Source organism: Providencia sp. SP181 (genome assembly GCF_050446505.1).
GTDB classification, from domain to species: Bacteria; Pseudomonadota; Gammaproteobacteria; order Enterobacterales; family Enterobacteriaceae; genus Providencia; species Providencia vermicola.
In genome coordinates this window covers 173,015-227,402 of sequence record NZ_JBBPXM010000004.1, presented here as the reverse complement: position 1 = coordinate 227,402, position 54,388 = coordinate 173,015, and the positions used below count along the sequence as shown (strand labels likewise).

At 41.2% G+C, this 54,388-nt stretch carries 75 protein-coding genes and 1 tRNA gene (2 of these 76 cut by a window edge); 51 read left to right on the top strand and 25 right to left on the bottom strand.

Translation table 11 applies throughout. The features are described 5' to 3' along the window. The 14 genes from AABS66_RS08980 to AABS66_RS08915 form a co-directional block, all read right to left on the bottom strand. Window positions 1-127 carry the 5' portion of a hypothetical protein gene (locus AABS66_RS08980; protein WP_430224825.1) on the bottom strand. 101 nt of this gene lie to the left of the window's left edge, so only the first 127 of its 228 coding nucleotides appear in the window; it begins with the start codon at window positions 125-127; its stop codon lies beyond the left edge, outside the window. Then, the gene (locus AABS66_RS08975) at window positions 127-582 is read right to left on the bottom strand and encodes an ASCH domain-containing protein (protein WP_430224824.1); all 456 of its coding nucleotides are present in this window, start codon (window positions 580-582) and stop codon (window positions 127-129) included. The genes AABS66_RS08980 and AABS66_RS08975 overlap by 1 nt, the downstream gene beginning before the upstream one ends. After that, entirely contained in the window at window positions 579-869 is a 291-nt protein-coding gene (locus tag AABS66_RS08970; protein ID WP_430224823.1) for a hypothetical protein, read from the bottom strand. Before AABS66_RS08970 ends, AABS66_RS08975 begins: the two co-directional genes overlap by 4 nt. A 193-nt stretch (window positions 870-1,062) precedes the next feature. After that, window positions 1,063-1,524, bottom strand: coding sequence for a single-stranded DNA-binding protein (gene ssb / locus AABS66_RS08965; RefSeq protein ID WP_430224822.1), 462 nt, complete (start codon window positions 1,522-1,524; stop codon window positions 1,063-1,065). Then, window positions 1,525-2,136: an ERF family protein gene (locus AABS66_RS08960; protein ID WP_166686742.1), complete on the bottom strand. Its 612-nt coding sequence runs from the start codon at window positions 2,134-2,136 to the stop codon at window positions 1,525-1,527. It abuts the gene before it with no gap. After that, a complete protein-coding gene (gene exoX / locus AABS66_RS08955; RefSeq protein ID WP_430224821.1) occupies window positions 2,129-2,812 on the bottom strand; it encodes an exodeoxyribonuclease X in 684 nt (227 codons plus the stop codon). Before exoX ends, AABS66_RS08960 begins: the two co-directional genes overlap by 8 nt. Then, window positions 2,802-3,155, bottom strand: a complete 354-nt coding sequence (locus AABS66_RS08950) for a hypothetical protein (RefSeq protein WP_430224820.1) — start codon at window positions 3,153-3,155, stop codon at window positions 2,802-2,804. Before AABS66_RS08950 ends, exoX begins: the two co-directional genes overlap by 11 nt. Window positions 3,156-3,296: 141 nt before the next feature. Then, window positions 3,297-3,563, bottom strand: a complete 267-nt coding sequence (locus AABS66_RS08945) for a hypothetical protein (RefSeq protein ID WP_430224819.1) — start codon at window positions 3,561-3,563, stop codon at window positions 3,297-3,299. Between the two features lie 216 nt (window positions 3,564-3,779). Further along, window positions 3,780-3,989, bottom strand: coding sequence for a DUF551 domain-containing protein (locus AABS66_RS08940; protein WP_272683088.1), 210 nt, complete (start codon window positions 3,987-3,989; stop codon window positions 3,780-3,782). 93 nt (window positions 3,990-4,082) lie between these two features. Beyond that, window positions 4,083-4,322 carry a hypothetical protein gene (locus AABS66_RS08935; RefSeq protein WP_430224818.1) on the bottom strand — a complete coding sequence of 80 codons (240 nt, stop codon included), beginning with the start codon at window positions 4,320-4,322 and terminating at the stop codon, window positions 4,083-4,085. A 9-nt stretch (window positions 4,323-4,331) separates the two neighbouring features. Then, window positions 4,332-4,541: a hypothetical protein gene (locus tag AABS66_RS08930; protein ID WP_349481361.1), complete on the bottom strand. Its 210-nt coding sequence runs from the start codon at window positions 4,539-4,541 to the stop codon at window positions 4,332-4,334. A 13-nt stretch (window positions 4,542-4,554) separates the two neighbouring features. Next, window positions 4,555-4,839, bottom strand: a complete 285-nt coding sequence (locus AABS66_RS08925) for a hypothetical protein (protein WP_430224817.1) — start codon at window positions 4,837-4,839, stop codon at window positions 4,555-4,557. A gap of 17 nt (window positions 4,840-4,856) precedes the next feature. After that, a complete protein-coding gene (locus AABS66_RS08920) occupies window positions 4,857-5,177 on the bottom strand; it encodes a hypothetical protein (protein WP_430224816.1) in 321 nt (106 codons plus the stop codon). Between the two features lie 2 nt (window positions 5,178-5,179). Continuing rightward, the gene (locus AABS66_RS08915; protein ID WP_430224815.1) at window positions 5,180-5,527 is read right to left on the bottom strand and encodes a hypothetical protein; all 348 of its coding nucleotides are present in this window, start codon (window positions 5,525-5,527) and stop codon (window positions 5,180-5,182) included. Between the two features lie 293 nt (window positions 5,528-5,820). On the opposite strand from AABS66_RS08915, the gene AABS66_RS08910 reads away from it, so the two are divergent. Further along, entirely contained in the window at window positions 5,821-6,267 is a 447-nt protein-coding gene (locus AABS66_RS08910) for a hypothetical protein (RefSeq protein WP_430224814.1), read from the top strand. A gap of 14 nt (window positions 6,268-6,281) precedes the next feature. Here AABS66_RS08910 and AABS66_RS08905 read toward each other — a convergent pair whose 3' ends face one another. The 5 genes from AABS66_RS08905 to AABS66_RS08885 form a co-directional block, all read right to left on the bottom strand. Then, the gene (locus AABS66_RS08905; RefSeq protein WP_430224813.1) at window positions 6,282-6,413 is read right to left on the bottom strand and encodes a hypothetical protein; all 132 of its coding nucleotides are present in this window, start codon (window positions 6,411-6,413) and stop codon (window positions 6,282-6,284) included. 14 nt (window positions 6,414-6,427) lie between these two features. Next, the gene (locus AABS66_RS08900; protein ID WP_239498433.1) at window positions 6,428-6,742 is read right to left on the bottom strand and encodes a hypothetical protein; all 315 of its coding nucleotides are present in this window, start codon (window positions 6,740-6,742) and stop codon (window positions 6,428-6,430) included. Window positions 6,743-7,171: 429 nt separating this feature from the next. Then, complete coding sequence (locus tag AABS66_RS08895) at window positions 7,172-7,612, bottom strand: hypothetical protein (RefSeq protein ID WP_430224812.1); 441 nt, start codon at window positions 7,610-7,612, stop codon at window positions 7,172-7,174. A 22-nt stretch (window positions 7,613-7,634) separates the two neighbouring features. Next, a complete protein-coding gene (locus AABS66_RS08890; protein WP_430224811.1) occupies window positions 7,635-8,198 on the bottom strand; it encodes a toxin-antitoxin system HicB family antitoxin in 564 nt (187 codons plus the stop codon). 363 nt (window positions 8,199-8,561) lie between these two features. Next, window positions 8,562-9,206, bottom strand: coding sequence for a LexA family protein (locus AABS66_RS08885; RefSeq protein ID WP_006657611.1), 645 nt, complete (start codon window positions 9,204-9,206; stop codon window positions 8,562-8,564). A 107-nt stretch (window positions 9,207-9,313) separates the two neighbouring features. On the opposite strand from AABS66_RS08885, the gene AABS66_RS08880 reads away from it, so the two are divergent. From AABS66_RS08880 to AABS66_RS08705, 36 genes are all read left to right on the top strand, one after another. Continuing rightward, window positions 9,314-9,523 (top strand): helix-turn-helix transcriptional regulator, encoded by a 210-nt coding sequence (locus AABS66_RS08880; protein WP_006657610.1) that lies wholly within the window; start codon window positions 9,314-9,316, stop codon window positions 9,521-9,523. A 105-nt stretch (window positions 9,524-9,628) separates the two neighbouring features. Further along, window positions 9,629-9,946 (top strand): CII family transcriptional regulator, encoded by a 318-nt coding sequence (locus tag AABS66_RS08875; protein ID WP_036978872.1) that lies wholly within the window; start codon window positions 9,629-9,631, stop codon window positions 9,944-9,946. A gap of 20 nt (window positions 9,947-9,966) precedes the next feature. Beyond that, window positions 9,967-10,140, top strand: a complete 174-nt coding sequence (locus AABS66_RS08870; protein WP_187710178.1) for a hypothetical protein — start codon at window positions 9,967-9,969, stop codon at window positions 10,138-10,140. After that, on the top strand, window positions 10,115-10,981 hold the full coding sequence (locus AABS66_RS08865; protein WP_430224809.1) for a replication protein: 867 nt from the start codon (window positions 10,115-10,117) through the stop codon (window positions 10,979-10,981). Before AABS66_RS08870 ends, AABS66_RS08865 begins: the two co-directional genes overlap by 26 nt. 114 nt (window positions 10,982-11,095) lie before the next feature. Beyond that, complete coding sequence (locus AABS66_RS08860) at window positions 11,096-12,982, top strand: toprim domain-containing protein (protein WP_430224808.1); 1,887 nt, start codon at window positions 11,096-11,098, stop codon at window positions 12,980-12,982. A gap of 25 nt (window positions 12,983-13,007) precedes the next feature. Continuing rightward, complete coding sequence (locus AABS66_RS08855) at window positions 13,008-13,220, top strand: Lar family restriction alleviation protein (RefSeq protein ID WP_430224807.1); 213 nt, start codon at window positions 13,008-13,010, stop codon at window positions 13,218-13,220. Then, the gene (locus tag AABS66_RS08850) at window positions 13,217-13,507 is read left to right on the top strand and encodes a hypothetical protein (RefSeq protein ID WP_395606120.1); all 291 of its coding nucleotides are present in this window, start codon (window positions 13,217-13,219) and stop codon (window positions 13,505-13,507) included. The genes AABS66_RS08855 and AABS66_RS08850 overlap by 4 nt, the downstream gene beginning before the upstream one ends. Further along, the gene (locus tag AABS66_RS08845; RefSeq protein ID WP_272660772.1) at window positions 13,507-13,689 is read left to right on the top strand and encodes a hypothetical protein; all 183 of its coding nucleotides are present in this window, start codon (window positions 13,507-13,509) and stop codon (window positions 13,687-13,689) included. The genes AABS66_RS08850 and AABS66_RS08845 overlap by 1 nt, the downstream gene beginning before the upstream one ends. Continuing rightward, window positions 13,689-13,892 carry a DUF551 domain-containing protein gene (locus tag AABS66_RS08840; RefSeq protein ID WP_430224806.1) on the top strand — a complete coding sequence of 68 codons (204 nt, stop codon included), beginning with the start codon at window positions 13,689-13,691 and terminating at the stop codon, window positions 13,890-13,892. Before AABS66_RS08845 ends, AABS66_RS08840 begins: the two co-directional genes overlap by 1 nt. Before the next feature lie 286 nt (window positions 13,893-14,178). Beyond that, complete coding sequence (locus AABS66_RS08835) at window positions 14,179-14,652, top strand: recombination protein NinB (protein WP_430224805.1); 474 nt, start codon at window positions 14,179-14,181, stop codon at window positions 14,650-14,652. Window positions 14,653-14,818: 166 nt separating this feature from the next. Continuing rightward, entirely contained in the window at window positions 14,819-14,962 is a 144-nt protein-coding gene (locus tag AABS66_RS08830) for a hypothetical protein (protein WP_430224804.1), read from the top strand. A gap of 121 nt (window positions 14,963-15,083) precedes the next feature. Next, on the top strand, window positions 15,084-15,458 hold the full coding sequence (locus tag AABS66_RS08825; RefSeq protein WP_430224803.1) for a hypothetical protein: 375 nt from the start codon (window positions 15,084-15,086) through the stop codon (window positions 15,456-15,458). A gap of 75 nt (window positions 15,459-15,533) precedes the next feature. Further along, complete coding sequence (locus tag AABS66_RS08820) at window positions 15,534-16,151, top strand: recombination protein NinG (RefSeq protein WP_430224802.1); 618 nt, start codon at window positions 15,534-15,536, stop codon at window positions 16,149-16,151. A 199-nt stretch (window positions 16,152-16,350) separates the two neighbouring features. Continuing rightward, window positions 16,351-17,190, top strand: coding sequence for an antitermination protein (locus tag AABS66_RS08815; protein WP_430224801.1), 840 nt, complete (start codon window positions 16,351-16,353; stop codon window positions 17,188-17,190). A gap of 345 nt (window positions 17,191-17,535) precedes the next feature. Continuing rightward, a tRNA-Asn gene (locus tag AABS66_RS08810) sits at window positions 17,536-17,610 on the top strand. 132 nt (window positions 17,611-17,742) lie between these two features. Then, on the top strand, window positions 17,743-18,060 hold the full coding sequence (locus AABS66_RS08805) for a phage holin, lambda family (protein WP_166687377.1): 318 nt from the start codon (window positions 17,743-17,745) through the stop codon (window positions 18,058-18,060). After that, window positions 18,053-18,535 carry a TIGR02594 family protein gene (locus AABS66_RS08800; protein WP_430224800.1) on the top strand — a complete coding sequence of 161 codons (483 nt, stop codon included), beginning with the start codon at window positions 18,053-18,055 and terminating at the stop codon, window positions 18,533-18,535. Before AABS66_RS08805 ends, AABS66_RS08800 begins: the two co-directional genes overlap by 8 nt. Before the next feature lie 224 nt (window positions 18,536-18,759). Continuing rightward, window positions 18,760-19,056, top strand: a complete 297-nt coding sequence (lysC, locus tag AABS66_RS08795; RefSeq protein ID WP_430224798.1) for an Rz1-like lysis system protein LysC — start codon at window positions 18,760-18,762, stop codon at window positions 19,054-19,056. An 863-nt stretch (window positions 19,057-19,919) separates the two neighbouring features. Further along, complete coding sequence (locus tag AABS66_RS08790; RefSeq protein ID WP_395347155.1) at window positions 19,920-20,159, top strand: hypothetical protein; 240 nt, start codon at window positions 19,920-19,922, stop codon at window positions 20,157-20,159. 63 nt (window positions 20,160-20,222) lie between these two features. Next, a complete protein-coding gene (locus AABS66_RS08785; RefSeq protein ID WP_430224797.1) occupies window positions 20,223-20,483 on the top strand; it encodes a DUF2560 family protein in 261 nt (86 codons plus the stop codon). A 137-nt stretch (window positions 20,484-20,620) separates the two neighbouring features. Further along, window positions 20,621-21,088 (top strand): hypothetical protein, encoded by a 468-nt coding sequence (locus AABS66_RS08780; protein WP_272683433.1) that lies wholly within the window; start codon window positions 20,621-20,623, stop codon window positions 21,086-21,088. 9 nt (window positions 21,089-21,097) lie between these two features. Continuing rightward, entirely contained in the window at window positions 21,098-21,700 is a 603-nt protein-coding gene (locus AABS66_RS08775) for a hypothetical protein (RefSeq protein ID WP_430224796.1), read from the top strand. Window positions 21,701-21,702: 2 nt separating this feature from the next. After that, window positions 21,703-23,184, top strand: a complete 1,482-nt coding sequence (locus AABS66_RS08770) for a terminase (RefSeq protein ID WP_430224795.1) — start codon at window positions 21,703-21,705, stop codon at window positions 23,182-23,184. An 11-nt stretch (window positions 23,185-23,195) separates the two neighbouring features. Continuing rightward, complete coding sequence (locus tag AABS66_RS08765) at window positions 23,196-24,638, top strand: anti-CBASS protein Acb1 family protein (RefSeq protein WP_430224794.1); 1,443 nt, start codon at window positions 23,196-23,198, stop codon at window positions 24,636-24,638. Then, a complete protein-coding gene (locus AABS66_RS08760) occupies window positions 24,592-25,602 on the top strand; it encodes a phage minor head protein (RefSeq protein ID WP_430224793.1) in 1,011 nt (336 codons plus the stop codon). Before AABS66_RS08765 ends, AABS66_RS08760 begins: the two co-directional genes overlap by 47 nt. A 12-nt stretch (window positions 25,603-25,614) precedes the next feature. Beyond that, window positions 25,615-27,009 (top strand): DUF2213 domain-containing protein, encoded by a 1,395-nt coding sequence (locus AABS66_RS08755; RefSeq protein WP_430224792.1) that lies wholly within the window; start codon window positions 25,615-25,617, stop codon window positions 27,007-27,009. 3 nt (window positions 27,010-27,012) lie between these two features. After that, window positions 27,013-27,453 carry a hypothetical protein gene (locus AABS66_RS08750; protein ID WP_430224791.1) on the top strand — a complete coding sequence of 147 codons (441 nt, stop codon included), beginning with the start codon at window positions 27,013-27,015 and terminating at the stop codon, window positions 27,451-27,453. A gap of 10 nt (window positions 27,454-27,463) precedes the next feature. Beyond that, window positions 27,464-28,528 carry a major capsid protein gene (locus AABS66_RS08745; RefSeq protein ID WP_430224790.1) on the top strand — a complete coding sequence of 355 codons (1,065 nt, stop codon included), beginning with the start codon at window positions 27,464-27,466 and terminating at the stop codon, window positions 28,526-28,528. A gap of 9 nt (window positions 28,529-28,537) precedes the next feature. Then, window positions 28,538-28,747, top strand: coding sequence for a hypothetical protein (locus AABS66_RS08740; protein WP_430224789.1), 210 nt, complete (start codon window positions 28,538-28,540; stop codon window positions 28,745-28,747). Beyond that, on the top strand, window positions 28,731-29,102 hold the full coding sequence (locus AABS66_RS08735) for a DUF7370 family protein (RefSeq protein ID WP_430224788.1): 372 nt from the start codon (window positions 28,731-28,733) through the stop codon (window positions 29,100-29,102). Before AABS66_RS08740 ends, AABS66_RS08735 begins: the two co-directional genes overlap by 17 nt. Then, window positions 29,099-29,464 (top strand): hypothetical protein, encoded by a 366-nt coding sequence (locus AABS66_RS08730; RefSeq protein ID WP_430224787.1) that lies wholly within the window; start codon window positions 29,099-29,101, stop codon window positions 29,462-29,464. Before AABS66_RS08735 ends, AABS66_RS08730 begins: the two co-directional genes overlap by 4 nt. 1 nt (window position 29,465) lies before the next feature. After that, window positions 29,466-29,867, top strand: a complete 402-nt coding sequence (locus AABS66_RS08725; RefSeq protein WP_209102107.1) for a hypothetical protein — start codon at window positions 29,466-29,468, stop codon at window positions 29,865-29,867. Next, entirely contained in the window at window positions 29,864-30,247 is a 384-nt protein-coding gene (locus tag AABS66_RS08720; RefSeq protein ID WP_272658801.1) for a phage tail termination protein, read from the top strand. The genes AABS66_RS08725 and AABS66_RS08720 overlap by 4 nt, the downstream gene beginning before the upstream one ends. 14 nt (window positions 30,248-30,261) lie before the next feature. Next, a complete protein-coding gene (locus tag AABS66_RS08715) occupies window positions 30,262-30,987 on the top strand; it encodes a phage tail tube protein (protein WP_140171656.1) in 726 nt (241 codons plus the stop codon). Between the two features lie 33 nt (window positions 30,988-31,020). After that, window positions 31,021-31,662, top strand: a complete 642-nt coding sequence (locus AABS66_RS08710) for a DUF6246 family protein (protein WP_430224786.1) — start codon at window positions 31,021-31,023, stop codon at window positions 31,660-31,662. 2 nt (window positions 31,663-31,664) lie between these two features. Further along, window positions 31,665-32,129, top strand: coding sequence for a hypothetical protein (locus AABS66_RS08705; RefSeq protein WP_430224785.1), 465 nt, complete (start codon window positions 31,665-31,667; stop codon window positions 32,127-32,129). A gap of 58 nt (window positions 32,130-32,187) precedes the next feature. Here the strand turns inward: AABS66_RS08705 and AABS66_RS08700 are convergent, their stop codons facing one another. Both AABS66_RS08700 and AABS66_RS08695 read right to left on the bottom strand, forming a co-directional pair. Beyond that, the gene (locus AABS66_RS08700; RefSeq protein ID WP_430224784.1) at window positions 32,188-33,273 is read right to left on the bottom strand and encodes a phage antirepressor N-terminal domain-containing protein; all 1,086 of its coding nucleotides are present in this window, start codon (window positions 33,271-33,273) and stop codon (window positions 32,188-32,190) included. A gap of 70 nt (window positions 33,274-33,343) precedes the next feature. Further along, on the bottom strand, window positions 33,344-33,496 hold the full coding sequence (locus AABS66_RS08695) for an Arc family DNA-binding protein (RefSeq protein WP_230089741.1): 153 nt from the start codon (window positions 33,494-33,496) through the stop codon (window positions 33,344-33,346). Window positions 33,497-33,615: 119 nt separating this feature from the next. Between AABS66_RS08695 and AABS66_RS08690 the strand changes: the two genes are divergently transcribed. The 12 genes from AABS66_RS08690 (at window position 33,616) to AABS66_RS08635 (ending at window position 46,484) form a co-directional block, all read left to right on the top strand. Further along, window positions 33,616-33,861 carry an Arc family DNA-binding protein gene (locus AABS66_RS08690; RefSeq protein ID WP_430224783.1) on the top strand — a complete coding sequence of 82 codons (246 nt, stop codon included), beginning with the start codon at window positions 33,616-33,618 and terminating at the stop codon, window positions 33,859-33,861. Beyond that, a complete protein-coding gene (locus AABS66_RS08685; RefSeq protein ID WP_430224782.1) occupies window positions 33,858-34,994 on the top strand; it encodes an ATP-binding protein in 1,137 nt (378 codons plus the stop codon). The genes AABS66_RS08690 and AABS66_RS08685 overlap by 4 nt, the downstream gene beginning before the upstream one ends. Further along, window positions 34,991-35,308: an STAS-like domain-containing protein gene (locus tag AABS66_RS08680; protein ID WP_272674605.1), complete on the top strand. Its 318-nt coding sequence runs from the start codon at window positions 34,991-34,993 to the stop codon at window positions 35,306-35,308. Before AABS66_RS08685 ends, AABS66_RS08680 begins: the two co-directional genes overlap by 4 nt. A 4-nt stretch (window positions 35,309-35,312) precedes the next feature. After that, window positions 35,313-35,807 (top strand): hypothetical protein, encoded by a 495-nt coding sequence (locus AABS66_RS08675; protein WP_430224781.1) that lies wholly within the window; start codon window positions 35,313-35,315, stop codon window positions 35,805-35,807. A 224-nt stretch (window positions 35,808-36,031) separates the two neighbouring features. Beyond that, window positions 36,032-36,511 carry a type VI secretion system-associated protein TagO gene (locus tag AABS66_RS08670; protein WP_430224780.1) on the top strand — a complete coding sequence of 160 codons (480 nt, stop codon included), beginning with the start codon at window positions 36,032-36,034 and terminating at the stop codon, window positions 36,509-36,511. A gap of 16 nt (window positions 36,512-36,527) precedes the next feature. Continuing rightward, on the top strand, window positions 36,528-36,848 hold the full coding sequence (locus AABS66_RS08665; protein ID WP_239978633.1) for a hypothetical protein: 321 nt from the start codon (window positions 36,528-36,530) through the stop codon (window positions 36,846-36,848). Between the two features lie 112 nt (window positions 36,849-36,960). Beyond that, window positions 36,961-40,080, top strand: a complete 3,120-nt coding sequence (locus tag AABS66_RS08660; protein WP_430224779.1) for a tape measure protein — start codon at window positions 36,961-36,963, stop codon at window positions 40,078-40,080. Window positions 40,081-40,118: 38 nt separating this feature from the next. Next, entirely contained in the window at window positions 40,119-40,574 is a 456-nt protein-coding gene (locus AABS66_RS08655) for a hypothetical protein (RefSeq protein ID WP_430224879.1), read from the top strand. Next, on the top strand, window positions 40,571-41,038 hold the full coding sequence (locus AABS66_RS08650) for a DUF1833 family protein (RefSeq protein WP_430224778.1): 468 nt from the start codon (window positions 40,571-40,573) through the stop codon (window positions 41,036-41,038). The genes AABS66_RS08655 and AABS66_RS08650 overlap by 4 nt, the downstream gene beginning before the upstream one ends. Further along, complete coding sequence (locus AABS66_RS08645) at window positions 41,038-41,430, top strand: NlpC/P60 family protein (protein ID WP_272672267.1); 393 nt, start codon at window positions 41,038-41,040, stop codon at window positions 41,428-41,430. Before AABS66_RS08650 ends, AABS66_RS08645 begins: the two co-directional genes overlap by 1 nt. Window positions 41,431-41,506: 76 nt before the next feature. Then, the gene (locus AABS66_RS08640; RefSeq protein WP_430224777.1) at window positions 41,507-43,921 is read left to right on the top strand and encodes a host specificity factor TipJ family phage tail protein; all 2,415 of its coding nucleotides are present in this window, start codon (window positions 41,507-41,509) and stop codon (window positions 43,919-43,921) included. Between the two features lie 61 nt (window positions 43,922-43,982). Further along, window positions 43,983-46,484, top strand: a complete 2,502-nt coding sequence (locus AABS66_RS08635; protein ID WP_430224776.1) for a hypothetical protein — start codon at window positions 43,983-43,985, stop codon at window positions 46,482-46,484. Window positions 46,485-46,598: 114 nt separating this feature from the next. On the opposite strand, the gene AABS66_RS08630 is transcribed toward AABS66_RS08635, so the two are convergent. The 4 genes from AABS66_RS08630 to ybfF all read right to left on the bottom strand — a co-directional run bounded on the left by AABS66_RS08630 (window position 46,599) and on the right by ybfF (window position 52,955). Next, complete coding sequence (locus AABS66_RS08630; protein ID WP_206086633.1) at window positions 46,599-48,530, bottom strand: type I secretion system permease/ATPase; 1,932 nt, start codon at window positions 48,528-48,530, stop codon at window positions 46,599-46,601. Window positions 48,531-48,533: 3 nt separating this feature from the next. Beyond that, a complete protein-coding gene (locus tag AABS66_RS08625) occupies window positions 48,534-49,862 on the bottom strand; it encodes an HlyD family type I secretion periplasmic adaptor subunit (RefSeq protein ID WP_206086634.1) in 1,329 nt (442 codons plus the stop codon). 14 nt (window positions 49,863-49,876) lie between these two features. Beyond that, window positions 49,877-51,964: a peptidase domain-containing ABC transporter gene (locus tag AABS66_RS08620; RefSeq protein ID WP_206086635.1), complete on the bottom strand. Its 2,088-nt coding sequence runs from the start codon at window positions 51,962-51,964 to the stop codon at window positions 49,877-49,879. Window positions 51,965-52,178: 214 nt separating this feature from the next. Next, window positions 52,179-52,955 carry an esterase gene (ybfF, locus tag AABS66_RS08615; RefSeq protein WP_430224775.1) on the bottom strand — a complete coding sequence of 259 codons (777 nt, stop codon included), beginning with the start codon at window positions 52,953-52,955 and terminating at the stop codon, window positions 52,179-52,181. Window positions 52,956-53,276: 321 nt separating this feature from the next. Here ybfF and seqA point away from each other — a divergent pair, with 321 nt between their 5' ends. Further along, the gene (gene seqA / locus AABS66_RS08610) at window positions 53,277-53,822 is read left to right on the top strand and encodes a replication initiation negative regulator SeqA (RefSeq protein ID WP_206086637.1); all 546 of its coding nucleotides are present in this window, start codon (window positions 53,277-53,279) and stop codon (window positions 53,820-53,822) included. Between the two features lie 55 nt (window positions 53,823-53,877). Next, window positions 53,878-54,388, top strand: partial view of a phosphoglucomutase (alpha-D-glucose-1,6-bisphosphate-dependent) gene (gene pgm / locus AABS66_RS08605; RefSeq protein WP_206086638.1) — the start only. The gene runs 1,124 nt beyond the window's last position; only the first 511 of its 1,635 coding nucleotides appear in the window; its start codon is at window positions 53,878-53,880; its stop codon lies off the right edge, out of view.

The following is a 54,388-nucleotide window of genomic DNA, read 5'->3' as shown; positions in this document are numbered from 1 at the left end:
AATCCTTTTTGCTTGGCAATTCAACCTCCAAACTCTCGCGTGATACTTGCCATACATCGAATAGATTTATCGTTGATGATTTATTCTTACTGCGCCACTCTTCAAATTGCTGCCTTGATTTATCCATTACTCCACCTTATGAAATTTAATTACCCATACCCATTCGTTATTAATCCAGCTATCAATTCCGTATATTGCATTCCACATCAAAGCAAACTCAGATGAGTAAGCGTTTTCATATCCATCGAAACCTTCAGCTTTAGCATCGCTTTCACTGATATCATTTACTTGCTGAACCCAAACATCAGTAATCTCAATTTTCCCTTTGATATTACCGCCCTTGTCCGCAATGTTAATGATGTCGCCAATCTCACCATACGGGCAATCAGGATCAATAAATCCATGTCGCCATGCTGCACATACTTGCTCTGATAAGGTGTAACCTTCTTGCCATGCACCTAACGTGCGTAACTCTTCTTCGGTTACTTTTGGTTGCGGCTTAATCGGTCTGCGTGTCTGCGTTTTTCTGCCATCCATGACAGCCGCTAACATTGCATCGTTAAACTTGATTCTGTCTTTCATTGTTTCACCTTTCTATATCCAGCTTTATAGATTCGGCTTGCATAGTTGCGTGCAATACTAATATCTGCACAGCAAAGTACCGTCAGCATTTCAGGTGCCATGGCATCAATTTCCTTTTCAGCCACTTCATTGCGTTTTTTATCAGCAAGTTGTTTTGATAAATCAGCGCATTCAAAGCAGATATTGACATTGCCTGCCACAACTAGATTTGATACCCCAACGTCCTTACCGCAAGATGAGCAAATATTTCTCTCTTTGGGTTGAAATTGTTTTTGTAGCTCAAGCATGTTTATTCCTCTTATTGCATCCATTTAATCGCTAGGATTAAAACAATTCATCAGCCTTTTGAATTTATAGCCTATAGTTAATTTGAACTTTCTAGTTATTTTTATAGTTCTCGCCGATGCTTCCTGTGTCGGCATTTTTTTATTCATTGCATCCTTGCAAATATATCCTTTGGTTAAATCACATAGGGAATGGTTAGAAGGGGATTTCTTGGTCATCCCAATCCATCGGTGGCTCATTCTGCGGCGCTTGTTGCTGTGACTGCTGAGGTTGTCGCGCTGGCTGTTGGCTTCCTGCCTGATTGCCACCGTTACCGCCTAGCATTTGCATAGAACCACCGATATTCACAACGACTTCTGTTGTGTATCGGTCTTGACCGCTTTGGTCTTGCCATTTTCGAGTCTGCAAAGAACCTTCGACGTATATCTGGCTTCCTTTTTTCAGGTATTCGCCTGCAACCTCAGCCAACTTGCCGAAAATTATCACTCGATGCCATTCGGTTTTTTCGCGCATCTCACCTGATTGTTTATCACGCCACGATTCCGATGTGGCTAATGTGAGATTCGCTACCGCTCCACCTGATGGCATGTATCGAATTTCAGGGTCTTGGCCTAAGTGACCAATGAGAATTACCTTGTTTACACCTTTACTTGCCATTTATGCCGCCTTTTTAAGTTCGCTAATTCTTATTCCAGTTAGTCGCTTGCACTCTTCTTGGTGAGTACCGCTTAATTCATTCCATACTTTTTTGTACTCATTCGTGATCGCAAGTTCGCTAGTTGCTTCATGCAAAAAGCCAGTGTAATCACTTAATATTTGCTCTGGTGTTCTCGGTGCTACGTTATGCACCTCTGCGTCAGCATCAACTGCCGTTTCCTCGGTCGGTATGCAGAACGCTTGAAAGGCTGCATATTTATATGCAATAGACATCGCTTTGTTTGTGGCCTTATCTCCGCTATCCATAGCTTCGCCATAAGTCATGACTGTGTGTTTGCTGCCATCCGTGACAGACACAAAATCAAACTCAGCTTTGACGGTCACATAAATTAAAACGCCACCTTTTTGGGTTGTTCTCTCTGTGACTGTGCGATCAATGATCCTTGGTAAAATAAGCAATCCATGCTTAACCAATGCAGGTGCTAGAGCGTTATAGACAGCATCAATGCCTCTAAACATAAATCCTTGTTGTTGATTTTTGCTTCCCTTCTTAATTCCTGTTTCAGCCAGCTCCTTGGCTACATTACTTATTGCTTTGTATACTTCACTCATCTTTTTTCTCCATCCAGTGTTTCATGGTGAATTCGACGTTGACGTCTTTATCTGTTTGGCCTAAATACCAAGTGAAATAACTTGGATTTTCTTTATAAATATCTTCAAACGTCATACCAAGGTGTTTCCCAAATCCTATTTTGTGCAGGATAGATGGCTGATTAGTTATTTCTAACATTTCCGTATTTGACCACCCTGAATCATCCTTGATCCGCTTAAATAATGACGCTGTGACAATGCAGTCATATAGAGCTCTGTGAGCGTGTAACCCCTCTGGAACATGAACATCAAGTTTCAGTGCGTAGCGTAGATATTGATTGCTGTGACTTTCTAGCTCAGGCCATAAACGCCTCGCTAGTTTTAGAGTGCAAATAAAAGGCACGTCCATTTCTGGCATCATTCGTTTATCGAACTCGGCATTATGTGCAACCAGATAATCAGCGCCTTTATAAACATCAATTACATCTTCAATAAGCGGGGATAGTTCAACCATCTCATCGGTGATATGGTGAATAGCCATTGCGCTTATTGAGATTGGTTTCTGAGGGTTTACAAAGTGGGATTGCTGCGAGTTATAATCAATTTCCGTGTCGTTTAAATCGATACTTGCTATTTCAACTATTCCGCTATCAAAATCACAAGTTTCGGTATCTATTGTTCTGTATTTAGTCGCCAACTTTTCTACCTCCCATTGGTAGCTCTGGAATGTTTAGATAAGGGTCAAAGTTATCTTTGAATAAATGCCTTGCGTATCGCTCCAAGTCAGCCTGTCTTCGTTGCGCTTGAATGTGTTCAGGTAGAGGAGGGTAGAATTGAGACATTTCTAAGTTTTGACTTTTAACTAGTGTGGCGAGAGCTGTTTCTAGTGTTGAAATCCTTTCAACTGGTTTAATTTCATTACCCGTTAGGTCGCGCACTCTACGCCTTTCGATATCCTCATCAATCATTGAGAAAGCATATTTGAGGGCAGCATCCTTGCTTTTATGGCTAGGGAATGCAGGTATTAAATACTTACCCATATTCACCTCTCATCCACCTGTTAGGCGTTGACTGAGGCTGAATACCAAGGCTTTCCATGCGATAGTATTCGGCTTCTTCCTCACGCTCCCTGCGTCGCTTCTCGGCATCCTGACTTTGCTTCAGTTCATACTCTGAAATTCTCATGCTGCGTCCTTACTTAACTTAGCCACTGCCGAAAATATTAGGCTTCCTTTCCCCCTGGTGATGTACTCTTCCATAAGCGCATCAGTCCATTCATGCTTTAAGAGGAAATCAACTATCTCCTCGATTGGCGCATCCATTGCAGTAAAGAGAGCATCCGTGTCTCCCTCTATTTTTTTAACCTCATGGTTTTCAATTGATAACCTGAAGTCTTTATCAAACGTTATTGACGGGTAATAACCTTTTGTATTTATGTGCAATGTCATATCCACCTCGGTATCAGTGCTATGAAGGCAAGTAGGGCGACAACGAAAGCTATTAAATCCCACTTAATTTTGTTTTTAACTTCATCCTTGAAGCTCTCGCTATTCAGTCGATAGCTGAGTTCCTGACGTTTTAATTCGTTAATTTTTGGCATAAGAAATCCCTCACTTATCGATTGATAGCGATTGTTATTTAGGTTCTGGTGTTGGTGCGGTGGGTTACTTGGTTGGGTTATTAGGAATCGGTTGCCAGTGGGTAATTTTTCCACAGTGAACTTCCAGAGAGCCTCTTTTTCCGAAGTAATCTATTATGTTACCTACCCATGGCTCAGGGTTCTTTTCACCCATACAAATTAGCAATATCAAATCATCTTTAACTTCTGGAGTTGACTCATCACAGCGAATCCAGCCGTTATTATCATTTGCCATTTCCTATGTTCCTTATGTGCGTATTCCTCACTATTAATAGCGATATGAATGATTAAGTGGTGGGTTACTGCTGACCGAGGGCTTTTGCGATTGCTACTTTCTGACTAATGTTATTCCTAGCTTCTTCAAAAGAATGTCAACATCGACACTGGCAGAAGTATTTTCTAACTCACTAATATTTAGGCATTCCATCAGCGCTTCTATTTCTTCCTCAGTCAGCATGTCGTCGTTATAATCACGAAAGCCAGCTTCTATCACCTTTCCGCCAAAGATTTCCATGTTGAAGCTGATAGGCGGCTCCTTGCCATCCTCATACTCAACTACGAATGTCACTTTCCCATATCACCCCCTAGCCTTTAACATTGCATCTGCCATTTCATATGCATCATGAGCCAAATCATCCCAGTCATATCCACAGTTAGGGTTAGATTTAGCAGCTTGCATAAATTTGGCAGCGAAATAGTCTCGTAACGTCATACCTTCCTGCGCTACAAACTGCATATCTGGATGTCCGCTTGCAGGAAACGCCGCTCCACCTGTTTTATCTGTCATACTCCCTCCTAAACTATTTCATCAGTCCGTATGCATAATTGATATTGTTAATACTTTCCCTGTCTGACTCTATGTAATAATCCCATTGCTCTTGGTCTTTATGCTCCATGACCAACTGCCAGTGCCAGCCTATTTTTGATTTAACTCTGCGAACTTTTCTTATCACAGTTTCGTCGCAATCAAATATGACTCCATAGCCACTACCAAGCGCGCTACGTAGCACATCAAGCTCAACACTAACAACTCTAAATAACTTCGGCATGGGTAGCTTTCCATTATGGAAATCATCTATCGTCATACTCCCTCCGTTATTAACTAAGTTTCTGTTGGAATTTTAACGTGACAAAATTCAATTAAATCTCTTGCGAATACAAGGTCATCACTATTATCGCCCCACACCGTCTTGCCTTTAAGGCCATTTAACCCATCAATTTTATTAAGCCTTCTAAGTTCCAAGAAAATTTCTACTAATGAATTTAGTAGAAATGGACTATTGGTAACTAAAATTGCACTTCTAAACACATCTTTATGATCAAGAAAACTACATACAGAGTTTCCATTGCTGTTTACTATCTCAAAATCTTCATTATTTATTTCAATATGCCAATCATGTTTGACATGGTTGTTATTTCCCACAGTTAATTACTCCCAAATGAATTATTAATAACACCTATTACCCATTCAGCATTTTCTATAACACATTCGACCTCTTTTGTTTTTGTTTCTGGATTATCATCAGTCAGTACCTTTAGCTTACTGAGTAACTTAGATGTAATATTTAAAATGTCATATGAAGTCATAATCATGTGACAACCACCTCTTCCAGCAATAGCGGTGTTTACAGAAATAATCTCTTTGCCTATGTCGTTTTGAACTATATAGAAAAATTCAGTATCGCCAAAATGCTTATCTATTCTCCACTTGTAGCCCCACCTTGAAATCCCCTCACATATTTCAAGGTTTTTTTCTCTGTCTACGTGAAACATACCTTTATCTCCTATCTATTAATCAACTCACCACAGCCCACAGAATGGACTGTAATTAGTTAACTGTGCCTGCTTTTAACCACGTCAGGCGAGGTGGTTCCTTACATTCCCCAACGCAAGAAATCTGTGTATAATTCAATCACCCCAATGCAAAGAAAGGACTTGAAATGCTTAAAATTAATTACGCATCGCAGGGTGATATGGTTCCAAATCACTTAAACCCGAAACCAATTAGACCAACACCTCCACCTCCATCTACACCAAGTAACGGAGGTAAAAAATAAGGAATTAATATGAGCCGAGAAGAAGTTATAGATAGAATTATTTACTCTCATTACCTCGAGCAATTGTATTCAACCGCTTTAAGCAGGCTGGATAAATTAATCTCAATATTTATTTTCATTTTCGGCTCGGCTATTGTTTTACAGGCCAATCCTTATATTTTTGGTGTGTTGGTTGTAATTTTGACAGGCATACAATCAACATATCAATTTGGTAAAAAGTCTGGAGAATCAAAAAGAAAGTCATTTGATTACCAGAAATTATTTACTATAAAATCCAAGTATGATGACGCTGATTTAATGGATCGAATGCTTGAACTAGAGGCTACCGATTCAACCCCGTGGTCGTCGCTCATTCCGATAGCAACACTTAAAGCTCAAATGGCCATGGGTGTTGAGGATAAACATCTAGAAAAGCTTAATTGGAAAACTAAGTTACTTAGAGTTCTTTGTGGCTAGCCCATCCGTGGGCTTTAATCTCTCAATTCAGCTCTTAACGTTAGAGCCATAGAGATATACATCATGCGAACACTCATGATTTTCGCTGATTTAGCTCTTTTCTTGTATTCAGCATAGTCGCGCTGTAATTCTGCTTTATTTTCCATGAAACAATCCTTAATTATGCCCTCGCTGTAACTTCGCCAGACTCTAATAACGTTCCTGACTTGCGATATTTAGCTGAGTAAATACTAGAATTCGGTAAGCAGGTATTATCTGCTGAGTCATAAACTTTAGTGCTGCGAATTGAAATTGCTTTTTCAACTCGGCTAACTGGTTTGCGTGTTAGTGATAAGGTAGGGCGTTTTTCTTCTTTTGCTGGTTCGCCATGTATTGCTGCTTTTAAGCTTTCAGTTAATGCGTGCGCTTCCTGCAATGCTTTTCTGCGTTCCATTCTGCGTGATCTGGCGTTGTTGTAGCCGTGAAAGTTACACATAGTTTTCCCCTTTCAGTTTGCTTTGGTGATTGGTGGTAGGTGCTGATTTCCTACTTATATCAAAGCTCAAACCACCAAGGATTAAAGTTGGAATCGAACCAACTGCCTCTGATCTGTTCCTGAGCGCATCAGCCTGCGCATTCACCAATCCCAAAACATACTGTCTTTGGTTTGCGCTTTTACAGCGCTATCTGCTTAAAGAGCTAACATCCTGTTTATCTATGGCTCCCTGCCTTCGATGGGTAGTATATTCACAAATTGTGATTTTAATGTCAACCACAAAATGTGTTTATTTGATTGTTATTGAATTAACGTGATGATTTGAAATGGAAAATATTTTATTTATAGACACGATTTGTGTCAGAGATCACACTGGTGGGGAATTGCGGGCACAAAAAAGCCCTCGCGGGGAGGGCTGAGTATGGGTGATTATTTTTTTTGTAGGACTGACAATGACAGCGGCATGCTAAAACTATTCACCCCAATATTTGAAGCGTTCATCATTACTCGACGTCTAAAATCTAAGTAAACTATATTAGCGCAGAGGTCGCTTCTTTCCTCTTCTTCTAAAGATAGGAAGGCATCAGCATCCTGTACTCGAAAGATATAATCTACAGAAGTAACAATAGTAAATTCATGTTCAGCGTCATCAAAATTAGGTTCTTCACCATCTTCAGTTAACTTACCGGTTACTGTGGCTGAGAAATTAAGTTTGCAAAGATGCAAATCTTTATCGCTAGCATCATCAAAAAAAGCCTGCAATCTCAATCTTAATGCAACCTTCTCGAAGTCAATGCTGGGTCTATCAAAATCTATATTAATTGATTTTACAGTAATTGAATCAAGCGCTACGGATGAAAAAATATTCATTTTAAAATTCCTAATAGCTTTCCTAATGAGAGATAATTTCTATTTCATCTAAACTAATATCGCTTTTAATTTCAGATGTTTTTAAGGTTGATTTTGATGTCAACTCCCAGAAATAATTACTCTTCAATCCAGCTTCTTTTTCTTTAAATCTTCTTTCGTGCTGTGGCTTTATTAGATTCTTAATTGCACGCACTTCATCCGATACCTTCCTAATGACATCATCACCAGATGTAAATGAGGCTATGCAAGTTGTTAGGTAAGAGTTAAGACTCACTCCGTCTTGTTCAGCTTTACTTATGCACTTGTAATGCAGTGATTTCGGCAGTCTCAATGTAACTCTTCCACTTGCACAATGATCTGTGGCTTTTTCTGTTGGAGTAGGGAAGTCTATTCCTTGCTCAGTACACATTTCATAAGATGTAGAAATTGAATCAAGCGCTAACTCTCTAGCAAACTCTGGTGTGTCAGCATATTCAATTATGTCTGGAATTTCTGACACCCTAGCAATGAATACAGGCTCCCCATCCTCAGTAGATTTCTTTACTGATATGGTATAGTTTTCTGGGTCAAATTGATTATTTTTCATTTATAGCCTCCAGTTCTTCTTTATACTGAACTAGTAACCGGATGGTATTTTGTACGTACTGAAATTTCATTTCTCGCCCGGGCTTATGCCCACAATCGATTGAGTGGGTTTTGAATTCACTTATTTTGCTAAGCTCATAATGAGTGAATATTTTATGCCCCGTTGTCTTTCCATCTTTAAATTTGAAACCAAGATTCGACAAAATAAGAAGCAATCCCGAGCTCCCGTTGCATGAAATGGATTTTTTCCTTTGAATCAATTCATCAATCACATCTTGTATTTTAGACATAGTATATGACATTACCTGTAGTGTCATTATCAATTTAGTGTGGACTATCTGTAATGGTTAATTTTACTCACACCCTAAAACGTGTCGTCAGGCCACTGAGACTTAACCACTTTGCCTATAATCTGGCAGTTGCCATTAATCGGTATCATCTCAAACCGTGGATTTAATGGCTCAAGGTATTCTGTTTCACCTTCTCGAATTAGACGCTTAAATGTGAACTCATCGTTCATCAGGCGAGCTATACAGAAGTCACCAAAGCTAACCTCTTGCTCAGGGTCAACAAGTATCAGCATCCCTTCAGGAAAGCTAGGACGCCCACCTTGCGGTGCTGTCATTGAGTGACCTTCAACCTCTAACCAGAATGCGCTATCGCTTGCTTTCTTTGCCGTGGGTATCCATGCGATGGCATCGCTTCTAGTGTATGCATTGCTATTTTCAGTAAAAGCCCCTGCCTGCACCTTGGAAAATAGAGGGTACTCATAGTTGCTAACAACCTGATCGCTCCTATCACCAAACATCAATTCCGCAGGTGAAACACCTAAAGCTTCGCTGATAACTAAAGCATCATCAGCACTTATCTTTCTTTCCCCAAGTTCATAATTTCCAATTCTAGAGGCTGCGGAATATCCGCACAGCTTTGCAAGTTGCGCTTGACTTAACCCTCTAGATTCACGAATAGACTTCAGTCTCTCGCCAATAATTTCATTTATTTTTTTCATGGTTATCTTTTAACACAAAACGTGATGTAAGTATTTAAACGATTCGTGATTGACAGTTAATCACATATTGTGTGTAATAGGAGCTGTAGACATGGAGGATACACACAATGAATAACATCGCAGAACAGCGAAAAAAATTAGGAATTTCTCAGGCTGTTTTGGCTTCATCAATCGGATGGGGTCAATCTCGTATTGCAAACTACGAGCTAAGTATTAGAACGCCTAGCCTTAATGATTGTCGAGTAATCGTTGAGGCATTACAGAAACTTGGTGCGAAATGCTCATTAGATGATGTTTTCCCACCTCAAGCTGCATAACTTTACCGCTCTTTAAATCCTCAGCCCTGAAAAAGGGTATCAATACAAAACTTAACTCACAGGATCGTGAGCAACGGACTAACTACGTCAAAAGGAATTTAACAAATGGACTACGCAATTTCACGCAACGTGCGAGCTATTGAGGCTCGTATTCGCAAAGGGATCATCTTAACCACACCTAAGCAAGTTGCTAAGGCTGTCGGTGTACACGAATCCCAAATCACTAGATGGCAAGCTGAGAACGGCTTTGTTGAGAAGGCAGCAAGACTGCTGGACGCAATAGGGTTCGATGCGCCAATTCAAGATGTGATTATTCAGGGTGATGAGGCTAGGGCATTAATTCAGATGCTAGAGCATGTCAGATACCCAAAAAGAAAAACCTCAAAGGCGGCAACCGATGAGGCTCAGATGGAGCTAATCTAAATCAAACTAGTGAGGTAATTATGGCAAAAAAACGCCGATTTATCAACCAAAATCAAGAAGAAAGAGTACATCCTGATAGCCCTGATGGGCTATTAGTCGCAGCTGCAAAAAATAGGGAGTTCGGCAAACGATTTGTCGAAGAGTTTAGAAAGCAACAAGGAGGTCAGCATGTCAGCGGAAATAAAATATCTTGATGATTTTAGACCTGAGCTAAAGGTCGTGGAGAGCAAAGTGGCTGACCTTGATAACGGCTACACAAGAATAGCCAATGAACTGCTTGAGGCTGTCATGCTTGCCAATTTAACTCAACATCAATTGTTAGTTTTCTTTGCTATTGCCAGAAAGACTTACGGCTATAACAAAAAATCTGATTGGGTTGGTAATGAGCAACTTTCAAAGTTAACTGGAATGTTGCCGCACAAGTGTTCAGCAGCTAAAAGTGAGTTAGTTTCCAGAGGGATTTTATTGGCAGAAAAACGTCATGTTTCAATCAATAAAAACATCCATGAATGGAAAGAAAAACAAGTTTACCCGAAAAAGGTAAGTTTACCCGAATCAGGTAAGAAAACATTACCCGAATCAGGTAAAAGCGATTACCCGAATCAGGTAAACACAAAAGACAATACTACAAAAGAAAAGAAAGATAATAAAAACACTATGAGCGAAGAGGTTCGCTCGACGGATGAAAAATCGAATTCTGAGCCTACAAAGCAAGATCCCTTTATCGAGCCATTCGAAAAGATATTTTGGGTTGCAGGGATGCGGAAGGTTGGCAAGGACAAATGCAAGACAGCATTTAAATCGAAATTCAAAGAGTGGCGGAAAGAAACTGGCGGTTCAATCGATGATTTTGCCAAGTTCCTTGCTAATGATATTCAGTGCAGGTTACGTACTCAACAATTTGGATTTGATAAAATGCATCCGACAACCTACCTAAACGGCAGTCGCTGGACTGACGAGAAACCAGAGTTACCACAATCCACAACGCAGCAATCATCCATCACGGTATCTAAAAACGGTCTCGTATTCTACTGAGGCGAAAATGAAATCAACTATCAAATCAATGTTAATTCGTGGTTACTGCCACGGATGGCTAAGTGCTGATTTCGTTCGGTACTGGTTCAGGAAATTAAACTTGAGGGAAGCTTAATGACAATTACGGAACTGTCAGATCGCCTTTGGGATGATGTTGACCGAGTGGCGAAGTATTTATTGCCTAACGGCAAAAAAGAGCATAACGAGTGGGTAGCGGGTTCGGTAAATGGGGAATCAGGCAAGAGCTTGAAAATAAACCTTTCAGGCAAAAGAGTTTGGTCTGATTTCGCAGAGGGGATCGGGGGCGACTTACTGGATTTGTGGGTTGAGGTTAGAGATTGCAGTTTGCACCAAGCCATGACCGAAGCTAAACAATATCTAGGAATTCATGACGATGACCATCATTTTTCAGCGAAGAGTCAGAAGAAATTTAGCCGACCAAAAAACGAATCACTCAAGAAAAACATTCGAAAAACTGAAAATTGTTTTACCTACCTAGAAGGTCGTGGGATCAGCAGAAAAACAGCCGAAGAATTCAAGGTTTGTGATGCTGTAGTCTGGTCTCATGATGTTACCCGTGAATTACCCGCCATCGCCTTCCCGTACAAGCGAGACGGCGAATTATTGCAGGTAAAGCGTATTAGCACCGAGCGACCAAATGGCAAAAAAACGATTTCCGTTGAGGCAGATTGTGAGCCTTGTTTGTACGGTTGGGATCAGATACCCAAAGACACCAGAGCAGTGATTATTTGTGAGGGCGAAATTGACTGCATGAGCTACCACGAATATGGGTTAGCTGCGTTATCTGTGCCATTCGGAGGGGGGAAGGGAGCCAAACAACAATGGATTGAGTTTGAGTATCACAACCTAGACCGCTTTACCGAGATTTGGCTGTCACTGGATGCTGACGAAGTAGGGCGAGAGGCAGCAAAAGAGATTGCTAATCGACTTGGTGAATATCGTTGTCGCCTTGTTTCACTGCCGAAAAAAGATATCAACGAATGCCTGCAGGCTGGAATTACCCAAGAAGAAATCATTAAGTACCTCGAAACCGCAACCTACTTTGACCCTGATGAGTTATGTAGCGCTCGTGAGTTTATGCAGGACACCATCCAAGCATTCTATGGCAAAGAGCAATATCTTTTCAGAAGCCCGTGGGAAACATTAAATCACCAATTCAGCTTTAGAGAGTCGGAATTAACTATTCTCAATGGGGTGAACGGTCACGGTAAAAGCGAAATTCTAGGTCATATGCTTTGCGAGGCAATGAGACAAGGGGCTAGGGCTTGCGTCGCATCGTTTGAGCTTAAGCCAGCGATATTTCTCAAACGCCTAACACGCCAAGCAACCTGCAACAAACTACCGACAAACATGGAGATTGAATCAGCCTTTGGATTTTATGACGATCGCCTTTGGTTATTTGCGCTAACAGGAACAGCGAAAGCCAAAAAGTTATTGGAGATATTCCAGTATGCAAACCGACGCTATGGAATAAACCTTTTTGTTATCGATAGCTTGATGAAGTGTGGGATTGATGACGATGACTACAACGGGCAAAAGGAATTTTTAGACGCAATATGTGACTTCAAAAATAAAACCAATAGCCATGTCATTCTAGTCACTCACAGCCGCAAGTCTGATAGCGAAGATAAACCCACGGGTAAAATGGACGTGAAAGGCTCAGGCTCAATCACTGACCTGACAGATAACCTGTTTATCATCTGGAGAAACAAACGCCGCGAGAGAGCTTTACAGAAGCTACAAGCTGGACAGCAATTAACACCAGAGGAGCAGAATCACACCGCAGAGCCAGCATCTGTATTGTGCTTGGAGAAGCAACGAAACGGTGAAGGATGGGAAGGTAAGATCCCATTATACCTTGAAGAGCGTTCTCACCAGTTTTTAATCATGGAAGGCGGCTCACCATACAACTACATCGCTAACATGCCTAACTCAGAATATGACCAAGTATGGCAAAGCAAACACGTAACTGAGTATTAACACACAAAATCATAAGGACTTCTAGATGAGCAATAATTTAAATCCATGCCCATTCTGCGGCAGTGAAAAAGTATCTGTTACCAATGACTATGATCCAGATGGATTCGGTAAGTTTTATTATGTCATATGTCGCGATTGCAAGGCTCAGTCAGGAGCCAAGTTCGTATCTAACGGTGGTGACTGCCCTGAGTTTTATTCATCAGTTAGAGATGAATGGAATCGGAGGGCGTCTAAGTGAAAACCAAGCAAACTAAGATGGAGCTAGTCGCATACTCAAAGGATGACGACAAGAAAGTTAAAACCTATCAACTTCTTCACTACAACGAAAAAACACGCTTGGAGCAGAAAATAAAAGCCACCAAAAGGCGGGGGCTTCATGGCTGGGAAGTTAGTTTGAATTTGGACGATTTCCCTAGACTAGAAACTGAAACTGAGGCTTTGCTGAAATACGCAGACTGGTTAGAACGCATGGGAATAGCAATACGCAGAGAAGCTAAACGGGCAATTAAGAGAGGTGTTGAGTGATGAAAGGAACAACGTTAACAGAGCTGAACTGGGCTTACACGGATGAAGCGACCAGAAGAAAGCGCAAATACATCAAGCAAACGAAAGATTACAACCGACACTTTTTCAAGCCTTATCGCTGCATGAGAGTAGCTAAAAAGTTGTTTAGGCTGGAACTTAACAAGTTAATGGGAGGCATCTAATGCAGGGAACTAATTGGGTTAAGGTGAGTGAGAAATTACCTGAGCTAGACGTTAGAGTAATAGCAATTTGGAATGGAATGCCAACGATTCTATGTTTATTTTCTAGAACTGGGTTATGGGATGATGGTGATTTTTACTCATGCATTCCACTTGAAGATGTAACTCACTGGATGCCACTCCCACCAATGCCAGAGGGTGAATGATGACTTCAATAAGAACACCTGATTCACCTTATGATGTATTTATTTTGAGTCAATCAGCATTACCTCTTTTTTTAAGAATTTAATAAAAAATTCAGCCTCATTGAATGCATCATGAAAAAGCAAAACAAGGGCACCAAAGAGAAGAAGCAAGAGAAATTTAGGGTTAAAAATCATGTCTAATTTACTTCCAAATGTAACTAATAATTAAATTATGTATATATTGTTACCAATTAAAATATTTATCCAATAAGGATTGCCTATCATTAAAATAAAAATTGGAGGTTAAATGTCACTAAAGACATACTATCTCAGTAGTAAAAGCATCAGACAGAACGCCATCGAAGCAATACAAAACCTACCAATAGATTCAGCCAAGCCATACGAAGTCAAACTCTCCGAACCCAAACGAACCAAAGCACAAAATGACCGCATGTGGGCAACTCTTACTGATTTGTCTGAACAGGTCATGTGGCAAGGTCAACGGTACGACAAAGAGGACTGGAAGGATTTAATTACTGTACTCAACAAGCAAGTTAAGGGTGAGGCTCAGCGGTCGGCTGCGGGTCTAGGTGGCGGCATTGTTTATTTCGGTGAGCGCACTAGCAAAATGCGAGTAAGACAAATAGCGGATGTTATCGAATGCGCTCACTGGTTCGGCTCACAAAATGGCGTGAAATTCACTGATGATGCAAAGCGAGAACTGGAGTGGGCGCAACGCATCGGTGACAAACATAAACTCAAGGAGCAGCAAGAGAGATGAACATCATATCAAAAATGGCAATCGCTATGGCGTCACTAGCATCACAGAACGCCTTATGGGCTATCAATCGTAATAACTACTGGTACAGCTACCCCACATCAACTAAGCGCATCACAGGTCACGCAAAGATAAACCGAGCAGCCAAGAAGCGGAGGAATAAAAAATAATGGCAAAGCGAACTAACGCACTTGAGCAAATGAAAAAATGGATGGAAGTAATCCCTCAGTGCTTGCAGCCACAGAATAAGCAAGCTGACAGCGAAGAACCCAAAGAGAAGCCAGTAGCCAAGAAGCGGAGGGCGGGAAAGTGACGCCTGAAGAAAAACTAAAGCAATTAGATGAGCGTTTAGATGAATTACACAGGGTAATTGATTATCTGAACGAATCACGCAGGGAGTTAATAAATCGTCACAATCTAAACAAGGAGAAGTTATGACTCAGCAAGGTAAGAACGCGATTGAAATAATCAAAGCGGTTAGAGGGTTTGAATATTTCACCACAAAACAAGCGCAAAACATAACAGGAATCCCTTACTCAACGGCAAGTTACATTATCAGCCTAATGCGTAAATTTGCGGCTGTGTCGGTTGTAGGGAAAAGCAAAGGTACATTGAAATACAAAATATCACCTGATGCTGTGCAGATTGTTAAACGTGAGTTTACTGAGGTTTTCAAGCCGGCTCCTAAAAAAATAGACGATGAAATAGTAGGTCGTGGAATGGTTTATGTCGAAAAGGCCAATGTGCAAGGTATGGGTAGCGCATTCCTAAAACGCATGGATTCTTTGTTGAGTGAGGTGAGGGCATGAAGAGACAATTATTCTTTGGTCTGATTGTTGGCCTAATAGTTACAGCTGTTTGTATTTTCGTGGAGGCGGTTAAATATGGCTAAGGCTAAAAAGCCGAAGCTAAAAACCTGTAAAGAATGCGATAAAGAATTTACTCCCTACCTATCAACCCAAAAAGTCTGCTCTACATCCTGCGCAATAAAATTCGCCTCAAAAGAAATTAAACGGACCGAAGAAAAGGACCGCAAAAAACGCTTATCTGAGGAACGTAAAATATTGCGGGCCCGTAAGGAAAAGTTAAAGACAAAATCAGACTGGAACAAAGAAGCCCAAGCGGCAGTAAACAAATACATATTCTGGCGTGATTACGGTCAGCCATGTATCGCTTGCGGCAAGCCCTTAAATTATGGTGTAAGAGGTGGATCCGTAGATGCAAGTCATTACAGGTCAAGAGGTACGGCAAGTCATTTAAGGTTTAATCTTCTCAACATTCACGCTGGCTGCGTTCACTGCAATAGGGACCTGTCAGGCAATTTAATTCCATACCGCATTAATCTCATCAATAAAATCGGCGAAGAGCTAGTAACACGCTTAGAGCACGATAACTCGGTCCGTAAATTCGATATCGAATATCTCAAGCGAATGAAAGCAATATTCACTCGTAGGGCCCGTTGGTATGAGAAAAGGCGAAAGAAACTCATGGAGGCAGCTTAATGTTTACGGATATAGGCGCAGCAATTGAAGAGGCTAGATGGCTCAGGCAGCAAACCAAGCATCATCATGTAGTCACTCAAAACAGCAAAGGATATCTAAAAGTCAGGCAAGAAACAGGATGGAGAAAGGAGTCTCTACTGCGCAAAGCATATAGCACACGTTATGACTGCCATAATCACACAGTATTGCCGGAGGTAAGATGAGACTTGAAGATTTACCTAAGTATTTTTCACCTAAGAGCCCAATGTTAAGTGACTCTCCAGCCGCTACAGCTTCAGATAACCTAACAATCACCGATGTAATGGCCTCGCTTGGTTTGGCGACCTCTAAAGCGAAAATGGGGATTGAATTGTTTTTGGCGAAACACGGTATCAATAAGCCAGATGAAGCGGTGGAAAGTCTCTATCAATATGCACTAACTCAGGCGCATAAATACAGTGCCATCCAAAAGCTTGATGAAGATGATAGGTCATCAGTTCTGCAAATACTCGCAAATTATGCATTTCAGGATTATGCGAGAAGTGCAGCCAGTAAAAAGACCTGCCCTGATTGTGATGGAGGATTCATTGAGGCTGAGGTGTTCACAACTAAGCAAAGCATGCATTTTGCGGCAAAAGAAATACTTAATTTCAACAGAAAGCTAGGCTTCAAGGTAAAGCCTTATGAGCACGTACACTACAGGGAGGCTAGAGAGGTTAAGCGCGTAGTTTGTAAAACCTGTAATGGCAAAGGTGAGGTTAGTCATTCGTGCAGATGTAATGGACGTGGCGAGGTGTTGGATAAAAAGGAAACCGAGAAACAAGGTGTTCCAGTTTATAAAACCTGCTGCAAGTGCTCAGGGCGTGGCTATTCACGATTACCAGCCGAAGATGTAAGACGGGAAATATGCGAAAAGGTATTTGATTTACCAGAGACTTCATGGCGAAGAAACATTAAGCCACTCTATGAAATGTTAATTCAGGAGTGCTTCAAGGAGCAGGAAAACGCAGAAAAGCAACTGTCAATTATCACAAAAAGAGAAAATATTTCTATAAATTAACATTTAATTAGAAAAATAATTGACAAAATGGCGAAAGTAGCCCATCATGTTTCTAACGATGGGTTATTGCCATTTCGTTGAGGATAACAAGGTAAAAGAGGCGGCACTTGTTATCGATCCCGCCTAGTTGGTCACTTCGTCTATTTGGACTGGAACTCCAACCGCATCGGCTGAGAGGTCGATATATCTTGCAATGGATGGTTATACTTTAATCATCATTTCTACCAGTGTGTTAAGTAAGTACGGTCGTGGTGTCCTGACATCTCCGATCTGAGCGTCATCCCCGGCAAGGGATTATGCTTAATTAATAGAGCCTCTACTTCGGTAGGGGCTTTTCGCGTTTAAGGGTTAGTCGTATAAAGGTTATTACGGAAGGCTGTTAACCTTCTTATCGTGGTTCGATTCCACGCTATCCCGCCAATTTAAAGAGGTCGCCTAGTGCGGCCTTTTTTCGTATACGCCGCCACAGAATCAATCACCCTCGTTATCAATTAACACAAGAGCTGTGCGCGGCTATCTATTAACTAAATTCCTCCAACGTAGGGGGTGAGTATGAAATGTATGAAAGACACCCCTGAATTCTGGGAGCAGGTATTTAACTACCTATCTCAATACAAAGAGCAAGGAATGTTTGCTGGTCTAGCTGGTACGGTTGCGATATTGCGCGGGCTGTATAACGGAGGTGGATGGTGGAAAACGCTACTAGATGGTTTCTTGTGTGCGTTCCTCGGTTGGTTTGCAAAAGACCTACTAGCATTTTTTGGTATGAGTGCTGATTTTGCTTACTTAGCAAGTGTAATGATTGGTTACTGGGGCGTGGCCAAAATAAGCGGAATGATTAAAGGCAAGGCGGGAGTGAATAATGACTGAACCTAAATGGCTAACTGAAGCTAGAAAAGAAATTGGTGTGTCTGAGCATACCACTGAAGGCTCTAAAGCTGTTGACCAAATGTGGATTGATAGCAAGCTGCGTGGCTTGGTTGGTAGCGCGAGAAAAGTTCCTTGGTGCGCTGGCTTCGTCAATGCCATGTTAGAGCGTGCTGGTATTAAGTCTCCTCGCAAAGATGCTTCAAGTTCATATGATACTTTCGGGCAAAAGCTAACAGAGCCTAAATATGGCTGCATTGTTCGCTTCTCACGCTCAGGCGGTGGCCATGTTGGTTTCTGCGTTGGTAAGACTGCAAATGGCTCACTTCTTATCTTGGGTGGTAATCAATCAGACGCAGTAAACATCAAAGCGTTTGGAACTGACCGAGTTGTTGCTTATCGCTGGCCTGATGGCGTTGAAGTAGATAACCGACCGCTACCAATTGGTGATGCTGCGCTGTCAGTGAAAGAGTCGTGATATGAAATGGATAACTAGCCCAATCACTGGCTGGCTTGCTGCGTTTCTATTTTTCTCCCTCTGGATTCTATCTGCATTAACTTATGAGAAAGAGTTAAGCAACCAGAAAGACCAAAAGATTATAGAGAGTAACCTGATAGTTTTTAATGCCTATCGGGCGCTCTCTATATTTGACCGTATTTCACAATCCAACATCAAAGCAAAGCAATTAGAGGACTCGGAACATGTCAAAGTTAAGACTGTTATCAAAACAGTGCTCAAAGACAATGAGTGCGCTAATACTGCTGTGCCCGATGATGTTGTTAGTGAGTTGCGGAAGTACAAGAGAGGTATTGATTCCCGTTCAGCCAGTACCGATACCAGCACAATTAACCGCTGATTGTCCTCAGCCTGATGTACCAGAGCGTATGGACTGGAAAGATATGCCACAACTGCTAGTTGATGCGATGAACTCAATAGCAAAGTGCAACTTAGATAAAAAGGCGATTAGAGAGATTGAAGCGGGGAGGGCAAAAAAATAGCCCGCACCCGCTAGTCAGGTATGGGCTGACAGTATGTACAGCTAGATTAATTATTATTATGTCTTCTTTTTTAGAATAGTATATTAACTGATAAATAAGTGTAAAAAATCTTAACGAAATGTGTCAGCCTCGCAATAGCGGGGTTTTTTAATGGCTTCTTCGCAATTAAGTGAGGTGGCGTATATCTTACAGGAAGAGGCTTAATGCAATATGACAAAGTGCAATATTGTTAAGAGTGATATTCGAGGGGGTTGGGCTGGAAGGTTAGGCGCTAAGAATGGCGATGGCCAGAGCGATAGCGTGTTCTGGGTTTGTATTCTGCAGACATGCATAAGCACCGATGGCTAAGATAAATTTAATTGATATTTCTAAAATGCGAATCATATATTCCTCCTTGGGTTAATTAAAATGAGCAAAAATCGCTTGCTCTTTCTAGAGTGTCACGTAAATACGAATACATAAATTTAGACTTGGAGTTTTACTGTTTGGTCGGATTGATTGGCTAATAGTAACTAAGGTCGTCTCTATATAGTGAGTGTCATTATTTCTTCCTTCTTTGAGTGTATCCTAAATAGTTAACATTATTAGATACTGGTTAATTGGTTCTGTTCTAGATAGGGCCCACTATCACCATTTGATGTGTTGCTCCCTATATGAGTACCTATTATTTTTGTCCAACACGTTGGACGGAATAATGATGATTGTAATTAGCAACCCACTATATGGAGTCACATTAATTGCAATGTGTATAATAAGAGGTGGGTATCAAGGAAAACTGGCGTTATCTAAGCTACTAGGAGTGACTTAGCGGCCTTTTTTATGATGAAATAGTGTTAATTAATTTAACCAATTAGGTGCAAATGATGGATAAACAAGACGATTTAATTAAGCACTTACCTTGGACTGGCGCTGCATTAAAAGTTGCACTGGTAATGACAGTAGAAACAATGAAACTGACACCAGAGGAAGCTTATAGTCAAAATATCACTGTTGTAGTTGGCCCATTCGCTAGACCATACAGAGAGATAATGGCAATAGCCGAAGAGTATGGTGAAAAGGAAATACCTAAGTCGATGCGCGATAAGCCGCTGGATATTAAATAGACAACAAGAATTCACAATGACCCGCCTAGTGCGGGTTTTTTATTACCTAAAGAAAGGCAATTTATGACTACTGAACTAACAGCAAAAGAGAAAATCCGCTTAGGCTTACTTAAGCTAACAGGCAATAACACCGCAGCAACCGCAAAGGCAATTAAGCTCATCAACGACGACCAGCTTGAATATGAATTATTTGTCCAACTGTGGAATAGCAGCAACGGCAACTTTGATAACGGCAGCGTCGATACATTAACGAAAGTTGATTCCGTTTATCAACGAGTGCAGGAAACAAAGAAAACGTTATTCAACGATGAAGTAGCAGAATAACCAATTTATAAAATTCTACAAACGTCATTCATGGAGTGGCGTTAATAGAGATTTATATAAGTTTATGACGGCAAAGGTATCACTGATTGCCGATGGTATATAAATATAACCAGTTAATTGTTCTGATTGAGGTGTGTATGACAACAATAGCATGGGATGGCGAAACGCTAGCAGCAGATAGCCAATCTCAAGTTGGCAGCATGATAACAAGCTTAAACAACCAGAAGATACATCAGCCTCAACATGGCAAGTGGGTAATAAATAATAGTGAAATTAAAGCCATCGGTATTACTGGTGACACATCATGCGTTGATGAGGTTATATCCAAGCTTCATGACGGCATCACTTACGAATCTGAGTTCGCATCTATTGTAGATTTTTGCTTGATTGCAGTAACAAACAAAGGGGCAGCATACGGACTAAGCAAAGATAAGGGCGATATACTCCCATCAATATTTAGAGTTGGGGATATGTTTGCCATTGGCTCTGGTGACGTATACGCAATGGCTGCAATGAAAAGCGGGAAGACAGCAAAAGAAGCTGTGGAGGTAGCAATATCGCTAGATGTTTATAGTGGCGGTGAGATTCAAGAATTCTCTCTATAAGGAAACATTATGGCTAAAAGACCAGATTGGGAGGCCATCGAGTCGGCTTACCGAGCTGGCGTGATGTCACTCCGAGAAATAGCTTCACAGCATGGCATATCTGAAGGAGCTATACGCAAAAGAGCAAAGAAGGATGACTGGTCGCGAGACCTTAACGCAAAGATAAAATCCCGTGCAGATGATTTGGTACGCAAAGAGGAAGTACGCAAGCAGGTACGCAGCGAAACAGTACTTTCAGAGCGCGTACTTATTGAGGCGACCGCCGAAGTCATCGCTAGTGTTCGCATGGAACATAGGGGGGATATTCGCAGGGCAAGAGAGTTAACCAATAACTTGTTTGATGAGCTATCGGCTGAATGTGCCGATGTGCCAGCTTTAAGTAAATTGGGCGAGCTAATGTTTAGTCCTGATGATAACGGGCGCGATAAGCTAAATGAAATTTACAACTCAATCATTTCTCTCCCTGAGCGCGTTAAGTCAGTCAAAGCATTAAGTGAAACGCTTAAAAATCTAGTTGGCCTTGAACGTCAAGCGTACGGGCTAGATGAAGTACAACCGAATAAGACAGCTAGCCAGCTATCAGAACTAATGGACGACTTATCTAAGGAATAATCATGAAGCCAGAACATCTTGCATTATTGAGAGATAAGCTCTGGCGATTGAATCACCTGTACTGGATCACCAACAAAGAGGGTAAGCCAGTTCGATTTAAAATGACGCCTGAGCAGCTTGAATACTTTGAAGGGATGCACACGCGAAACGTTATCTTAAAGGCTCGGCAACTAGGTTTTACGACTGAGGTCTGCATCATCCAATTGGACGCAGCGCTATTTGAGGCAGCTAAATGTGCATTGATAGCTCATACGCTAAATGATGCTAAGCGTCTATTCAGGGAAAAGATAAAGTATGCCTACGAAAAATTACCTGATGAAATTAAAGCAGCAAATCCAGCGAGTAATGATGCGGCTGGTGAATTGGTTTTTAGTAAAGGCGGCTCACTTTATATCAGCACGTCATTTCGTGGCGGTACACTCCGATATTTACATGTATCTGAGTTCGGCAAGATATGCGCTAAGTATCCAGAGAAAGCCCGTGAGATTGTCACTGGTGCGTTTGAGGCAGTATCAAGCGATTGTTTCACGACGATTGAAAGCACAGCGGAAGGCCGAGCAGGTTATTTTTATGATTACTGCCAGTCTGCTGAGAAAGCACAAATTCAGAGTAAGACTCTCTCTAACTTAGATTGGAAATTCTTTTTCTTCTCGTGGTGGAAGAATCCTGAATATGCCATTGACCCTGTTGAGCCACTACCAAAACGGTTAGTCGATTACTTCGATGAGATGGCTAGCAAACACGGCGTTCACCTCAATGAGCGCCAGAAAGCTTGGTACTACGCCAAAGAGAAAACACTCGGCGACGATATGAAGCGGGAATATCCGTCAATACCGTCTGAGGCATTTCAGCAATCAGTGGAAGGTGCTTATTACGCCAAACAATTCCGCTTTCTGTACGAAAACAAACGTATTGGCGCACTCCCTGATAACTCACACTTACCTGTGCATACGTACTGGGATATTGGTGTGGGTGATTCAACATCAATCTGGTTTATTCGTGAGGTTGGTGAGGAATTTCACGTTATCGACCATTACTCAAACAGTGGTGAAGGTCTGCGGCACTATATGAAAGTGCTGAAAGATAAAGGCTACACATACGAGAGTCACAATGGACCACACGATATTGAGAATAGGGAATTTGGCTCTGATGCTAAATCACGGAAAGAATTAGCCCGTGAAGGGTATGAAATTGACGGACAGGTTTACTCAATTCGATTTAATGTCGTGCCGAGAGTATCTATCGATGAGGGTATCGAAGCGGTACGTGAAATTCTCCCTCATTGTGCTTTTGATGAGCATAAATGTAGTGAAGGCATTACTCATCTTGAGGCTTATCGCAAAGAGTGGGATGACAAAAAGGGATGCTGGAAAGATAAACCACTTCACGACTACACATCACATGATGCTGATGGGTTCCGTTACTTTGCTGTAAGTAGACGAAATAAACGGAAGCATGCAGGAATGCTAGTTAGAAAACGTTAATGAGGGCAAAAATGGAAGTAAATCAACAACGGCTATCATTAGCGGTTAATAACGCATTGAAAGCCGCACAAAGAGCCAGAATGTCCTACGTTCAGTCGCTAGGAACTGGCAATACTAAAAGACCTCGAATATGGAATGAGTTTGGCTGGCCTGAAAATCTAAGCTTTGATGATTTTTACAAGGCGTATGATCGCAATGCGCTAGGTGGTGCTGCGGTTGATAGATACATATCTGGGTGTTGGATTGATTACCCTGAAATATTCGAAGGTGACGAAGAGGCAGACCAAGACGGCTCAACAGATTGGGATAAAGGCCTTAATAAGCTACTCAAAAAACACTGGGAGCAGGTTGTAGAGGCTGATAAACGCAATTTAGTAGGTCGATATTCTGGTTTAATTATTCAGATTAAAGACAACAGGCCTTGGAATGAGCCAGTCGATACTAGCATTGTTAAAAAACTAAAAGATAAGGCCATTGTTCGTTTAATCCCTGCATGGGAAGCGCAGCTTGATGTTAAAACTTGGGATGAAGACCAAGCAAGCGAAAACTACTCCATGCCAACGATGTACTCGTTTACCGAAATGGCAGTGGGAGATGACAGCGACGGATCACCATCTCGAATAATTGATATTCATCCTGACAGAGTTATAACGCTTATCGAAGGCGCTGCTGATGGCAAAATGTCCTCAGGCGTATCTTTACTGAGAAAAGGCTATAACAAGCTACTCGATATCGAAAAGGTTTCTGGAGGTAGTGCCGAGGGATTCCTTAAAAACGCTAGCAGACAACTTAACTACGCATTCAGTAAAGAAACTGATTTTAATGCATTAGCAGAAGCGTTAGGAACGAATATAGAAGGGCTCCCAGATGCGCTTGATGAGCAGGTTCGACGGCTAAATCAAAGCATTGACGCCTCAGTATTAATGCAAGAAGGCTCGGCAAGCGTGCTTTCTGTTGCCGCAGCCGACCCTGAACCAACATGGCGCACATTGTTAGCTGAGTTTGCGGCGTCAATCAACATGCCAGTTAAGGTGCTTATCGGTCAAATTACAGGTGAGCGCGCCTCAACTGAGGATATGAAGGATTGGGCTAGAACCTGTAAATCAAGGCGTGAAGGGTTTCTTGCAAAAGTCATTACTGACCTGATCCACCAATTTGGAAGGCTTGGCGTTATTGAGCAAAAAGATGAGATAACAGTAAGTTGGTCAGATTTGCTCGCACCTAGTCAATCTGAAAAGTTGGATAACATGAGTAAAGCTGCTGATGTTGCAATGAAGACGCAAAACTCATTCGGGCGCTCAGTTCTAATGGAGAACGAGATTAGGGCACTTGGCGAGTACCCAACGTTGCCAGAATTTGAGAACAGCGATCCGCCAGAGTCAGGCCCTAAAGGAGACCCATTAGTCGATGATGAAGAATCAAAAGATAGGGTCGCCGATAATACCAAGGAATAAGGCTGACCCAACACAATCAGGGCGGCAAGTTAGAAAGATGTTCCGTGATATTGATAATCGGTATTACGAACTCAAGAAAGCACTCAAGCAACTATTCGACCTGTCATTTACTGGCAGAGAGAAAACGCAATCACCAACTCAAAGTTACATACTCGCTAAAAACACACAGAATGAGCCTGACACGATTTTTAAGGTTAACTCTGGCGTTTATATATATGACCTAGCGGAACGCCCTACGGAGTACGCTAGGTTCCTAGAAAGACTGCAATCAATACTTGATGACTACCTACTCGAAGGTGGTGACGAGCGATTGTGGGCGTTTGGTTATGTATCTGATGAGTATGAGCGCGGTACATTGAATGCTTACACTAACTTGGCTGTTCAATCTGAAGTCTACGCACAGCAAACAACACTTACTTATCTACTGTCACAGCCAGCTTATCAGAATCAGGTTGCAGCGGCGTTTATCTCTACTTATAGCGATTGGCGCGGATTGTCTGATGCTGCACGCACTGACTTGGCTAATGTTATCGGCACATCAATAGCCAGAGGCATAAACCCACGCGAAACAGCGCGGATAGTTAGCCAACGGTTAGATGTATCGATGACCCGAGCAAAGGCCATCGCACAGACTGAGCAAGTTGGCGCACTTCGTAGGGCGAACTGGAATGAAACGACATGGGCTAGCGAAAGGTTAGGGCTGAAAACTGGCATCTTATGGATATCAGCACTCAAGCCGACCACTAGGCCAAGTCATGCAGCACGTAGCGGTAAGATATTTACTGTTGAGGAGGTGGAGTATTTCTACTCAATCAACGGGAATCGCTATAACTGCTACTGCGCTAATCAACCAGTATTGCTCAATGAAGATGGCACACTGCATAACCCTAGTATTTTAGACAGGCTCATTCAGTCGCGTGATGAGTGGGAAGAAAAGCGACAGGAATCAACAAGCAATTCATAAAGAGGCCAACACATGAAGCTATCCAGCATTCATGTTAAATCACTGGCTGTCAATTCCTCCAATATCTCAACTGAAACTATCGATGGTGATGAGCATATCGTCATTCGAGGCGTTGTGCCTGTCATCGATGATGTTGTGATGAACGGTGGTTTATATCCAGCTAGTGAGATTAACAGTAGTTTTAAATCGATGGAGGGGCGGCAGTGTCCATATGGTCATCCTAAAATCGGCACTGATTATGTATCGGCAGACATGCCACGGGCAGTAAACCAATATCACATTGGGGCATGGGCTGAAAACGTCCGCAAGGATGGCGAAAAGGTCATCATGGATGTGAAAGTAAACCGTCGTTTTGCTGATGGTTGCGAGAAAGGGAAGGAATTCCTATCCCGCATCGATGACATTATCGCGGGCAATAGCTCCGATCCAATTCATGTCTCAACAGGGCTATTGCTCCAGCGCGAACAGAACAAAGGCAAGTCAAAGGGTAAAGCCTACACATGGGTCGCCAGAAACATGCACTTTGACCATATCGCTATTTTACCCGCGTCAGAACCGGGGGCAGCTACGCCAGAAGATGGAGTGGGAATGTTCGTGAATAGCGAGGGTGAGAAGCTAGAAACTGAAACCGCAGAGCTTATTGATGCCGCAAACTGCACGCAAGAAGGCTTGTTTAACAAAGCTAAGTTCTTTTTCGCTAACAACTCATTCTCATTTGAAGATATCTATTCCGCATTACGTGCGGCATTACGCAATGCTTCCAGTGGCGATGATTGGCCTTATCCCGAAATGGTATGGCCCGATAAATTCATTTACTACAAATCAGGTAAAACCTACCAACAAAAATACCTCATGAACGATGACGGAGACGCCGAACTCGTTGGTGAGCCTATCGAAGTTGTGCGCAAGCCAACAGAGTACGAAGTTAAAACCAATAAGGAAACTAACCCGATGAAAGAAATCATCACGAATGCGCTGAAGGCGAAAGGCATCGAAACAGAAGGTAAATCTGATGCTGAATTACTGGATGCGTACAACCAAATGAACGCCGAAGAAAAGAAAGAGGAAACGCCAGAAGAAAAAGCTGCGCGTGAGAAAAAAGAGAAAGCGGAAAAAGATACCGCAACAAACACGGATGCCATCACAGCAGCAGTGAATGCGGCAATTAAACCACTAACAGACAAAATTGACACATTGGAAGGCCAGTTAAACGCTAATGCTGACAAAGAAGTAAATGCCATGCGTGAAGCTGTGAAAGCCAAATTCGGCATGTCCGATATTGCTGTCAATGCACTAAGTGGCGACCCACTGAAAGAGCTATACGCGCAGTGCAATGTATCACATGGCCTGAACGGTTCATTCCAACAAGTCAATTTCTCTCAATCAGTTTCAGATATGCCGGAGTAAAACATGGCGAATAAAAAACGTGTAATTCATGCGGGTGGTGTATTCACTAACCCATTGCTACACCGTGAAGGTGCGGCTGCGGCTGACACTAAAGCGGGCGTTATCGGTTTCTATGATGAGACCACTGCTAAATTCACGCCATCAGTCGATGGTAAAGAAGCGAACATTTTGTATGTGGCCAACTTTGATTATCTGCGCTGCCAGACAGTTGACGATGTAATCAAGGCGGGTGATTGGGTTGTTGCAATTCAACCAATGCAAGGTCTGTTCCTAAACGTGCGTGCCGCCGCTGGCACTTACAAGAAAGGTCAAGCGGTTATTGTTGCTAATGGTCAAATCACACTGGCAACGGGCGCAGAAGGCGAAGCAGTATTTGCCTATGTCGAAGAAGATACAGCCTTAACCGTTACGGCGGGTGAGCTGGTTCGTGTTGTGTTCAAGTAAGGAGAACTGAATGTTTTATTTTTCAACTAAGAAGGCAACCGAAACGGGGAACCTTGAAGCCAACCAAGCGCAATTCGGTGCGTTGAGTTTGGAGCGTAACTCATCTGCTCAGGCTGTGGCTGACTTTATTTCTCGAGCTCGTAATTTGCCAGTTCTAGATGCTGCCAATGCGGTGGACGACATTAAACGCCTGTACAAAGCGTATGACCAGACTGTGTTAGCTGAATTCCAGCCAAACACTGAATTCACTTTGCTAAACGACCTTATGGGCCTATCTCGCTCAGTTCGTATTGATGAATCGGTCTATGAATATGCACGTAAAGGCGGTGGCGGTGTGGCTCACACGTCAATGAGTGGTCAGGTCGGTGCGTTACTTGAGGCTAGCGCTTATAGCTTCGATGGAACAATGGTGCCAATTCATGACACTGGCTTTAAGTTCACATGGCGTGACCCTATTTTCGGCAAAGGCTCTGCACTGGCTTCGTTATCTGATGCTCAGAAAGACTCTGTTGATACTGTTCGCCGTAAGTACCTCGATTTTATCTGGAATGGTTTCCGTGATGCTGCGGGTAACTTCATTGCGTTTGATGGTAAGACGTTTAAAGGCTTGCGTGGTGATGAGCGCGTAGCTCAAGTGACATTGAATATCAATTTAGCAACTGAGCAAGACGGCAAGAAAATCCGCACTGAAATCATCAAACTGCGTGACGTGCTGAAGCTGCAAAACCTGCAATATGGTGAGCAAACTTGGTACGTGTCTGGCGAAATTCTGTCTAACTGGGAATCTGTATACTTCGATGTTAACCAAACCCGAACCATTCTTGAAGAAATCAAGAAAATCACGGGCATTAAAGACATCAAAGAAGACTATGAGCTGAAAGGTAACGAAGTTCTGATTGTTCCGCTGGGTGCTGGTGTTATCGCTCCTATTGTCGGTCAGGCATTCGGTACTGTTGCAGACCCTCGCCAGTTCTATAACTCAGATTATGTATGGCGCACATGGGGTGCTGCTGGTCTGATGGTTAAGCAAGACATTGCGGGTCACTTCTCAGTTATTCACGCTAAAGGCGCATAAGGGGGATTCATGGCACTGGTAAAGGTTATTTCAAGTAACTTCTTTGCTGGTGCCGACCTCAAAAAGCAAGAGGTTGGCGCTCAGCTGGAAGTGTCAGAAGAAACCGCTGAAACATGGCTACGGGCTGGTCTGGTAGAACGAATCGAAGAGCGAAAACTCGAAGTCGCCACGCCAGAGAATAAAAAGGGTAAAGGTAAATCAGATGGTGATAACACTTGATGACGTAAAGCCAATGATAGCCGAGCTTGGGTTTACATTGCCTGATTCCGTGCTGTTGTTGCTACTGGATCAAGTGAATGCAAAATCTGAATGCTTGGCGGCTAACTATGATGAGTCGCTGCAAAAGCTGCTTCTAGTTTATGCGCTGGTTCGCCTTGCCTCATTGTCTGGTGCTCGAAAGATATCATCACAAGGCGCTCCTAACGGGGCGTCACGCTCGTTTACTTATGACTCTGCTGGGACAGATTATTTACTGAAACAGTTGAGAGCATGGGACGCGGCAGGGTGTTTATCATCGTTACCACTGGCGAGTAAATCGGTTGGGTTCTTTGGTGTGGTAGGGGGTTACTCGTGAGTAATACCGCTGAGTGGGTCTATACCAATGTCGCGACTGTTTACCCTGTGAGTCGCGGCGGTCGATACGGCGATGAGATTATCTACGGCACACCTTATTTAATCGCTTGCACGTTCAAAGGTAGTAACGAGGTTGCGAAAGATGATTTCGGGACTGAGTTTGTTACTAAAGACTTGTACAACACCGAAATGAAGTATCAAGGTCAGCCTGTTCGCCATCCTGTCCGTGGTGACTATATCGCGCAGGAAGATACAACAGCTATTCTCGACCCAAGGTTAGCGAATGCGAGTCAAATTGTTGTGGTAAGCAAAGATGACATGAGTTTCTTTGGTGAAGAATATGACTACGTGATAAGGACGTGATATGGGTGTAAAAGTCAAAGGTATCAGGCGAGTTAAGTCTAACATTAGTCTAGAGTTGCAAGATATAGCTAATAATCGTACCGCCAGAGTATTAACAGAAGTTGCTATAACTGGCGCTAAGTATGCCGCCTTACTTACCCCTATAAAATCATCGACACTAATTAATAGCCAGTATCGACAGCTTCATAAATTATCTGATGGCTATGAGGCTAGAGTGGGCTATTCGGCAAACTATGCAGCAGCAGTCAACGCGGCAAAAGGAACGCTGAAAGGCAAACCTAGACCGGATGGCAGCGGTAATTATTGGGATCCTAACGCAGAGCCTGATTTCTTACGCAAAGGTTTTGAAGTAGATGGAGCGCAGGAAATACAGGAAGTTATTAGGCGAGGTTACAAAATATGACCTCAAGTGAAATATATGATGCGATTGGAGATTGGCTTGTTTCGCATAATTTCAGCGCAGGATATAGGTTACAAAAGCGGTTCTGGAAGGAGTCAGAAGGCAGCCAGATAGATAGATTTATGGTTATTCAACGGATGGGCGGCGCTAATTCAGAAGAAGCCGTTACTCGCGATAGCTACAGAATACTTCTTATTTCAGCGATTGGTGATACGAATATTGATGAGGTTGATGATTTGGCCTCAAGGATTCGAAGCGCCATGCTTGATGACTACCAAACAGGTTGCATTATTTCAATGCGCCCAATCGGCGGTATCTCAGACCATATGAGTGAAAACCGCATCTTTTTCGAAATCAATTTCAACACAATAATCTCACGATAACGGAGTAAATAAACATGGCATGTGAATCAGGTGCATTCACAGGGCGCGACGTCGTTGTATTTTATGCAATTGCGTGCCCTGAGAACAAACCATCACCAATGGACTACGGTCGCCTTGGTATGATGCGCGGAAAGTCGTCTGCTACTGAATGGGAAACGGTAGACGCAACGGGCGATATGTCGCCACAAAATACACAGGAAAGTTTAGTTTCGTATAAAAACGTCACTTTCTCGGGTGATGGCGTATCTCGTAAAGAGTCTTTATACGGTCAGAAAGAGCTTAAACGCCACGTTAACAACCCTGAAACTACATCAGGCCAACCTTATGTATGGTTCAAGATTGTTAGCCCTACAGATATCACAGAAGGCTGTTTCTTAGTGACTAGCTGGAGTGATGAATATCCACACGATGACGTAGCGACTTGGTCTATTGAAGCCAATAGCGCAGGTGGTGTCGATATCCGCGATATTCCAGAAGAAATCGTAATCACCAAGCAGCCAGTAGACCAAACTCTAACTGTGGGCCAAACGCTAACTCTGTCTGTGGAAGCTAAATCCACCGATGGCTCAGCGCTAACTTACCAATGGAAGAAAGGTAACAGTAATGTGTCTGGCGGTACTGCTGCGACATTCACCAAGCAGGCAACAGTTGCTGGTGATGCAGGGGAATATACTTGCGTTATCACTTCAACTTCTGCGGGTAGTGTTACTTCAAGTCAAGCAACAGTCACCATTTCTTAATCTAAGGGGCGTAAGCCCCTCTATTGAGGTCTCATGCAAGTATTAACGGATGTAGGGCAAATAGCGGTGATTGTCGATGGTAAGCCATATCATTTGATCCCGTCATTTTCGGCAATGGCTAGGCTATCTCAAAACTCACCCACACGATTAACTGATATTTTCGTTACTGTACACGGAGGTCGATTTCCTAACCTGAAAAACCCGATGCTAGCAAAAAATGCAGCGGCGATTTGCTTTGCTAATATGGTCATGGAATGCAAAGAAGTGATTGAAAAGTGCTGTAACGAAAAAGTTAGTGCGTTAATTGGCAATCTCAGCGTCAACCGTAAAGGCTGGCTAAGCTATCGAGAAGGTCGCTTGAAGCTACAGGATATTATCACTCTTGCCCGTCACCTTATGCGCCACGGCATCATGGGCGACCAAAAGCCCGATGAAGACGAAGAACCACAAGGCAAATTCACAAACGAGTTCGACCCGCGCATCTATGTCTATCTTGCTGTTGCTCATCTAGGCATTAGCGAACAGGAAGCATGGGGAATGACAATGACAGGTTTCCGCGCTGCAATGGAAGCTAAATTTCCCCGTAGCGAGAAAGATAAAATCCCATCCAATAAGCGGTATGAAGAAGCTATGGATTGGGCTGATAAAATTATTATGCGTGATAATGCGAGGTAGCCGTGTGTAAAACAGCCTATGAGATGGTGCTGGAGGCAGCCGAAAAATTAAAGACAATGCCTAAAGATGAATTCATTGATTTACTTGAGAGGTCAGGAGTTACTATGAGAGAGCCTAAGCCAACAACAAAGCCCGTTCCGTCGTCAGATATTTATGAGCGTCATCCTGCCATGCTATCTTGGCCTAGAGATAAAATAAGCAATGGCGTTGTAGAAATACTTTCTGATTGTGCTGCTGATGTAATGCGAGATAAAGGCATATTTGCTTTTAATCGGTACATCGAATGCAGTCAGGAACACGGATATAACTGTGTAGTGTTTCAAGTAGAGTCTAGTGAAGCATATTCTATTGGTGATCTAAATAATGACTTAGCTGAATTGATAGTTAACCGTGGTATTGCTGGTCTCAGCGCATTTGCTATGTTTGAAAGAGGTAGCGCGCCGTTTTATTCAACAGTAGGTCTTTGATATTGTTTAATTATAGCGATTCGCGAAAGTTGATAGCCCGTCCATGGGCTGGGGTGGATTAGGCTAAGAGTTTGGCCTCTGGTTTTCCTTTAAGGGTTAATAAATTGCAATAAACAACGCCGTTGAGTTCAGATAACTGCTTGGATACTTCAGATTCTAAGTTAGGATTTAACTTTTTAATTGCTGGCGCTAGTGTGTTTCGCCATTCATCTATGATTGACTTGATAATATTGTGAGCCACAGAAGTATTGCTTAGCAAAATATCTGAGAGCTGCCTTTCTTTTCTATTTAAACTGCTAGTATTAACTTCGTAATGATGTTGTAGAGCTTTTAACCAAAAATAGGCTGCATCTATATTTACGCCCATGCTTCTAAGTTTGGTCAGCACTTCAATTAGTGGGTTCGGGTATTCAGCCATATTCTTAAGCATCTTTTGAGGATATCTATAGAATTCAGATAGTGATTCTGCTTTATCAACACCCTCAAGGTCAAACAGCCAATCGAACCTATCAAAGAATGACATTGGCATTGCAAGGTTTTCAAGTCCAACCTGTGGTAACTGCTGTTTAGGAATGTATTCACCTTCTAGCGCATCAAGAAATGAAATGGCTTGCGGTATCTGTTCAGGTAGTAACTCGTTGATGTGCTCAACGCCGAACTCTTTGTGAACATGCTTCCAGATATCAGGATAAATATTACCGACACCAGTAGCAATTAAACGCTCAGCTGTTTGACGTAGCGGAGTAAGTTCTTTTGCTGTTGATTGACGAGCATTCGCTTTAGCCTTAACTTCGCCAGTAGTCCAATACTCATAGAGTACGTCGTCGCTTCTATCTTGGTATGCGGCAACTTTCTCTCTTATTTCAGGTTTTACTTTGTTTATGTTTATCGTATGAAGCCAGCCAGTTAACTTTTTAAGGGCTAGGCAAACAACACTGCGACGTTGATTATCGCATGGAAGCTGCATTGTGATATTCACAACACAGGTTTTAAATCTTTGTTTTATCTTAGTATATTGTGAAGCCCAATCTAATCCCATTCCCTCAATGAATGGTCGCATAGCTACGAATGGCTGACCTTCATAATTAACCAGATAAAGGTTATCACCGTGGAAAGGTACATTAATTGTTGATATAGTATTCATAGTTCGTTTCCTTTAGACTCGGACTAATTAAGGAAGCCTCGACTGTTCGCGCAGTTGGGGCTTCGCTGTTTTAAGAACTCAATAAACCATCTTGTATGAGCGTTCGCTTTAATCTCTGAACCAACTCTGAATTCAGAGATCTTCCTTCTTTCTTTGCAATAATCTTCAAAATTTCTTTGATTTCGGGGTCGATTCTTAACCCTAATGGGGAAACTTCTCTCATCCTCATTTTTTTGCCCTTTGTGTAGCTAAAGTGTAGCCATAAAGCTATCAACTTAAAAGTATTTAGTCAATATTATTTTAGCTACACTGTGATGCTAAATATTGCAGAGGGTAGCTACAATGAAAGGCATGAGAGGCTTAACGCCAATGGGCGTTAGAATACCTGATGATTTAAAAGAAAAAATTCAAAAGAGAGCACTTAAAAATGGGCGCTCTATGAACTCGGAAATAATAATGATCCTGCAGGAAGCTGTAGATGGAGAAAGAAAGCCGAAGAACATAGACGAACTAGCCAACTTAGAATCAGATAAGTTCAAAGAGCTATTCATGGAAACCGTCAAGAAGATGTATGAGGGTGAATCATGAATAAGCATAGAGGAATGCCAAAAAAAGCACTTAAAAAGAAACGCTTCAAATTGAAAAGGAAGTTATTTAATGCCAAATCTTCTACTTCTTGGGATGTTTTAGAGTTTCTGAGGTATAAATCTAAAAGGTACAAGTACTACGGAATAAAAAGAAATAGCTCAAAAAGAGTTAAGAAAAATAGCCAAAGAGTTTATTTTGAAGCCCCTGTTTACATTGACTATTATTATAATAATGATAAAAACCATATGGTTATGAATAAATTTCTTGATGAAGTCAGGCAGTGTGTTATAAATTCGAATCGTAGGGTATTCATTGATTTCTCTAAAACTAAACTAATCAGCGCTGCGGCAATGTTATCATTTCTAGCTGAAGTTGATGTTTTAATTAAAAAAAGTTCATATGGAGTGAATGCAATAGCATTTTCTCATCCAAAAGATGAAAAAATAGAAAGTATACTCAAACAGGTAGGGTTTTATGACCTGTTAAAAAAAGATAAAAGGGAAACTCCAGAGTACGATGATGTAACATTTTGGAAATATACTTCAGGCGTTTGCTCTGAACCTGTTTTAGCATCTCAAATGATGAGTGGTATTAAACAAGAACTAGAAAGAGTAAAGAGTCGAAAATTGTATCGAGGTTTTGTTGAGGCCATGTCAAACTCAGTGGAGCATGCATATTTAGACGATGATCAGCATAGTGAGCAGGAGCAAACAGCAAAATGGTGGACATTCGCTGGTATTAACAAAGACAAAGAACTTATTGTAGTTATTTGTGATAAAGGAGTAGGGATACCATCGACACTACCTAAAACTCAAGGGGTGTCAGTGTTAAGAGAATTTTTTGAATCCATTATGGTTTCTTTGCAGAACGTTAGGGATTCAACATATATAAAAGCTGCAGCAACTATGTCTGAGACTAGAACTGGACAGAATAATAGAGGTAAAGGTTTTAGTGATATAACGTCAGTTATCGATAATATAGGTGCTGGTAATTTATCTATCTTTTCTAATAAAGGCAGGTATATATATGGTGGTAAGCATCGAGCAACTAAAGAAATAGTTAAGGATTATAAAACTTCAGTGTGTGGTACAATAATTGAATGGACTATTCCTCTTGAGGTGGATGATAAATGAGCAAGATTAAAGTTGCGGATAGATACCCATGCCCTGGTCCAAGGTATAAGCGATTAGGACCAAGCTCTGGTGAAGAATTTCGCGAGTGGATTGAAAAGGAATTAAAAAAATCAGACATATTAACTATCGATTTAGATGGAACTGAAGGATATGGGTCATCTTTTTTGGAGGAGTCTTTTGGCGGATTAATAAGGAAAAATTATCCTGTTGAATTAGTAAAATCTATTGTTCTGATATCTAATGAAGAGCCAGAGCTTATAGACGAAATTAATGAATATATAAATGATGCCGTAGATGATATGAAAAAGGAGTAACTTTATGTCATATGATGAATTTACTTCTTTGTTTTTAGATAAAAATCAATATATAACATGGATTTTAGTTTTGGCTGGATGGGGCGTGTCCGTGAAAATCGCGTGCAGCCAAGTAAATCAAGGAAAAATATTAGCCAAGAGCGAGCGGATAATAAGTAATCATAATGAAAGCGTCAGGTTGTTAAGAGAAAAGATAAATAAATATGAGGATTTTTGCTTGGACTTTTGGACAATAAAAAAAATAGATGAGCAAAATCCACAATTAACACTAATGAAAATAGCATCAAAACTTAAAGAAATAACTGATATTTCTAGGGATATCCAAAACCTTGGCGGAGGAAAGTATCCTCGTAAGGCATTCATGGAATTGAGAAAATTTACCACTAACGACAAAGAATTGGATAATAGGCCATTATCTATAGACTCCACTCATGTCGGCATCATTAGATTGAGGTGTCGTGAAATAAAAAAACTGTATCAACTTAAAGATACTAACTAAAAATTGATTTTCTATCCGACTTAAGCCGCTTTTGCGGCTTTTTGTTTGCTTCAATTTGCACCCCCGCTAAGCTAACATTACTGAAACTAATTGATGGGATGGTGAGATGTCCGCTAGTGGAGATATCGATCACGAAATCAAGAATAGAAAGTAAATTTATCTTTAGTAATGTAATGATAATACATAACATAAGAATAATTTATTACTTACAAGGGATTTTTATAGTGAAAAGATTATTTGTTGTCTTATCTTTGCTTCTCTCTGCCTCTGCTTTTTCGTCTGATTATGAGAGGGTTGGGGATTGGTTGGTGAATAAAGAAGAGAACAAGCTTACGGATAAAACCGATTACTATGCAATGCTATCTGCGAAAGACCAAGATGTATCATTAATATTGCGTTGTCAGAATAATAAAACTGAAGCTTATTTATCAATGGAAGATTATATGGGCAGCGGGTATGGGTCAAAAGTAACAATAAGAACTGACAAGGGGAAGCCTGTTTCCCAATCGTGGGGGATTGGAGAGGGTGGGACATCATTATTCGCACCAAAAGCAACAACCTTTATAAAGAGCCTTATAGGAAAGAAAAGTTTAATAACGGGTTATAGCCCTTACGGTAAATCTCAATTGGTTGCGGAATTTAATATTGAGAATGCAGATGTAGTGGCAAAAGAAATCTCATCAGCTTGCGGTTGGAAGCTATAACCAAAGGGAGTTGCATGTGATAAAAAAAATTATAGCTATTTTTGTTGTTTTAATCATTGCAATATCCGTTTTTGCATACAACAAACTTACAATATTTACGGTTCAACCGATTGGTGCTATACCAGATGGTGTGACAGTTGTTATGTGGAAAAAAGGTGATATGCGCTTCTTTGAGAGCGCCGATGGCTTATGTATGCAAAGAGTTGGCGGGGTAAGCCTGATATGTAGAATGTCCATGTTAGGTAATGCGATTGACAAAGATAATATTATTATCAGGTTACCTTACAGTGATTATGCATATTTAAAATCAACTGATGGCAAGAAATTTGATAGATAAGCCATACAGAAAAATCAAATAAGTTTATGAACCCTGCCAACTGGCGGGGTTTTTTGTTTTAGCTAAAGGCTCATACATTTGTATGGGCTTTCTTTTTTTAAAGAGGTTAACAATGACATTAAATGCAGGTTCAGTAGAGTTCATTATTAAAGCCGATACAGAGTCTCTATTAACATCTAACAGGCAGGTAGATAAAAGCCTGAGTGACCTTGACGCAAGCTTTGAAAAGACATCAAGGTCAGTGGACAAAACAGAAAAGGCTATGTTTTCTCTTTCAAAAACAGCGGCTTTAGTTGCCTCCGCTCTTTCTGTTGGTGCTGTGGTTAATGCCGTTGATGAATGGGGGCAAATGGCTGCGCGGATCAAGATGGCTCTTAATTCAGTTGAGGGAGATATAAGCCGTTACTCTGAACTACAAAATAGATTTTTAGAAGTGAGTAACCGCAATGGTAAAGCGATAGAAACTGTTCAGGCGCTGTATGCAGGTTCTGCAACATCAATGAAAGAATTGGGTTACAACACAACCCAAACTATGGACTATATAGAATCATTGTCATCAGCATTTACAGCGAACGCTACTGGTGCACAACAAACAGAATCGGCAATGAATGCATTAAATCGAGCAATGGTAGTCGGAGTTCTGCGCGGTAATGATTGGCACTCAGTCTTAAACGCAACCCCGTCAGTGGTTGGTGATATCGCCAAGGAATTATCACGTTTACGTGGCGGCGTTAAAGTAACAGAAAATGATGTAAAAAAAATGGCTATGGAAACAGGTATTTCCATGAAGCTATTCGTTGATTCAACAACTGCTGCGAAGAATGCAAACAATGCTTTAGCTGATAGCATGGATAACACCGTTCAGGATGGTTTCACCAAGCTTACTAACTCAGCTAAAGCATATTACGGAGAGCTAAATCAGACACTCGGAATCACAAGGTCAGTATCTGCTGGGTTCGCTGTATTAACAGAAAACTTTGACTACCTAGCAAAAGCTATCACCGCTATTGTCGCTGTCGGCGCAGCAAGATATTTTGGCAATTTATCAACTCAAATAGTTAAATTTGGTGCCGATTCAGCTAAGGCAGCAATAGACAGCAAGAGGCTGGCAGTAGAAAAATTAAATACAGTTAAAGTCACTTTGCAACAAATACAAAGTGAAAAGGCCTTAATAATGACTTCTCAGCAGTCATTAAGCGCTCAACTAACAGCAGCGAAAACAGAGCTTCAAAGAACGGCAATCAGGAAGCAATTAGCAACAAATTCAGCTGAGCTGGTAGCAATAGCAAAAGCAGAGACTATTGCTACAGATCAACTAGCAATCGCTCAATCTAGGTTAAATGCTGCCTCAAGAGCTTTAACTGGTTCAATGAACTTACTTAAAAGCGGGTTGAGTTTTATAGGCGGGCCAGCTGGGGCTGCAATGATAGCAGCGGGTGCTATTTATTACTTTTGGAATCAAGCTGAACAGGCAAAAGAAAAGGCATTAGCTTTCTCAGATAGCATTAAAGAATTAAGAGACAGCTTCAATGAAATGAGTGTAGCTGCTATTAGGGGAAATCTAGCTGATGCACAGGACTCAATAAAAGCACAACAAAAAGAAATTGGCATTTTAAAAGCTGACCTAATGGGGCTAAGAGATGCCTATAAGATTGTTAGTGGTGATGGCGACCGCCTCGCAGAAGTCCAACGAAAAATAGACCAGAAAACAAAGGAGCTTGAAGAAAGCACTAAAAGACTTGAAGAGACAATGAAATTTGCATCAGATGCACAGTCACTACTTAACACCAAAGTAAACAGTGCTGAAGAAGCATTTCAAACAGCAGCAAAAAGTACAAGAAACTACGCCAATGCATTGGGCGTTGCTATTGGGTATATGAATGCAGCTGCTGAAGCAAAAGCCAATCTAAATGAAGAAAATGCCAAGGAAGTCAGGTCTGATGATGGCGATAAATATATTCAACAGTTAAAAGATCAAAACGAACTTTTAAACATCCAAGGTAAAAGAGCTAGAGCTGTTGCGGCAGAAAAGCAAAGACAGCTAAAAGCTGGTACTGCTGCTGACTCCGAACAAATGAAGGAAGCTCTTGCGCTAGCTGGTGCGAACTATGATTTATCTGAGGCAGAAAAAAACCGCACCAAAAGCACAAAGGAATCATCAAAAACAACCAATGAAGCCGCTGATGCATTAAAGAAACAGTACGAAGCAGTTGCTAGGCTTAACACTGGGTATAAAGATAACTCCTTGGAAATGGCTAAATATGATGCTGTTGTGAGACTTGGTAATAAAGCGACACAAGAGCAGATCAATAAAGCCAAGGAATTAGCTGAGGCACAATGGAAGGCTGAGGAAGCAGTAAGAAACTTAGCTCAAGCAGAACAGGGAAGAAAGTACGCCAATCAAGAGATAGCTGCTGGCAAGGTTGCTGAAAATCCTTACACCAATACAGCAGAAGACCCACTCGCTCAGATAAACCTACAGGAACAGCAAAAGTTAGAAGCTTTAGAAAAGTATCGGCTTATTGATACTGAAAACGCTCAATTGTATGAGGATGCCAAAACCGCAATCATGCAGCAAGCAACATATGATCGCGAAAGAATACTCAAGCAAGAGCAAGATGAATACAAAAACAATATGGCTGGCCTTCTTGGTTCCACGTCTGAGTTTGCGAGTTCACTTGCTGGAGCGTTCGGTGATGCTGTCGGTGAGTCAAATGCAGCGTATAAAGCGTTGTTTGCGGTTAGTAAAGCGTTTGCAATTGCTCAAGCATCGTTAAACCTTCAAACGGCAATCGGTAATGCTCTTGCAATGCCTTGGCCTGCAAATATCCCAGCAATAGCGCAAGCAATGGCGGCAGGTTCTCAACTGGTTAATGCTGTAAGAGGTGTTAATTACGGCGGTCGTCGCTACGGCGGTAACGTGTCAGGCGGCAATCCATACCGTATTAATGAATCGGGAGAATCTGAGATATTCCAGACTTACGACGGAAAACAGGCGTTCATTCCGAATAAGTCAGGGAGGGTTATTCCTGCGGATAAGGCGAACGGTAACAAAAATATCAATTTGAATATTATATTTAACGACCATTCATCAGGTAATCACCGGTTTGAAGCCGAAGCAACGCAAAATGGCGACACATTGACCGTCCAAGCGTTTCTAACTGACATGAATGAGAAGGGGCCAATGCATCGCGCTATTACCCAAAACACTACCGCGACAACAAGGCTATAGAGGTAATGATGGACGAAATTATTGATTACCCTCGCGGTATGCCATTGCCGATTAGGGCAGACAAAAACATGACCATCGACACGGGATTTAGGACTGACCAGCCACAGGTTGGCGCTCCTATTTTCCAGCCTCTTACGGATGATTTAAAAACTGTCTGGAGTGTGCGGTGGGTATTGAGACGAGAGCAGGAAAGGCGCTTTGCTCAATGGCTGCGAAGCCCTAACTATCTTGATAATGGTAAGCGCTGGTTTCGCATGGAGATTGATTTGGGTGGGAGTGGACTACAAGAGCAAATAGTCCACTTCGTTCAAATGCCAGTGCAGACATCGATAGTTGCTGGCGTGGTGACGTGGACGGGAAGCATTATTTGCCGAAAACTGAACAATACAGATGATGAGTTCGGAGACCTGATAGTAGAGCTATTACCTGAAGAGTGGGGATTGCTCGATATCGTCGTCACCGAGCGATTACCACGATGTAAGGAGGGCGAATGAAGTTAAGAGAGTACAGAGCGCAACGGCCGATGCGCACATTCTACGAAACCATTCAATTCTCCCACGATTCATTCGGAAACATTCATTTAGTCAGCTTGCAGATAGAGCCTAAAGTATTGGGCGGTGTTGAGTATCAGCCGTGTAACTTTGAACTCGCTGAAAGCCAGCAAAGCAAAACGCCGATTATCGATGCTTCTGTTAAGTTTAGCCGAGTCGCGCAGGACTTTAAGCAGCAACTCAAGCTATGGCGGTCAAACACTCGAATGAAGCCAGTTATCGCAACGTTTAGATTGTTTGATTCAGCCGACAAAGATAATCCGATAAGCGAATGGTCGCTGTACGTGAAAGACTGCTCACTTGATGCGGAGTCGGTCACTGTCACGCTGTCGATGAATAACCCGTTAAATAAGAACGTTGGGCGCATTTACACGATGGAAGAATTCACAGTCTTGGAGACGGTTTAATGACGAGAAATGAATTCATAAACAAGATGATAGGCAAGCCGTGGAAGAATCGGGCGTGTACGTTTGAAGCGTGTGATTGTTGGGCGCTGGTTGTACTTTACTATAGGTACGTACTAGGTACAGAAATTCATCATGACGCTGGCTACGAATCGGACCATGATTTTGTAACTTGCTATGAGAATGAGGTCGAGTTTTGGCAGCGTACCGAGCATCCAGTAGATGATGGGATATTCATTGGTTATCGCGGCTCTCAGCCAGCTCACATAGGGTTAGTTATCGACGGTAATGCATTTCATAGCAGGGGCGAGAATGGTGCTGTACGCATGGATAGGCTTATTGTGCTTGAGAAGAAATTCACAAAATTGGAGTTTATGAAATATGCCGATAGTTGAAATTCAGCGAATAGCGGGAACACCTAAAGAAAGAGTCGATTTAACGGTCGGCTCTTTTTTTTATAGTGATTTTCTAGTGCATCAAAAGTTGCATACCGATGTGGTGATTATCGTTAACGGCCGTGAACTGCAAGAAGATGACGAGTTAGATTTCGAGATAACACCGACTCACTTTATTCAAGTATTCGACCAGCCAAAGGGTGTTATAGGCGATATTCTGAATCCAGTGTTTAACTTGGTTACAAAGGTATTCTCGTTTCTTGCGCCTAAAACACCGTCATTTTCTGCGGCTGAGTCGAATGTTAAAGATAGCCCGAATAACAGGCTAACAGGTCAAACAAACGTTGCTCGAGCGTATCAAGCAAGACCAGAAATACACGGTCAAGTAAGGGCATTTCCTGACCTAATTCAGCAGTCGATGTTTGAGTATAACAATAATCTCAAGACAGTAACCGAGTGGCTAAACATCGGTATTGGCGAATATAAAACGGAAAGCATCCGATTTGCAGAGTCAGATTTTACCGCAATGGCTGGCGCTAGCTACAAGATATATAGGCCAAAAGAAGTTATCCCGCTGATTAACGAAGGTTTTGAGTTCCCTGATATTGACGGGCAAGAATTGCCGGGACCTAACGAAAGTAAGGACATCCCTAGATACACAGCAGAGGCAAGCGAAGTTGTTGAAATTAAATTACTTGGCGGAAATGCATACGCGAAGATAGTTAAGCAGGATGACTTCGATTACTTCACTCAGGTTGTATTCCCTCGCTACATATCAATGCTAATAAGCGTTAGCTATGAAATTATGGCCTACAACAATGAAACAGGCCAGATGGAGCAAATAATGATAACAAAAAACATCACGGTTGATGCGAGGCTGACATCCTATGCGGAAACTGATGATGAATCAGTCATTCTCCCTGTTGAGTACTACACGTTCTTTTTTGATGAGTTATCTGGTAGTGAGTTTTCTCAATTACCTTCAAACACAAGAATAAACACAACTAAGTTTGTTATGTATGACAACCAGTTTCTAACAGTTGGACCATTCTTTTCTCCTGTCGATGGCGATCAGTTATGGGTGCATACTCAAGGTCAATTAGACGGTGGAAGTACGGCTAATGCACGGATAGATTACTGGAAAGTCGATGTTAATAATGAAGAGGTGGCAGGAACTAGGAAGAGTAAAAGCATATCAATACATGCAAATAACGGAGCGAGAAACTACTACAGAACAGACAAAATTGACTTAATTGATGGATATAGTCGCTATGCGGTTCAGTTAACTCGTGTAAACAACAGTAGCGACAGAAGCATAATGAAAGTCGAAAACGCTCACATTGTCAGAGTTCGTGAGAATGTCGTTTTTGAGAATGACACGATTGTTAATGTGTCAGTGAGAGCAACTGAAGCACCAACTGGGGCGAGAGAGCGCAAATACAATCTGCTGGCTACTCGCATGGTCATTTCATATGACCGAGCATCAAAGCAAGTTGATTACACGCTCAGGCCATCACGGAGTTTTGCTGATGCGGTGCTGCATACATGGTTAATTACCGCAGGAGAAAGCGAGAAGAATATCGACATTGACGGGCTATATCGAATTTACGATAGTTTGCCAGATGAGCGACTAGGGTATTTCGACTACACCTTTGACGATGAGGATATCTCACTAGGTCAACGCATCGAAACTATCTGTAATGCTGCACGAGTGACAGCTTATTTCGACAATGCCGTACTGACATTCTCACGGGAGCAGTCCAGCGAATTCCCAATGACCACATTCAACCGTTCCAACATCACAGGCAACGATATGAAGATATCGTATGACATGTCGATGCCTAGCGGATATGACGGGATTGAGTTGGAGTATGTCGAGCCAGTTCGCAACAAGAAAGACTATATCCGCTATCGAGTTGATGAAAATGGCATCACTGAAGGACTATCACGCACACCGAATAAGATTGTTTTGCAAGGTTGTCGTAATAGATATCAAGCAATGGATAGGGCGTTGCTAGAAGCCAACCGACTTATTCATCAACGAACAAGTATCAGCCTGACGACTCTTGCAGACGGTGGGAATGTGTACCCTAGCGATATGGTACTTATTGCTGATACTTACGACTCAAATCAGCAAGCTGGTTACATCACTGAGCGAAAAGGGGAGGTATTCACAACCAGTGAAAAGATTAAATTCGATGATGAAATGTGGGTATATCTCACTGATTCAATGGGTTACACAACGCAGAAGTTTAAAGCAGAGCCAAGGCCAGATACTGAGTTTGGCTTTATTGCAAGCGTGCCAGAAGATATTGAGCTCAATTTTTACGATGGATATCAGAAACAATCACCTTCTAGGTATGTGATTGCAACCTCAATTGAGACTGAAAACATCAAGTGGGTGATAACTGATAAGCGCCCACTCGGTGGCGAACGTTACACCATAACCGCAACAGAATATTTCGACGCAAAACCAGACTATAACGCATAACAGCAATCATTAACCAACAAGCCAGCCATTAGAGCTGGCTTTTTTATTGGAAAAAATAAGCATGAGAGAAGTTAAACCAACACAAAAGCCAGTTCCAAGCAGTGATATCAAAGACCTTTTCTTTAACTCTGGACTACTTGATATATGGGCCACATCATTAGAACATAAGTACATTGACCGCTTTGGCAATTGCCATTTAACAGCAGCGGGCATGGAGTGGATTTTCAACGAACTAGTCACCAAGTTTAAAATTGAATCCGAACAAGCATTACTCGCGGCTGGATATGCTCCAGCGGGAACATTTCAGGAAGGCGCTGAAGTTGTTAGCCGAAATGGCACGGTATTGTGGAAATTGCCAGACGGCGACGGCGATCACTACCGTTGGGATGGTGATTTACCTAAACAAGTTCCAGCAGGGTCGACTCCGCAATCAACTGGCGGCATCGGTAAAGGTGCTTGGGTTAGTGTTGGTGATGCGAGTTTTCGATCAGATGTGAGAAAGGGAGATGGGTCTTTAATTGGAGTTACTCCATTAGGCACATTAAAGGATATTGTCAATTGGGTGACTTTAGAGCAATTCGGTGCAGACCCAACAGGTGTTAATAACTCATTGGCTCAAATTCAAGATGCGTTTGAGTTTGCTAATGAACATGGATTTTCAGTAATTCAGAATAGTGGAGTATTTAGTATTAGTGGTGACGGAGATATAACAATTAACACTAATACTGATTTCAACGGTGCAATTTTTCGCCCTGAAAACTGGAATGGGTCATTTTCGATAAAAAGGAAAAATAACTGGGAAACTCATGACGCTAGCTCGTTGATTGTGAAAAAAATAAAAGAGTCAGGGGTGATTGGTAAAGGCGGTAACTTCATTCATTCACTAGTCAATGAAGATTTACTCAATGACAGCTTTATCATGATAAATTCAAGCCAGCCTATGTACTACTACAGAAATAACATCAGGTACAGAAAAGAACTAAATCAAGTGTTGTACGGTGGCCAGTTATTATGCCCGATGTATTACTCTCTTGATACAGGCACAATAACCAGTGTTTTATCATTAAAGTTAGAAAAGACCTTTATTGATGTTAGTGGCTTAAGCATAGATGAAAGCAAGCAAAATACAGGGGTCGCATTTGTTAAAATAGCAAACAGCTCAAAAATAAATCTAAATAAAATATCATTTCATAGCCGAGGCGAGTACAAGAGCAACCCTTCTGAAAGGATTAGTGTAAGTCGATGCGCTTATGTATTTATTGATGGTGTCTTGTGTTCTGATGTAAGTATCGCATCCCCTGCAGGGTCAACTTACACAATCTACATGGGAGAATCACTTGATATTAATATAAATAAAATGACATCAGAGGGGTATGGTTGGGGTGCGGTTGGAGCGAATGAAGTAAGGCGCTCATCATTCAATAATAGCTCGTTATCAAGAATAGATTTTCATAATCCGTCCATGGAATATTTAAAAATAAGTAATACAAACATTGGTAACTGGGGTTTGCTATTAAGCTGCATGGGTGATGTGTATTTAGATAATGTTAAGTTTATACAGAGAGATGCGTATAACAACTCGGGATTTATTCGTGGAAGAGATGATGCGGGTGGGTTTTGTGACGGTAATTTATACGCAAAAAATGTCACGGTGGAGGGGTTTTATTATCCTAATGCTGCAAACAGAGGGCTTATTAGTTCAAGCAGCACAAACAACGTTAAAGAATTGCCAGCTGGGTCGCCTTTAAGTTTAAGTATGTTTAACGAAGTTAATATAACAAACTTAACAGTAGCTGATAGTTACAAAGACAAAGACTTTAGGTTATGGAGCGCATTCAGTAACCCAAGCCTTACACCTCCAAAAGTATTTAATTTAACAGATGCATCCACGGATGGACGGTTATCGTTTCTTGCGATGGAAGTATCAACCGAGTCTAAAATCGCAGTGAACTTAAAGCAATGTATATTTAGCGAGCTTTACATACGTGCAACTGCGTCAGTTCAAGTTGAGTCAGTGATTGACAGTGCAAGATCTAATGTCAACGATGGTGTTTCCTTGGCGTTACAAGCAAGGGGCAACTATAACGTAACGAACTCAAGCATAGTTAAGCTTGAAGGGTTTATGAGTGATTGGAATTTGAATCGCAATGTTAGCATCAGTGAATGCGATGTGTACGCAACAAAGAGCAGCGATATTATGCGACTAACTAATGTTGGTTCTGTTGATTGGCATAGAAACAGAATTCACTTTACTGCTAGCACCATTGCTGATTTTGGAAACAACCTAAATAAGTACATTGGTTATTCAAAATTCTATGATAACTCAGTTTTTGTCGACGGAGTTGAAGTGATAGGAATTCCAGCTCCTGCTACATTCAACTTAGTAAGAAATAAGATCACAAGGTTTAAGTTGCACATGGTCAGGTCTGGCTCATCTACGACTGAAGACATTATATTCAATAACGAATCTAGTTCATTTGGTCAATACGTTAACGTCTCTATGAGCCCCGCTCAGCCGCTATTGACAATAGATGTCAGTGTTACCAAAAGATATCTAGTGTAAGTGAGTAAGTAACTGTGCCGAAATTGTGACACAAAAATGAGATGAATAGATAAAAATAGGCAAAAATAAGCAAATCGCAAAAATGCTGGCTGGCTTGTAGTGCGGCTTTGCTAGCTATAAATCGTTAATCAATATTTGCACATCCTGAGACTCATAATCGAGAGCCGAAGTGGCTTCATCAAGAATTAAAATATCTGGTTCAGTCAGCAAAGCGCGGGCCAAGGCAATTCGTTGGCGCTGCCCCCCAGAAAGGTTCAACCCTTTTTCTGCTAAGGCTGAATTGAAGTTATCTGGTAAAGACATAATGAAATCATAGGCACCCGCGAGTTTTGCCGCTTGGATCACTTTTTCATCTGATGCTTGGGGGGCACTTAAGCGAATGTTATCAGCAATACTTCCAACAAATAGTGTACTTTCTTGTAAAACCACACTCATTTTTCGGCGCAGTGATACTGTATCTGCGACAGCTAAATCCATTCCATCTACAATAACTTGACCATGCTGTGGTACATAAAGCCGCTGTAAGAGCTTAGTTAACGTACTTTTCCCTGAGCCTGAAGGGCCAGTAATACCAATAAACTCGCCTGCTTTAACCGACAACGAGAGATTATTGAGAACCTCAGGCGTATCGGCCTGATAACGAAATCGAATATTTTGAAACTCGATTTGCCCCTGAATAGCGGAAGAACTTGAAATACCTTTTCGTTCATTTTCTACTGGTTTATCAAGAATATCACCGACACGACGTAGGGATACTATAGTGTGTTGAAAATCCTGCCAAACTTGTGCAAATCGAAGAACAGGCTGAGTCACATGTGCACTTAGCATATTAAATGCCACTAATTCACCAGGGGTTATTCCTCCGTTTAAAACTTCTTTAACACCGACCCACAATAGGATTGCGGTGGTGATTTTACTCACTAGGGTCATCAATTGTGTTGCAATTTCACTGCGCATAGAGACTTTGAAGTTTTGCTGTAATTGCTTACTGAATATTTTTTCCCAACGGTTATTAAAATATTTCTCTGTCGCAGTGGTTTTAATAGTTTCAATCCCCGTAATACTTTCGGTGAGAAATGTCAGCCCATTTTCATCTGCTTGGTAGGATTTTTCAGTTTGCTGGCGGATCATGGGGCCTAAAGCCATCCATAAAATAAAAAATACCCCCATTGAACCCAGTAAAATCCAAGACATCACACTGCTATAGGAAAATAAGACGGCGATAAATAAGATCACAAAGATAAAATCAATAAACAGCATTAACGTAGAGCCAGTTAAAAACTGCCTGATATGTGCGAGTTCACGGATCCGCGCAATAATTTTCCCCGTTGGACGTAGTTTAAAATAATTGAGCGGCAGTGCCATTAAATGGCGATAAATTTTCCCAGATAGTTCAGCGCTAATCTGGCTACTGGTATGGCTGAAAATTTTATTGCGAATAAAGCCGTACAGAGGTTCAGCAATGGCAATCGCAAAGATAGCTAACGCAATGATATGCAGATTAGAGAGGCTTCGCCCCACTAAAACCTTATCAATCAAGTTTTGAAATAATAAAGGACTCACTAATGCAAAGAGTTGAATTACTGCAGAAAGAATAAAAATATTCCGTAATTTCGCCGTCTGCCGCATGATAGAGGGAATGAACCAGCTAAAGCCGAATGCTTTTTTTTGTTCAGGTTCCAATTGCTCTTTGAATAACAAAATGTCGAGTTCAGTATGCTGCTCAACTCCAGCGTCTAAAATTGCGTGCTGCTGATTACCTACAGGGTCAATTAGGATAAGCTCTTTTTCTCGATGTAACACTTGCCAAGTTCCCTTTATATAAGCAAGTGCGGGGAGGGGAATATGTTCGAGTTTTGAATACGGCAAAGCAACCAGTTCTGTTTCATACCCTAACATATGGGCACATTCCCGCATCTCCCAATCTGTTGGAGAGGTGTTTTGCATTCCAATCGCATGCCTAAGTTGATCAGCAGAGACATTTTTATGGTAATAATTTGCCATCCAAACTAAAGCATCTAAGCCATGGTTATTGATTTGTTCCATTGATTATTTTTCTCTCATCGCGTTAGAGGTATATTCATTAATAGGGCTAAGTAGGTAATCAATAATTCGGCGTTTATTCGTTTTTATTTCAGCTACGATGGAAAGCCCAGGCGTGAGTTCGATGTTTTCACCGTCAACGAATAGTTCTTTTTTGTTAAGCCCTATTTGGCCGAGAAAAACTAACCCAAGGTTTTCGTCTTGGGTGCTATCGCGTGAAACAGAGATAATTTCACCTTCAATGGTGCCATAACGGGTGTAAGGGAAGGCATCAATTTTGACATCGGCTTTCAAACCTTCGTGAATAAAGCCAATATCTTTATTTAAGATTTTTATTTCGGCGAGTTGGACATGGCTATTTGGCACGATCACCATGAGTTGTTGAGCGGGTTGAAGTACGGCGCCAAGGGTATAAGTGGCAAGTTGTTGAACGGTACCATCAACAGGCGCTCGAATAACTTCTAATTGGTTCCTTTCTTGGTTTTTCAATAACTCTTGTTGGAGTGAAACTTGTTTAAACACCGCTTGTTTGTATTTATCATCCCATTCTTGTTTTTTTTGCGCCTTGATTCTGTCTTGTCTTTCGACTAATGCATGGTGCTGAGCGAGTAGTGTAGAGAGCTCAGATTGCTTAGTGATTTTTTCTTTTTTTGCAATTAAGAGCTCCCGCTCTTGTTCTAAAAACTCTTTTTGGCTAATCAACTGTTTTTGAGTCAATGAATGGTGTGCATCAAGGCGTTTTTTAATATTACTTATCAATGCATTAATTGAATTCAACTCATTTCTTCTAGCTTGTTGATTAACAACATTAAGCTGCATTTCATTGCTAATTTCATTAATGAGTGACTCAAATTCAGCTTGTTGAGTTTGATAACTTGCCAACGCACTTTTTTGCTCGGTGCCTGTTAATTGATTAAACGGCGGTAATTTAGCAATGGGTTGTTGGGACAACAAAGCTTGATGAATTAAAGCCTCTGCCACGTGAAAACTATGTTGATAGTTTAGGCTCAGAATATCTTGATCAACACCGAGTACATTAACGGTTAATAATGGATCGCCTTGTTTGACACTCTGACCATCCTCGACATGAATATGCTGTAGGCGACTTAATTCAAATGCTTGAATTAATTGTGTACGGCCAGAAACAATCAATTTTCCCTGTGCGGTGGCTTGAATATCTAACTTGCCAAAATATGACCAAGCTACGGCAATAAAAATACCAAAGCTAATGCTTATCGCGACATACATGGCTAAATATGAAGGTGGTGTTTTTAAAATAGCCAAGTGCGAAGGTAAAAAACTGTTATAACGGTTTCGTTCTAATCGATGTTTCATGTTGCGTCCATGCCTTATTTTAGAGACTGTTGTAGTGTCCATAGGTGCTTATAAAAATTACCTTGCTCGATAAGCTGCTGGTGGCTACCTTGCTCAATAATTTTTCCATCTTGCATCACAATGATCCGCTGGTGGTGGCGGATGGTTGATAAACGGTGAGCGATGGTAATCACGGTTCTCCCCTTGGCTATTACATGCATATTTTCTTGAATAACCGCTTGGGACTCATCATCTAAAGCACTAGTTGCTTCATCAAAAATAATGACTTTAGGGTTTGCCAGTAAGGTGCGAGCAATTGCGATACGCTGTCTTTGCCCTCCAGAAAGCGAAGTTCCACCTTCTGCGAGCACCGTGTCATAGCCCATTGGTAATTTAAGAATAAAATCATGAGCGCCAGCCATTTTGGCGGCATAAATTACCTCATCCATTGACGCGTTAGGGGCTGTCTGAGCAATGTTATGAAAAACTGATTGGCTAAATAGATAATTTTCTTGTAATACAATGCCGATTTGTTGTCTGAGTGAATTTAAATTGATAGTGGATAAAGGCATATTATCAACGTATACGGCGCCGCTTTCCGGTGTATAAAGCCGCAATAGTAGGCGAGCAAGGGTACTTTTCCCTGAGCCTGATGTACCGACAATCCCGATGGTTTCCCCTGCTTTAATATTTAAATTAAAGTTTTTAAGGATATAAGGCATGTTGGGTTGGTAACGAAATGAGATATCTTTAAGAACAATATTTCCTTTGATGGATGGGGTGTTTTCTTTATTATTTTGTTCGATAGGTAAGTTTATGATTTGTGATAATTTTTCTATGGCAACATTGGTACGGATATAGTCTCCCCATAATTTAACCAGTTTGACCAGCGGCTGATTGGCGTGACTCACCATCATATGAAAAGCGATAAACTGACCGATTGTCATTTGCAAGGCTAATACTTCAGAAGCGCCAACCCATAACACAATGGCACTCGTGACCTTCTCAATGACCATGACTAAATGTTCAGAACGAGAACTAATTTGGCCAGAAACAAAGTTAGTTTGGCTCATATCAGAGGTTTGGTGATCCCAACGGCGGATAAAATTAGGTTCAACTGATAAGCTTTTTGCTGTTTCAATACCATTAATGCTTTCTGTTAGGAAAGAGGTATTAATGGCAATATTGGTAAATTGTTGCTGGGCAGCGGATTCAATTTTAGGGGTTAACCACCAAGCTAATACTAGATAAAGAGGGATAGAACATAAAAATATTAATGTGAGTGTTGTAGAGATTAAATTCATCACATAAATAAAGACAAATAAAAATAAGACATCTACGCACAATGTGAAAAAACTACTGGTTAAAAATTCTCGAATTGTTTCTAATTCTTTGACTCGAGTAACAATAGCACCGATTTGTCGATTTTTGAAAAAGGGAATCGGGAGCCGTAATAAATGATTGACAAGTTTAAGACCAAGGGTCATATCAATACGATTTACAGTATGATGGTAAATATATTCACGCAGCCCCTTTAATATTACCTCGATAAATGCCGCAACGATTAAACCAAAAATTAAAACATCTAAAGTCATTAAGCTATTATGAATTAAAACTTTATCCATAATAACTTGCATTACAATAGGTGAGACTAACGCTAAAATTTGGAGAATAAATGAGAAAAATAAAACCCAAAGAATGATAGCTTTATATTTCATAAACTCAACTTGAAACCATGTTATATCAAATTGGCCTTGTTTCAGACTGACATGCAACCAGTCTCCACTCCAATGTTGTTGTAGTTGTGTTATGTCCCAGATTTCAGGTGGGGAGTTACCAAACTTCTGAATAAGAACTTGTTCATTATTTTTATTAGCTAATAAAAATGCTTCACCCTGGTTATCATATAAAATAACAGGGCAAGTGAGCTTGGAAATATTTTTTGATTTTTGATGTTTTTTTTTGCAGTTAATACAATGATTTTTTTTGATTAGTTTAACTTTTTCACTGTAGCTGATGGTTTTATGTATTAATTCCTCAAGTTTATTGGTGTTGGTTTGCCCTGATAATTTGGCAATGATATTAATAAAGTATAGAGTTGATTGTTCATGAATACTTTTCATTATTTGAATTGATCATTCCTTTGAATATATAAAACAAAGCTAAACTATGGCCATATTTTGTATTTAATTTAATAAGATAATACAGGCTTTAATATTGCCTGTGTATTGAAGTTTGTCTTATTCTTTTATTCAAAGTTAAATTATTATGGTGAATAACTAAGATAAAGATATTGAAATATAGTGCTACTTTTCAATATCTTTATAAAGAAAGGAATTAATGAGAAATAGATAAAAAACGGTGGATAGCTCTTAATACATGGTCGGGTTTTTCTGCGTGCACCCAATGCCCTGTATCTGCAACAACCCATGCCTTTGCGTTTGGGAATTGCTTTGCAATCTCATCTTTATACTCTGCCTGTACATAAGGTGAATTACCGCCGGGGATCAATAAGACTGGTTTATCCCATGTTGGCACGGTTTCCCACCCAATAATTTTTTCATAATTCGCTTTAAGTGCAGGAATATTAAACTTCCATTCCCCTTGTTTAAAGGATTTAAGTAAAAACTGGATAACACCTTCCTCGTTTATTTCGTCTCGCATAATAGCAGCGGCATCTTGGCGATTTTTTGCTTGCTCAGTGGTCACTGCATCTAGTGCTGCAAAAATTTTATCGTGACGGCGCACTTTGTATGCAACTGGAGCAATATCAATGGCGACAATTTTTTCAATAAAATCAGGGGCAATTTCAGTTGCTGCCATAGCAATTTTACCACCCATAGAGTGACCGATTAAAATCGCACTTTCATAACCTAATGATTTGATAAGAGTAATAACATCTTGTGCCATTTGTTGGTAAGACATCTGCTCAGCACGAAAAGAATCGCCATGGTTGCGAACATCAATTTGAACAGTATCGAAATAGTGTTGAAGGTCGCGACCAAGTACACCCAAATTATTGAGGTCGCCAAACAATCCATGAATAAGAACGACAGGGATATTGCTCAGTGGATTTTCGGGTTTATGAATAGTATGGTTGAGTAACAGAGTCATATTTTTCTTATCAAAAATTAGGGAAGTGAGACACTTATCATGTCATGGCTATAAAGAAAATCCAAATATTCGAATAAGCATCTTAAATATTAAGGTTATTGGCTAGGTCAATAGAATAGCAGGCGTAAGAAGTTAAATTCAGAAAATTGAATATGACTACGGATTAAAAAGACCTAAAGCGATAGAACGATAACACACTGAAATATCATCAAACTTAGCAGAATGTTTACTTTAAGTTATTGAAATTTTAATTGTTTTGTTTTTTTTAAAACTGTCTTATAATCACACCGCAAATTTTAGTTAAATAAGTACTGGGAAAAAATGAAAACGATAGAAGTTGATGAAGAGCTTTACCGCTATATTGCGAGCCATACACAGCATATCGGTGAAAGTGCATCGGATATCTTGCGCCGTATGTTAAATTTCAAATCCGGGCAGCCAGTACCAGTTAAAGAGATTAGTCAGGCACAACCGGTGGTTAAGGTCGAACCCGCAGCGAGTACACCTGTGGTGGCACAAAATCCAGTTAGAGTCGTTCGAGAATTATTATTGTCTGATGCTTATGCTGAAAAAAGCAAAGCTATCGACCGCTTTATGTTGATTTTATCAACACTGTACAGTTTAGATGCAAAACGTTTTGCCAGCGCAACTGAGCTCATGCATGGTCGTACTCGTGTTTATTTTGCGGGTGATGAGCAAACATTGCTTGCTGCAGGTAAACAATCTAAACCTCGTCATATCCCAGGTACGCCTTACTGGGTGATAACGAATACAAACACGAATCGCAAACGCAGTATGGTTGATGCCATCATGCAGGAAATGCAATTTCCAGCCAATGTGATTGAAAAAGTGAGTAATACAATTTAATAACTGAATTTCACTGATGTTGATAACCAAGCATCAGTGCTTTGGGAGAAAACAAGTGACAATACATGAACGTGCAGGGCAGCTTCCGTTTCAAAGTGACTTGATCAATGTCGCTCAATTAACCGCTCAATATTATACGCAGCAGCCTCAGCCAGGAAATGCTTCACACGCTGTTAAATTTGGTACTTCTGGCCATCGCGGTAGTTCGTTACGCAAGAATTTCAATGAAAATCACATATTAGCAATTGCGCAGGCTATTGCAGATTTACGTAAACAACAAGGTGTTACGGGGCCTTGTTATGTTGGTAAAGATACACATGCATTGTCTGAAGCGGCGTTCATTACAGTGGTTGAGGTATTAGCAGCGAATCAAGTTCATGTGATTGTTCAGGAGAATAACGGCTTTACGCCAACACCTGCGGTCTCTCATGCAATTTTAAGTTATAACCAGTCTCATACTGATATAGCGGATGGCATTGTCATCACGCCATCTCACAATCCACCAGAAGATGGTGGGATCAAATACAATCCAGCTAATGGTGGCCCAGCTGATACTGATTTAACAT

Coding starts and splice junctions, on each gene's coding strand:
- AABS66_RS08975 (WP_430224824.1), bottom strand. CDS start 582: ATGAAAGACAGAATCAAGTTTAACGATGCAATGTTAGCGGCTGTCATG.
- AABS66_RS08970 (WP_430224823.1), bottom strand. CDS start 869: ATGCTTGAGCTACAAAAACAATTTCAACCCAAAGAGAGAAATATTTGC.
- ssb (WP_430224822.1), bottom strand. CDS start 1,524: ATGGCAAGTAAAGGTGTAAACAAGGTAATTCTCATTGGTCACTTAGGC.
- AABS66_RS08960 (WP_166686742.1), bottom strand. CDS start 2,136: ATGAGTGAAGTATACAAAGCAATAAGTAATGTAGCCAAGGAGCTGGCT.
- AABS66_RS08950 (WP_430224820.1), bottom strand. CDS start 3,155: ATGGGTAAGTATTTAATACCTGCATTCCCTAGCCATAAAAGCAAGGAT.
- AABS66_RS08945 (WP_430224819.1), bottom strand. CDS start 3,563: ATGACATTGCACATAAATACAAAAGGTTATTACCCGTCAATAACGTTT.
- AABS66_RS08940 (WP_272683088.1), bottom strand. CDS start 3,989: ATGGCAAATGATAATAACGGCTGGATTCGCTGTGATGAGTCAACTCCA.
- AABS66_RS08930 (WP_349481361.1), bottom strand. CDS start 4,541: ATGACAGATAAAACAGGTGGAGCGGCGTTTCCTGCAAGCGGACATCCA.
- AABS66_RS08925 (WP_430224817.1), bottom strand. CDS start 4,839: ATGACGATAGATGATTTCCATAATGGAAAGCTACCCATGCCGAAGTTA.
- AABS66_RS08915 (WP_430224815.1), bottom strand. CDS start 5,527: ATGTTTCACGTAGACAGAGAAAAAAACCTTGAAATATGTGAGGGGATT.
- AABS66_RS08910 (WP_430224814.1), top strand. CDS start 5,821: ATGAGCCGAGAAGAAGTTATAGATAGAATTATTTACTCTCATTACCTC.
- AABS66_RS08905 (WP_430224813.1), bottom strand. CDS start 6,413: ATGGAAAATAAAGCAGAATTACAGCGCGACTATGCTGAATACAAGAAA.
- AABS66_RS08900 (WP_239498433.1), bottom strand. CDS start 6,742: ATGTGTAACTTTCACGGCTACAACAACGCCAGATCACGCAGAATGGAA.
- AABS66_RS08895 (WP_430224812.1), bottom strand. CDS start 7,612: ATGAATATTTTTTCATCCGTAGCGCTTGATTCAATTACTGTAAAATCA.
- AABS66_RS08890 (WP_430224811.1), bottom strand. CDS start 8,198: ATGAAAAATAATCAATTTGACCCAGAAAACTATACCATATCAGTAAAG.
- AABS66_RS08885 (WP_006657611.1), bottom strand. CDS start 9,206: ATGAAAAAAATAAATGAAATTATTGGCGAGAGACTGAAGTCTATTCGT.
- AABS66_RS08880 (WP_006657610.1), top strand. CDS start 9,314: ATGAATAACATCGCAGAACAGCGAAAAAAATTAGGAATTTCTCAGGCT.
- AABS66_RS08875 (WP_036978872.1), top strand. CDS start 9,629: ATGGACTACGCAATTTCACGCAACGTGCGAGCTATTGAGGCTCGTATT.
- AABS66_RS08870 (WP_187710178.1), top strand. CDS start 9,967: ATGGCAAAAAAACGCCGATTTATCAACCAAAATCAAGAAGAAAGAGTA.
- AABS66_RS08865 (WP_430224809.1), top strand. CDS start 10,115: ATGTCAGCGGAAATAAAATATCTTGATGATTTTAGACCTGAGCTAAAG.
- AABS66_RS08860 (WP_430224808.1), top strand. CDS start 11,096: ATGACAATTACGGAACTGTCAGATCGCCTTTGGGATGATGTTGACCGA.
- AABS66_RS08855 (WP_430224807.1), top strand. CDS start 13,008: ATGAGCAATAATTTAAATCCATGCCCATTCTGCGGCAGTGAAAAAGTA.
- AABS66_RS08845 (WP_272660772.1), top strand. CDS start 13,507: ATGAAAGGAACAACGTTAACAGAGCTGAACTGGGCTTACACGGATGAA.
- AABS66_RS08840 (WP_430224806.1), top strand. CDS start 13,689: ATGCAGGGAACTAATTGGGTTAAGGTGAGTGAGAAATTACCTGAGCTA.
- AABS66_RS08835 (WP_430224805.1), top strand. CDS start 14,179: ATGTCACTAAAGACATACTATCTCAGTAGTAAAAGCATCAGACAGAAC.
- AABS66_RS08830 (WP_430224804.1), top strand. CDS start 14,819: ATGGCAAAGCGAACTAACGCACTTGAGCAAATGAAAAAATGGATGGAA.
- AABS66_RS08825 (WP_430224803.1), top strand. CDS start 15,084: ATGACTCAGCAAGGTAAGAACGCGATTGAAATAATCAAAGCGGTTAGA.
- AABS66_RS08820 (WP_430224802.1), top strand. CDS start 15,534: ATGGCTAAGGCTAAAAAGCCGAAGCTAAAAACCTGTAAAGAATGCGAT.
- AABS66_RS08815 (WP_430224801.1), top strand. CDS start 16,351: ATGAGACTTGAAGATTTACCTAAGTATTTTTCACCTAAGAGCCCAATG.
- AABS66_RS08805 (WP_166687377.1), top strand. CDS start 17,743: ATGAAATGTATGAAAGACACCCCTGAATTCTGGGAGCAGGTATTTAAC.
- AABS66_RS08800 (WP_430224800.1), top strand. CDS start 18,053: ATGACTGAACCTAAATGGCTAACTGAAGCTAGAAAAGAAATTGGTGTG.
- lysC (WP_430224798.1), top strand. CDS start 18,760: ATGTCAAAGTTAAGACTGTTATCAAAACAGTGCTCAAAGACAATGAGT.
- AABS66_RS08790 (WP_395347155.1), top strand. CDS start 19,920: ATGGATAAACAAGACGATTTAATTAAGCACTTACCTTGGACTGGCGCT.
- AABS66_RS08785 (WP_430224797.1), top strand. CDS start 20,223: ATGACTACTGAACTAACAGCAAAAGAGAAAATCCGCTTAGGCTTACTT.
- AABS66_RS08780 (WP_272683433.1), top strand. CDS start 20,621: ATGACAACAATAGCATGGGATGGCGAAACGCTAGCAGCAGATAGCCAA.
- AABS66_RS08775 (WP_430224796.1), top strand. CDS start 21,098: ATGGCTAAAAGACCAGATTGGGAGGCCATCGAGTCGGCTTACCGAGCT.
- AABS66_RS08770 (WP_430224795.1), top strand. CDS start 21,703: ATGAAGCCAGAACATCTTGCATTATTGAGAGATAAGCTCTGGCGATTG.
- AABS66_RS08765 (WP_430224794.1), top strand. CDS start 23,196: ATGGAAGTAAATCAACAACGGCTATCATTAGCGGTTAATAACGCATTG.
- AABS66_RS08760 (WP_430224793.1), top strand. CDS start 24,592: ATGATGAAGAATCAAAAGATAGGGTCGCCGATAATACCAAGGAATAAG.
- AABS66_RS08755 (WP_430224792.1), top strand. CDS start 25,615: ATGAAGCTATCCAGCATTCATGTTAAATCACTGGCTGTCAATTCCTCC.
- AABS66_RS08750 (WP_430224791.1), top strand. CDS start 27,013: ATGGCGAATAAAAAACGTGTAATTCATGCGGGTGGTGTATTCACTAAC.
- AABS66_RS08745 (WP_430224790.1), top strand. CDS start 27,464: ATGTTTTATTTTTCAACTAAGAAGGCAACCGAAACGGGGAACCTTGAA.
- AABS66_RS08740 (WP_430224789.1), top strand. CDS start 28,538: ATGGCACTGGTAAAGGTTATTTCAAGTAACTTCTTTGCTGGTGCCGAC.
- AABS66_RS08735 (WP_430224788.1), top strand. CDS start 28,731: ATGGTGATAACACTTGATGACGTAAAGCCAATGATAGCCGAGCTTGGG.
- AABS66_RS08725 (WP_209102107.1), top strand. CDS start 29,466: ATGGGTGTAAAAGTCAAAGGTATCAGGCGAGTTAAGTCTAACATTAGT.
- AABS66_RS08720 (WP_272658801.1), top strand. CDS start 29,864: ATGACCTCAAGTGAAATATATGATGCGATTGGAGATTGGCTTGTTTCG.
- AABS66_RS08715 (WP_140171656.1), top strand. CDS start 30,262: ATGGCATGTGAATCAGGTGCATTCACAGGGCGCGACGTCGTTGTATTT.
- AABS66_RS08710 (WP_430224786.1), top strand. CDS start 31,021: ATGCAAGTATTAACGGATGTAGGGCAAATAGCGGTGATTGTCGATGGT.
- AABS66_RS08700 (WP_430224784.1), bottom strand. CDS start 33,273: ATGAATACTATATCAACAATTAATGTACCTTTCCACGGTGATAACCTT.
- AABS66_RS08695 (WP_230089741.1), bottom strand. CDS start 33,496: ATGAGAGAAGTTTCCCCATTAGGGTTAAGAATCGACCCCGAAATCAAA.
- AABS66_RS08690 (WP_430224783.1), top strand. CDS start 33,616: ATGAAAGGCATGAGAGGCTTAACGCCAATGGGCGTTAGAATACCTGAT.
- AABS66_RS08685 (WP_430224782.1), top strand. CDS start 33,858: ATGAATAAGCATAGAGGAATGCCAAAAAAAGCACTTAAAAAGAAACGC.
- AABS66_RS08680 (WP_272674605.1), top strand. CDS start 34,991: ATGAGCAAGATTAAAGTTGCGGATAGATACCCATGCCCTGGTCCAAGG.
- AABS66_RS08675 (WP_430224781.1), top strand. CDS start 35,313: ATGTCATATGATGAATTTACTTCTTTGTTTTTAGATAAAAATCAATAT.
- AABS66_RS08660 (WP_430224779.1), top strand. CDS start 36,961: ATGACATTAAATGCAGGTTCAGTAGAGTTCATTATTAAAGCCGATACA.
- AABS66_RS08655 (WP_430224879.1), top strand. CDS start 40,119: ATGCCATTGCCGATTAGGGCAGACAAAAACATGACCATCGACACGGGA.
- AABS66_RS08650 (WP_430224778.1), top strand. CDS start 40,571: ATGAAGTTAAGAGAGTACAGAGCGCAACGGCCGATGCGCACATTCTAC.
- AABS66_RS08645 (WP_272672267.1), top strand. CDS start 41,038: ATGACGAGAAATGAATTCATAAACAAGATGATAGGCAAGCCGTGGAAG.
- AABS66_RS08635 (WP_430224776.1), top strand. CDS start 43,983: ATGAGAGAAGTTAAACCAACACAAAAGCCAGTTCCAAGCAGTGATATC.
- AABS66_RS08630 (WP_206086633.1), bottom strand. CDS start 48,530: ATGGAACAAATCAATAACCATGGCTTAGATGCTTTAGTTTGGATGGCA.
- AABS66_RS08625 (WP_206086634.1), bottom strand. CDS start 49,862: ATGAAACATCGATTAGAACGAAACCGTTATAACAGTTTTTTACCTTCG.
- AABS66_RS08620 (WP_206086635.1), bottom strand. CDS start 51,964: ATGAAAAGTATTCATGAACAATCAACTCTATACTTTATTAATATCATT.
- ybfF (WP_430224775.1), bottom strand. CDS start 52,955: ATGACTCTGTTACTCAACCATACTATTCATAAACCCGAAAATCCACTG.
- seqA (WP_206086637.1), top strand. CDS start 53,277: ATGAAAACGATAGAAGTTGATGAAGAGCTTTACCGCTATATTGCGAGC.